This window comes from Methylobacterium sp. AC315 (genome assembly GCF_979253755.1).
The window spans coordinates 246,122-302,826 of record NZ_CEEDEA010000002.1 but is presented as its reverse complement, the minus strand read 5'-3'; the positions used below and the strand labels follow the sequence as shown (position 1 = coordinate 302,826).

At 68.4% G+C, this 56,705-nt stretch carries 49 protein-coding genes (1 of these 49 cut by a window edge); 20 read left to right on the top strand and 29 right to left on the bottom strand.

The window, feature by feature from the left end:
• The 3 genes in view from AC0IY0_RS04180 to AC0IY0_RS04170 are tightly spaced (at most 18 nt apart) and all read right to left on the bottom strand, a layout consistent with a single transcriptional unit that may run on beyond the window.
• Positions 1–526, bottom strand: partial view of a Smr/MutS family protein gene (locus AC0IY0_RS04180; RefSeq protein WP_471763143.1) — the 5' portion only. Its footprint begins 122 nt before the window's first position; the window shows 526 of its 648 coding nt (coding positions 1–526); its start codon is at positions 524–526; its stop codon lies off the left edge, out of view.
• Positions 523–1,716, bottom strand: coding sequence for a murein transglycosylase A (mltA, locus tag AC0IY0_RS04175; RefSeq protein ID WP_471763142.1), 1,194 nt, complete (start codon positions 1,714–1,716; stop codon positions 523–525). Before mltA ends, AC0IY0_RS04180 begins: the two co-directional genes overlap by 4 nt.
• 18 nt (positions 1,717–1,734) lie before the next feature.
• Positions 1,735–2,451 carry a Tim44/TimA family putative adaptor protein gene (locus AC0IY0_RS04170; protein WP_147906308.1) on the bottom strand — a complete coding sequence of 239 codons (717 nt, stop codon included), beginning with the start codon at positions 2,449–2,451 and terminating at the stop codon, positions 1,735–1,737.
• A gap of 339 nt (positions 2,452–2,790) precedes the next feature.
• Between AC0IY0_RS04170 and secB the strand changes: the two genes are divergently transcribed.
• Positions 2,791–3,291, top strand: coding sequence for a protein-export chaperone SecB (secB, locus tag AC0IY0_RS04165; RefSeq protein WP_147857047.1), 501 nt, complete (start codon positions 2,791–2,793; stop codon positions 3,289–3,291).
• Between the two features lie 568 nt (positions 3,292–3,859).
• A complete protein-coding gene (locus tag AC0IY0_RS04160) occupies positions 3,860–5,092 on the top strand; it encodes an MFS transporter (protein WP_461230650.1) in 1,233 nt (410 codons plus the stop codon).
• A gap of 101 nt (positions 5,093–5,193) precedes the next feature.
• Here the strand turns inward: AC0IY0_RS04160 and AC0IY0_RS04155 are convergent, their stop codons facing one another.
• The 5 genes from AC0IY0_RS04155 to AC0IY0_RS04135 form a co-directional block, all read right to left on the bottom strand.
• Positions 5,194–6,069 carry an RNA polymerase factor sigma-32 gene (locus tag AC0IY0_RS04155; RefSeq protein ID WP_007559662.1) on the bottom strand — a complete coding sequence of 292 codons (876 nt, stop codon included), beginning with the start codon at positions 6,067–6,069 and terminating at the stop codon, positions 5,194–5,196.
• Positions 6,070–6,392: 323 nt separating this feature from the next.
• On the bottom strand, positions 6,393–6,992 hold the full coding sequence (locus tag AC0IY0_RS04150) for a CarD family transcriptional regulator (RefSeq protein ID WP_147906310.1): 600 nt from the start codon (positions 6,990–6,992) through the stop codon (positions 6,393–6,395).
• Between the two features lie 557 nt (positions 6,993–7,549).
• Positions 7,550–7,888, bottom strand: a complete 339-nt coding sequence (gene fdxA / locus AC0IY0_RS04145) for a ferredoxin FdxA (protein ID WP_461230651.1) — start codon at positions 7,886–7,888, stop codon at positions 7,550–7,552.
• Between the two features lie 216 nt (positions 7,889–8,104).
• Positions 8,105–8,398, bottom strand: a complete 294-nt coding sequence (locus AC0IY0_RS04140) for an RNA-binding S4 domain-containing protein (RefSeq protein WP_471763141.1) — start codon at positions 8,396–8,398, stop codon at positions 8,105–8,107.
• A 9-nt stretch (positions 8,399–8,407) separates the two neighbouring features.
• Positions 8,408–11,743, bottom strand: coding sequence for a helicase-related protein (locus AC0IY0_RS04135; protein ID WP_471763140.1), 3,336 nt, complete (start codon positions 11,741–11,743; stop codon positions 8,408–8,410).
• Positions 11,744–13,058: 1,315 nt separating this feature from the next.
• On the opposite strand from AC0IY0_RS04135, the gene AC0IY0_RS04130 reads away from it, so the two are divergent.
• The gene (locus AC0IY0_RS04130; protein WP_471763139.1) at positions 13,059–14,072 is read left to right on the top strand and encodes a glycosyltransferase; all 1,014 of its coding nucleotides are present in this window, start codon (positions 13,059–13,061) and stop codon (positions 14,070–14,072) included.
• A gap of 22 nt (positions 14,073–14,094) precedes the next feature.
• Here the strand turns inward: AC0IY0_RS04130 and AC0IY0_RS04125 are convergent, their stop codons facing one another.
• The gene (locus AC0IY0_RS04125) at positions 14,095–14,721 is read right to left on the bottom strand and encodes a TetR/AcrR family transcriptional regulator (protein WP_471763138.1); all 627 of its coding nucleotides are present in this window, start codon (positions 14,719–14,721) and stop codon (positions 14,095–14,097) included.
• 75 nt (positions 14,722–14,796) lie between these two features.
• Between AC0IY0_RS04125 and AC0IY0_RS04120 the strand changes: the two genes are divergently transcribed.
• Positions 14,797–15,153, top strand: a complete 357-nt coding sequence (locus AC0IY0_RS04120; protein WP_471763137.1) for a darcynin family protein — start codon at positions 14,797–14,799, stop codon at positions 15,151–15,153.
• A gap of 10 nt (positions 15,154–15,163) precedes the next feature.
• Here AC0IY0_RS04120 and AC0IY0_RS04115 read toward each other — a convergent pair whose 3' ends face one another.
• A complete protein-coding gene (locus tag AC0IY0_RS04115; RefSeq protein WP_147939049.1) occupies positions 15,164–15,454 on the bottom strand; it encodes a DUF1330 domain-containing protein in 291 nt (96 codons plus the stop codon).
• A gap of 81 nt (positions 15,455–15,535) precedes the next feature.
• Positions 15,536–16,399, bottom strand: a complete 864-nt coding sequence (locus AC0IY0_RS04110) for a DUF3108 domain-containing protein (RefSeq protein WP_471763224.1) — start codon at positions 16,397–16,399, stop codon at positions 15,536–15,538.
• A 383-nt stretch (positions 16,400–16,782) separates the two neighbouring features.
• On the opposite strand from AC0IY0_RS04110, the gene rpmB reads away from it, so the two are divergent.
• Positions 16,783–17,085, top strand: a complete 303-nt coding sequence (rpmB, locus tag AC0IY0_RS04105; RefSeq protein ID WP_147853769.1) for a 50S ribosomal protein L28 — start codon at positions 16,783–16,785, stop codon at positions 17,083–17,085.
• 99 nt (positions 17,086–17,184) lie between these two features.
• Here the strand turns inward: rpmB and AC0IY0_RS04100 are convergent, their stop codons facing one another.
• Positions 17,185–17,637: a MarR family winged helix-turn-helix transcriptional regulator gene (locus tag AC0IY0_RS04100; RefSeq protein WP_471763136.1), complete on the bottom strand. Its 453-nt coding sequence runs from the start codon at positions 17,635–17,637 to the stop codon at positions 17,185–17,187.
• Positions 17,638–17,718: 81 nt separating this feature from the next.
• Here AC0IY0_RS04100 and AC0IY0_RS04095 point away from each other — a divergent pair, with 81 nt between their 5' ends.
• Positions 17,719–18,192, top strand: coding sequence for a carboxymuconolactone decarboxylase family protein (locus AC0IY0_RS04095; protein WP_419829094.1), 474 nt, complete (start codon positions 17,719–17,721; stop codon positions 18,190–18,192).
• Between the two features lie 283 nt (positions 18,193–18,475).
• On the opposite strand, the gene cobT is transcribed toward AC0IY0_RS04095, so the two are convergent.
• The 4 genes from cobT to AC0IY0_RS04075 all read right to left on the bottom strand — a co-directional run bounded on the left by cobT (position 18,476) and on the right by AC0IY0_RS04075 (position 22,760).
• Entirely contained in the window at positions 18,476–20,383 is a 1,908-nt protein-coding gene (cobT, locus tag AC0IY0_RS04090; RefSeq protein WP_147906320.1) for a cobaltochelatase subunit CobT, read from the bottom strand.
• Positions 20,384–20,389: 6 nt separating this feature from the next.
• Positions 20,390–20,896, bottom strand: a complete 507-nt coding sequence (locus AC0IY0_RS04085) for a DUF29 domain-containing protein (RefSeq protein WP_471763135.1) — start codon at positions 20,894–20,896, stop codon at positions 20,390–20,392.
• Between the two features lie 5 nt (positions 20,897–20,901).
• Positions 20,902–21,885, bottom strand: a complete 984-nt coding sequence (cobS, locus tag AC0IY0_RS04080; protein ID WP_147853764.1) for a cobaltochelatase subunit CobS — start codon at positions 21,883–21,885, stop codon at positions 20,902–20,904.
• A 248-nt stretch (positions 21,886–22,133) separates the two neighbouring features.
• Positions 22,134–22,760 (bottom strand): J domain-containing protein, encoded by a 627-nt coding sequence (locus tag AC0IY0_RS04075; RefSeq protein ID WP_471763134.1) that lies wholly within the window; start codon positions 22,758–22,760, stop codon positions 22,134–22,136.
• 108 nt (positions 22,761–22,868) lie between these two features.
• Here AC0IY0_RS04075 and AC0IY0_RS04070 point away from each other — a divergent pair, with 108 nt between their 5' ends.
• Together AC0IY0_RS04070 and arfB are read left to right on the top strand one after the other, a co-directional pair.
• Positions 22,869–23,165, top strand: a complete 297-nt coding sequence (locus AC0IY0_RS04070; protein WP_419829095.1) for a BolA family protein — start codon at positions 22,869–22,871, stop codon at positions 23,163–23,165.
• Positions 23,166–23,323: 158 nt separating this feature from the next.
• Positions 23,324–23,755, top strand: coding sequence for an alternative ribosome rescue aminoacyl-tRNA hydrolase ArfB (arfB, locus tag AC0IY0_RS04065; RefSeq protein ID WP_419829096.1), 432 nt, complete (start codon positions 23,324–23,326; stop codon positions 23,753–23,755).
• A 103-nt stretch (positions 23,756–23,858) separates the two neighbouring features.
• Here the strand turns inward: arfB and AC0IY0_RS04060 are convergent, their stop codons facing one another.
• Positions 23,859–24,653 carry a YoaK family protein gene (locus tag AC0IY0_RS04060; RefSeq protein ID WP_147906324.1) on the bottom strand — a complete coding sequence of 265 codons (795 nt, stop codon included), beginning with the start codon at positions 24,651–24,653 and terminating at the stop codon, positions 23,859–23,861.
• A gap of 81 nt (positions 24,654–24,734) precedes the next feature.
• Entirely contained in the window at positions 24,735–25,682 is a 948-nt protein-coding gene (locus AC0IY0_RS04055) for a class I SAM-dependent DNA methyltransferase (protein WP_471763133.1), read from the bottom strand.
• Positions 25,683–25,751: 69 nt separating this feature from the next.
• On the opposite strand from AC0IY0_RS04055, the gene AC0IY0_RS04050 reads away from it, so the two are divergent.
• The 4 genes from AC0IY0_RS04050 to AC0IY0_RS04035 all read left to right on the top strand — a co-directional run bounded on the left by AC0IY0_RS04050 (position 25,752) and on the right by AC0IY0_RS04035 (position 29,895).
• Positions 25,752–26,807 (top strand): ligase-associated DNA damage response exonuclease, encoded by a 1,056-nt coding sequence (locus AC0IY0_RS04050; RefSeq protein WP_461230658.1) that lies wholly within the window; start codon positions 25,752–25,754, stop codon positions 26,805–26,807.
• Entirely contained in the window at positions 26,804–28,519 is a 1,716-nt protein-coding gene (locus AC0IY0_RS04045) for a cisplatin damage response ATP-dependent DNA ligase (RefSeq protein ID WP_471763132.1), read from the top strand. The genes AC0IY0_RS04050 and AC0IY0_RS04045 overlap by 4 nt, the downstream gene beginning before the upstream one ends.
• Positions 28,516–28,983: a secondary thiamine-phosphate synthase enzyme YjbQ gene (locus AC0IY0_RS04040; RefSeq protein WP_471763131.1), complete on the top strand. Its 468-nt coding sequence runs from the start codon at positions 28,516–28,518 to the stop codon at positions 28,981–28,983. Before AC0IY0_RS04045 ends, AC0IY0_RS04040 begins: the two co-directional genes overlap by 4 nt.
• A gap of 120 nt (positions 28,984–29,103) precedes the next feature.
• The gene (locus AC0IY0_RS04035; protein ID WP_147939039.1) at positions 29,104–29,895 is read left to right on the top strand and encodes a flagellar hook basal-body protein; all 792 of its coding nucleotides are present in this window, start codon (positions 29,104–29,106) and stop codon (positions 29,893–29,895) included.
• Positions 29,896–29,911: 16 nt separating this feature from the next.
• On the opposite strand, the gene AC0IY0_RS04030 is transcribed toward AC0IY0_RS04035, so the two are convergent.
• The 3 genes from AC0IY0_RS04030 to AC0IY0_RS04020 form a co-directional block, all read right to left on the bottom strand.
• Complete coding sequence (locus AC0IY0_RS04030) at positions 29,912–31,420, bottom strand: efflux transporter outer membrane subunit (RefSeq protein ID WP_471763130.1); 1,509 nt, start codon at positions 31,418–31,420, stop codon at positions 29,912–29,914.
• Between the two features lie 185 nt (positions 31,421–31,605).
• The gene (locus AC0IY0_RS04025; protein WP_471763129.1) at positions 31,606–34,755 is read right to left on the bottom strand and encodes an efflux RND transporter permease subunit; all 3,150 of its coding nucleotides are present in this window, start codon (positions 34,753–34,755) and stop codon (positions 31,606–31,608) included.
• A 15-nt stretch (positions 34,756–34,770) separates the two neighbouring features.
• A complete protein-coding gene (locus AC0IY0_RS04020) occupies positions 34,771–36,084 on the bottom strand; it encodes an efflux RND transporter periplasmic adaptor subunit (protein WP_147906331.1) in 1,314 nt (437 codons plus the stop codon).
• A 296-nt stretch (positions 36,085–36,380) separates the two neighbouring features.
• Between AC0IY0_RS04020 and AC0IY0_RS04015 the strand changes: the two genes are divergently transcribed.
• The 4 genes from AC0IY0_RS04015 (at position 36,381) to AC0IY0_RS04000 (ending at position 42,871) form a co-directional block, all read left to right on the top strand.
• Positions 36,381–37,382, top strand: coding sequence for a CobW family GTP-binding protein (locus AC0IY0_RS04015; RefSeq protein WP_147906332.1), 1,002 nt, complete (start codon positions 36,381–36,383; stop codon positions 37,380–37,382).
• A gap of 181 nt (positions 37,383–37,563) precedes the next feature.
• The gene (locus tag AC0IY0_RS04010; protein WP_419829105.1) at positions 37,564–38,043 is read left to right on the top strand and encodes a hypothetical protein; all 480 of its coding nucleotides are present in this window, start codon (positions 37,564–37,566) and stop codon (positions 38,041–38,043) included.
• A gap of 116 nt (positions 38,044–38,159) precedes the next feature.
• Entirely contained in the window at positions 38,160–39,422 is a 1,263-nt protein-coding gene (locus AC0IY0_RS04005) for an O-antigen ligase family protein (RefSeq protein ID WP_147939036.1), read from the top strand.
• Between the two features lie 125 nt (positions 39,423–39,547).
• Positions 39,548–42,871 carry a GAF domain-containing hybrid sensor histidine kinase/response regulator gene (locus AC0IY0_RS04000; protein WP_147906335.1) on the top strand — a complete coding sequence of 1,108 codons (3,324 nt, stop codon included), beginning with the start codon at positions 39,548–39,550 and terminating at the stop codon, positions 42,869–42,871.
• 7 nt (positions 42,872–42,878) lie between these two features.
• Here AC0IY0_RS04000 and AC0IY0_RS03995 read toward each other — a convergent pair whose 3' ends face one another.
• The 5 genes from AC0IY0_RS03995 to AC0IY0_RS03975 form a co-directional block, all read right to left on the bottom strand.
• Positions 42,879–43,184, bottom strand: coding sequence for a hypothetical protein (locus AC0IY0_RS03995; protein ID WP_471763128.1), 306 nt, complete (start codon positions 43,182–43,184; stop codon positions 42,879–42,881).
• A complete protein-coding gene (locus AC0IY0_RS03990) occupies positions 43,181–43,492 on the bottom strand; it encodes an EthD family reductase (protein WP_471763127.1) in 312 nt (103 codons plus the stop codon). Before AC0IY0_RS03990 ends, AC0IY0_RS03995 begins: the two co-directional genes overlap by 4 nt.
• A gap of 51 nt (positions 43,493–43,543) precedes the next feature.
• Positions 43,544–44,875 (bottom strand): NAD(P)/FAD-dependent oxidoreductase, encoded by a 1,332-nt coding sequence (locus tag AC0IY0_RS03985; RefSeq protein ID WP_147939062.1) that lies wholly within the window; start codon positions 44,873–44,875, stop codon positions 43,544–43,546.
• Positions 44,876–44,998: 123 nt separating this feature from the next.
• The gene (maiA, locus tag AC0IY0_RS03980; RefSeq protein ID WP_471763126.1) at positions 44,999–45,646 is read right to left on the bottom strand and encodes a maleylacetoacetate isomerase; all 648 of its coding nucleotides are present in this window, start codon (positions 45,644–45,646) and stop codon (positions 44,999–45,001) included.
• Between the two features lie 158 nt (positions 45,647–45,804).
• Entirely contained in the window at positions 45,805–46,743 is a 939-nt protein-coding gene (locus AC0IY0_RS03975; protein ID WP_471763125.1) for an aspartate/glutamate racemase family protein, read from the bottom strand.
• An 843-nt stretch (positions 46,744–47,586) separates the two neighbouring features.
• Here AC0IY0_RS03975 and moaB point away from each other — a divergent pair.
• On the top strand, positions 47,587–48,144 hold the full coding sequence (moaB, locus tag AC0IY0_RS03970) for a molybdenum cofactor biosynthesis protein B (protein ID WP_147939031.1): 558 nt from the start codon (positions 47,587–47,589) through the stop codon (positions 48,142–48,144).
• Here moaB and AC0IY0_RS03965 read toward each other — a convergent pair.
• Together AC0IY0_RS03965 and AC0IY0_RS03960 are read right to left on the bottom strand one after the other, a co-directional pair.
• On the bottom strand, positions 48,134–49,588 hold the full coding sequence (locus AC0IY0_RS03965) for an amino acid permease (RefSeq protein WP_471763124.1): 1,455 nt from the start codon (positions 49,586–49,588) through the stop codon (positions 48,134–48,136). The genes moaB and AC0IY0_RS03965 overlap by 11 nt on opposite strands.
• Before the next feature lie 139 nt (positions 49,589–49,727).
• Complete coding sequence (locus tag AC0IY0_RS03960) at positions 49,728–50,258, bottom strand: hypothetical protein (RefSeq protein WP_147906344.1); 531 nt, start codon at positions 50,256–50,258, stop codon at positions 49,728–49,730.
• Positions 50,259–50,386: 128 nt separating this feature from the next.
• Here AC0IY0_RS03960 and AC0IY0_RS03955 point away from each other — a divergent pair, with 128 nt between their 5' ends.
• Positions 50,387–51,502 (top strand): PA0069 family radical SAM protein, encoded by a 1,116-nt coding sequence (locus AC0IY0_RS03955; protein WP_471763123.1) that lies wholly within the window; start codon positions 50,387–50,389, stop codon positions 51,500–51,502.
• A 204-nt stretch (positions 51,503–51,706) separates the two neighbouring features.
• On the opposite strand, the gene AC0IY0_RS03950 is transcribed toward AC0IY0_RS03955, so the two are convergent.
• Positions 51,707–51,961 carry a hypothetical protein gene (locus tag AC0IY0_RS03950; RefSeq protein WP_471763230.1) on the bottom strand — a complete coding sequence of 85 codons (255 nt, stop codon included), beginning with the start codon at positions 51,959–51,961 and terminating at the stop codon, positions 51,707–51,709.
• Between AC0IY0_RS03950 and AC0IY0_RS03945 the strand changes: the two genes are divergently transcribed.
• Both AC0IY0_RS03945 and AC0IY0_RS03940 read left to right on the top strand, forming a co-directional pair.
• Positions 51,936–53,972, top strand: a complete 2,037-nt coding sequence (locus tag AC0IY0_RS03945) for a methyl-accepting chemotaxis protein (RefSeq protein WP_471763122.1) — start codon at positions 51,936–51,938, stop codon at positions 53,970–53,972. The two genes, AC0IY0_RS03950 and AC0IY0_RS03945, sit on opposite strands and share 26 nt — an antisense overlap.
• A 277-nt stretch (positions 53,973–54,249) precedes the next feature.
• The gene (locus AC0IY0_RS03940) at positions 54,250–56,607 is read left to right on the top strand and encodes a membrane-bound PQQ-dependent dehydrogenase, glucose/quinate/shikimate family (protein WP_471763121.1); all 2,358 of its coding nucleotides are present in this window, start codon (positions 54,250–54,252) and stop codon (positions 56,605–56,607) included.
• Positions 56,608–56,705: the final 98 nt, after the last annotated feature.

The following is a 56,705-nucleotide window of genomic DNA, read 5'->3' as shown; positions in this document are numbered from 1 at the left end:
GGAGCACCCCCCGCTCCGCGAAGGCATCGGGATAGGACGAGCCCCCTCTCTCCTGGCCCCCCTTGCCGGTCACCACCAGTACGTAGGCATGCCCGGCGGCCCGGCACCGCAGAAGGAATCCTGTCAGCGCAGCATGGGCTTGCGCCTGCACCATCCCGTGCAGGTCGATCCGCGCCTCCACGGCCAGACGCCCCCGGCGCAGCCCGACCTTGGCCTGCCGCTCCAGCCCCGACGGGGCAGCGTGGCTCTGGAGCGGCGCCTGATAGGGCGCAGCGGTGACCTTCTGGGGCAGGGCGACGGCCGGCTTGGGCGGCGGTTTCAGGCGCGCTTTCTTGGCCACCGGAGGCACGGTTGGCTTCAGGATCGGCGCCGTCAGCGGCGGCATGGTGGCGGTCGGCGGCGCCGGCGCGACCTCGGGCTGCGGCAGCGTCGCCCGGCCGGTCAGCGGTGTCACGAGCTTGGCGATCTCACCCCAGAGCCGGGCCTCCCCGGCGCTCAGCCGGCGCGTGCGGCGCGGCGGCCTCACGGCGTGACCCCGCGGGCGGGCTTGGGCAGCAGCACGACGAAGCCTATGGAATCGCGTAGGTTTCCGGCCGCGACCCCGGCCTGCACCCCGGTCCCGACGAACAAATCGCCCCGGGCCGGGCCGACGATCGCCGACCCCGTGTCGGCGGCGATGACCAGGCGTCCGGTGTCGCCCGGCACACCGCCCGGCAACGGCCCGTCCAGCCAGAACGGCAGGCCGTAACGCCACAGTCCGCCATCCACCGCGAGGCTACGCCCCGGCGTCAGCGGCGCATTGGCGGCACCCGGCGGACCGAGCGCCGGATCCTCCACCGGGGCCAAGCGGAAGAAGATGTAGGAGGCATTGGTGCGGATCAGCCGTCGCGCACTCTCGGGATGGGCGCGCAGCCAGGTCGTCCAACGGGCCAGCGTGAGGCCTTCCAAAGGCAGGTGGCCCTCCTGCACGATCAGCTTGGCCACGGCCGTGTAGGGCCGGCCGTTGCGGCCGTCATACAACACTCGGACGGCCCGGCCGTCGGGCAGGCGGACGCGTCCGGAGCCCTGGACTTGCAGGACCAGGAGATCGACCCCGTCGCGCAGCCATAGGATCGGCCGCGCCTGGGCGCCCAGCGCCCCGTCCTCGATCGCCGCTCGGTCCGGATAGGGTCCGAACCCATCCGCGGTGGCGCGGGCGGCGCGCAGGACCGGGTCGAGACCGGGGCGGGTCTCGCCAGGGGCCAGCGAGACGAGGTCGTCAGGTCGGGCGAGAACCGGCGTCAGGAAGTCCGGACCCTGCGTGAGGGAGCCGTCCAGCTCCGGCTCGAAGTAGCCCGTCAGGAAGCCCGGGCGCTCTGCCCCTGGCCGCACCACCCGGTAGGCCTCGAACCGATCCTGAAAGAACGTGGCCGCCGCCTCGCGCGTCACCCCCACCGCAGCCGCGCAAGCCGCCGACAGGTCCGCCGGATCGCCAGCGACCCCCGCCGGCTGTGGCGTCGCGGGCTGGGGCGCGGCACAGACCCTCCGGAACGCGTCGAGTGAAGCGGCCGGATCGGGGCCGGGAAAGCCCGGCAGTGCTGCGAACGCCACGGGTGTCAGGACCGCCCCGCCGACCTCGGCGAAGGCGGCCATGGACGAGCCGGCTAGGAACGTCGCGAAGAGGGCGGGGATGAGGGCGGTCGGGATACCTCCGGACCAGGCACGCAAGTTTGGCACGGCAACGGGGTCACGAAATCAGGCGCCGGCCTCGGTGGCCACGAGCTGCCAGTTCGGGTCCCGCGAGCCGAGGGTGCGCGCGAAAGTCCAGACGTCCGGCACCTCGACAACCGTCTCGGCGCTGCCGTCGACGACCTTGCCCTCGGCGTTGCGGGTGGCGGTGATCAGGTTCGACAGGAACCGCACGGTGATCTGCGCGACACGGTTACGCACCTCGATGGCGACGATCTCCGCCTTGTCGATCGACACGAAGGTGGTTTCCAAGGTCTGTCGGTTGCGCTCACGCTCGACGATGGCCCGCTCGAAAGCTTCGCCGACCTCTTTCGACAGGAGCCCCCGCAGGGTTTTCCGGTCGCCCTTCGCGAAGGCGATCATGATCGTCTCGTAGGCCGACTTGGCCCCCTCGATGAACGCGCGAGGGTCGAAACTCGGCTCCGCCTGAACGGCCGCTTCGAGCCCGCGGGCGATCTCGGAGCCGGGCTCCGCGATGCCGCGCCAGTCACGTACCGCCGCAGACGCTGTGGCCGACGCGGGCTGAACCCGGTCGGCACCGGGCAACCGAACGACGTTGTCGCCCTCAGATCGGGCCTGCGGCTCGGTACGGCTTCGATCCACCGGCTTGAACGGCGAGCGCTCGGCACCGGTCTTCTGGCCGAGCACCGAGCGCAGGCGCCAGATCACGAAGACTGCGAGTGCGAGGAAGATGATCGTCGTAATGTCGAAACTGTCCTGCATCACCGATCCGATGGTGGCCGCGGCGGGACCTCGTGCCCCGTGCCGAGGTCGTGCGCGGTGCGGCGCCGGCAAAGCGCTCGCGGGTCTAGGCGACTCATAACTGACCAACGCGCAAGGAGCGAGCCGGTTATACCGATGCGGAACGCCGCGATCCCCATGCGTCAACCGATATGGGTCTCGAACACCGCTGCCGCCAGCGCCACGCCAGCCCGCTGCTTGTCCGTCTCCGACGCGCGTGTTAGCGGCGCTGCCTTCCGGGCCGCATCGCGGTGCCGTTCCGCGGCTCGCGCCGCGACAACCCGGGCCGGCCCTGCCGGCCGATCGAGAAGGATGATCCGCATGGCCGACTCTCCGGCAGCCAACGGCAACGGCGGCGGCATGCCGCAGGGCGACGCGCCGACCATCAATGCGCTGGCTCAGTACACGAAGGACCTCTCATTCGAGAACCCGAACGCGCCACGCTCTCTCCAGCCCAAGGAAGGTCAGGGTCCGCAGATCAACATTCAGGTGAATGTCAGCGCGCAGCAGCTCTCCGACACCGATTTCGAGGTCGAGCTGACCCTGGAGGGCGACGCCAAGATCCAGGCCGAAGTGCTGTTCGCCTTCGACGTGAAGTACGCGGGCGTCTTCCGCATGGTCAACATCCCGGCCGACCAGCTTCATCCCGCGGTGATGATCGAGTGCCCGCGCCTGCTGTTCCCGTTCGCTCGGCAGATCGTGGCCGAGGCGGTGCGCAACGGCGGCTTCCCGCCCCTGTACATCGATCCGATCGATTTCGTTGCGCTCTACCGCCAGAAGGCGATGGAGGCCCAGGGCGCCAGCGGTCCGCTCGCTTCCTGAGGCGCTGAACCGTCCCGGCGGTCAGTGGCCGCCGGGACCGCGATAGGCCGCAGCCAGCGTTCGCAGCGCTTCTACAGGGCGCCCGCTCAGTCGCCGCCAGGACGTTGCAGGGCCCCGATTAGCTGGACAGACGGAACGGCTCGCCCGCTGGTGGGATCGGGAAGTCCGGGGCTAGGAACCAGCGCAGGCTCTCCTCTACCAGCACGATCTCGTCCCGCCCATGCATCTTCGAAATCCGTAGCTCGGCGAACTCCCACTTCGGGGCTGACCATCTCGACAGCCATCGCGGTGGTGGGCTGGTCATCATCCAGATCACCTGCAACGCCACACGGACCACGGCACAAAAGCAGTCGCCGACACAGCCCTCGGGCGCGAGCCGGGGGTGACGCCAGCCGACGTGTTCGTGAACTCGGTCGAGGTCGCGCCAGAGAACGGGTCGTTCGGCGACGGGCTCACGCCGTACGGCCCGCCCGGCCGGCGCGGCCGCAGGGGGCGGACGCTCGCTGCCGGGCTTGACCGTACGAGGGACGGCGTTCAGGTCCGGGGCCCATTGCCAGACCTGGATCGCATGAGCCCCACCGCACACCTTGCCCTGATCAACCTGTTCACCGGGGACATCCAGGGTGGCCTCGGCCCCTTCCTGGGGACGTGGCTGGCGCAGGCTGCGTCCTGGAGTCCGGCGCGGGTGGGCTTTGTCATCACCCTAGTGGGCATCGCGACGCTATTCTTGAGCGGCCCGTTCGGGGCCATGGTCGACCGCTTTACACGTCCGCGTCTCCTGGTGGCGCTCGCCTGCGCGGCGATCCTGGCGGGCACGCTCCTGCTTCTCCCGGCGCGCAGCTTCCCGGCGGTCCTGGTGGCGCAGCTGCTCGCCGCGGCGGGAGGTACCCTGTTGCTGCCGGCGGTCGCCGCGCTGACCCTCGGGATCGTCGGGAAGGACGGGTTCCCTAAACAACAGGGCCGCAACCAGGCGTTCAACCATGTTGGCATCCTGATCGCCGCCGGCGGCATCAGCCTCGGCACTGGAACATTCGGTCCGGCGATCGCCTTCTGGGTGCTGGGCGGTATGGCGGTCGCCGCGATCGTCGCGACGCTGACGACCCCGGCCGGCGCCTGGAGTCGACGTCGCGCGGTCGGTTGGGAGGAGGACGCGGACGACGAGCCGCAGCGCAGCGGCATTCGTCAGGTCCTCGGCAACCGGCGTCTGCTGGTGCTCACCGTGGCGCTGACGCTGTTCAACCTTGGCAATGGCGGCATGCTGTCCCTGCTCGGACAGAAACTGGTGGCCACCGCCGCCGACGCGACGACATGGACGGCCCGCTACGTGATGGTGGCACAGCTCGTGATGGTGCCAGTGGCCCTGTTCGCCGGCTCCCTGGCGGATCGGCGCGGACGACGCCAGCTCCTGATGGTGGCGTTCGCGGTACTGCCGGTGCGGGCCGTCCTGTCGGGTCTGATTGACGATCCGGTCTGGCTCATCACGGCGGAAGTCCTGGACGGTGTCGCCTCCGGCATCGTCGGCGTGGCCGTGCCGGTGATCGTGGCGGACCTGACCTGGGGGTCCGGGCGTACCCAGACAGCGCTCGGCAGCGTCAACGCCGTGCAGGGCGTCGGCGGCGCCCTGTCGGGCTGGTATGGTGGCTTGTCCTACGGATTGTTCGGCTGGACCGGCGCGTTCCTCGCCCTCGGCGTACCGGCCCTTATCGCCCTGGTGCTGGTGATATGGCTCGACGCGACGCCGGAGCCCGGTCGGCGCAGGCGTGGGAGGGAGCGGCGACGCACGGCGGGCCAGGGAGCGTAAAAACTCTTGCCTATCAGGTTCGGGACCCCCTGCGGGAAACGCAAAAAGCCCGGCCGAGAGGCCGGGCTTGTTCAAAAGATCGGTTGCTCCTGTCGGAAGGATCAGCCGATATGCGGGCTCCCGGTCGCGGCCGGGAACCTGTCAGCCAGGGCGCGACGGAGTTTTTCCAGGGCGCGGTTCTCGATCTGGCGGACCCGCTCCTTCGAGATGCCCAGGCGCTGACCCAGGGCTTCGAGGGTCGCCTGATCCTCAGCGAGGCGCCGCTCACGCAGGATGCGCAGCTCGCGCTCGGACAGGACCGTCAGGGCCTGTTGCAGCCAGCTGAGGCGCCGTTCGCCGTCGACCGTCGCGCTCACGGTCTCGTCCGGAAGCGCCGCACCGTCGACCAAAAAGTCCATGCGCTCGGAGGAGGCGTCGTTGTCCTCGCCGACGGGGGCGTTCAGCGACATGTCGGGACCTGAAAGGCGGGCGTCCATCAGAGCCACGTCGTCGCGCGAGACGCCGATGGCGGTTGCGATGCGGCGATGGATCTCGTCGCCGACATGCTCCTCAGTGGATTGCATCAACCGGGCACGCAGCCGGCGCAGGTTGAAGAACAGGGCTTTCTGAGCCGAGGACGTTCCCCCGCGCACAATCGACCAGTTGCGCAGGATATAGTCCTGGATCGATGCGCGAATCCACCACGTCGCGTAGGTCGAGAACCGGACATCCCTCTCGGGCTCGAACCGCGCTGCGGCCTCCATGAGACCGACGTGACCCTCCTGCACCAGGTCTGCCATCGGCAGCCCGTAGTGACGAAAACGCCCCGCCAGGGCGATGACGAGGCGCATATGGGCTGAAATCAGACGGTGCAGCGCCCGCTCGTCGCGGTTGTCCTTCCAGCGTACGGCGAGGCCGCGCTCTTCCTCCCGGGCCAGGAAGGGCGCCTCCATGGCAGTCCGAATGAACTGCCGTCGAATTCCAGCGATATCAGCCATCCCGCCTGCCTCTTGTTGCCGAGTGCTGTCGCGGCGCCGAACGGAGCGTCCAACCCGCAGGGCGTCACCGAACGGCGGCGCCAGGCAACCGACAACGGAAGGCCAATCACGAAAGTTCCGCCACGTGCCTTCGCAGTGCGACAGGCCGATGGCCACGATTTCGTGTTTCACCAAGAAATATGGGTTCTAACGTCGCGCCGTCCAGTCCCCTGTGCGTCGAACTGACGTGGAAAAGCGGGAGACGCGACCGATCCAGCATGCCGGTACGAAAAAGCCCGACCCCAAGGGGCCGGGCTTTTTCTCATCGAAGAAACAGAGGCGCTTCAGGCAGCGACTTCCTGGATGTCATCGCCCTCACCTTCGGCTTCCGCCTCCGGCTCGGCCTCGCTCTTGGCGCGGCGTGGGGACTTGGCCAGGCTCTGTTCGATCAGCTTCAGCGCCTCGGTCTCGGTGATGCGGTTGACCGAGGAAATCTCACGCACGATCCGGTCCAGGGCAGCCTCGTAGAGCTGGCGCTCCGAGTAGGACTGCTCGGGCTGCGCCTCGGAGCGGAACAGGTCGCGCACCACCTCGGTGACGGCCAACAGGTCGCCAGAGTTGATCTTGGCCTCGTATTCCTGAGCCCGACGCGACCACATGGTGCGCTTGATCCGAGCGCGGCCGGTCAGCACGTCCAGCGCCTTCTTTACCAGGTCCGGCTCGGCGAGCTTGCGCATGCCGACGGAGTTGGCCTTGGCGGTCGGGACGCGCAGAACCATCTTGTCCTTCTCGAACGAGACGACGAACAGCTCAAGTTTGTAGCCCGCGATCTCTTGCTCTTCGATCGCGGTGATGCGACCGACGCCGTGGGCCGGATATACGACGGCCTCACCGGTCTTGAAGCCTTGCCGGCCAACGGTCGTCGTCTTCTTGGCTGTGGTCATGCGAGAAGGGCCTCCACTGGCGCGCGATGCTCCGCACCGCGCAAAACCGTGTTCTTCCGGGCGGGATACCCGGTTTGCCTCGCCGTTCCCGGGATCCGTGCCCACCAGGCACAGATCCGGGCGTTCCCCGGCGCGGCCGTGCAAACACCGGAACACCCGCCGAAGTCACCCTCGGCGGTCGTTCGCGTGCCACTCCTCTAATTCACGAAAGCGAAAGGCAATTCGGCCTGAGGGAGCACGTCTGGCGCAAGCGACGGCAGGCGGATTGTGTATCACAATCCGGCGCACAGATCAAAGCATCCCTGAAGAAGCGCGCGCCATCCGGGCGCAGCCTCGAAAGAGTTCTACACCGGCCAAGCCGGAGAGGAATGACCTGATCGCGGCTCAGGGCTTCGCTTGACGCAGGTCAAAGACGGTTTCGGCCATGATCCACAAGCGCCGAACGGGCCAAGGCTGGATCGCAACATCGTGAGGCGATCCGTGATCCTAGTTCTGCCCGCCCGTGTCCGCGTTTCGATCCGCCCTGGTCCTGGGCGACCTCCGCAGGGCATCAGGCTCTAGTCGCCCGAGCCAGGGTTGTTGGAGAAATGCGCCTCGAGCTTACCCGAGACGCCATCCCACTCCTTGGCGTCCGACGGCGCGTCCTTCTTCTGGGTGATGTTCGGCCAGCTCTTGGCGTAGTCGGCGTTCAGCTTCAACCACGTCTCGAGGTTCGACTCGGTATCAGGCTTGATCGCTTCAGCCGGGCACTCGGGCTCGCAGACGCCGCAATCGATGCACTCGTCCGGATGGATGACGAGCATGTTCTCGCCCTCGTAGAAGCAGTCCACCGGACACACCTCGACGCAGTCCATGTACTTGCACTTGATGCAGTTGTCAGTGACGACGTAGGTCATCGGCTGTCTTCGTCCTAAAAATTCTGTTCAGCCCGGGCGGAGCCTGGAAGGCCCGCACGCCCAGGCGGCGCTTCGATGGTGCGCCGCAAAACCTCGCGTCGAACCAAGTCTTTCGGAAGCCAAGGGCTCTAGACCCTGCCTTCCAGGCTGACAAGCGCACGGGTGTCCCAGGGGCCTGCGACCCGATCCGCGACGCATGGCTGTGGCGCCAGCTCATCACTCGGGTGGCTCGATCGACGTCTGTACGCCAGCCAAGTCCTCGTAAAGAGCCCGCGCCTCCGGGGCAGGTCCCCGCCGCTCACCGAGGGCGAGTACGCGCACGGCCAGGGTCGCGTGGGGAGCGGCCACAGTCACCACGTCGCCGATCACGATGCCCTTGGCCGGGTTCTCGGCTCGGGTTCCGTTCACCCGCACGAAGCCGTCTTCGGACAGGCGCGCAGCCAGGGAGCGGGTCCGCGCGAACCGCGCGAACCACAGCCATTTGTCGAGCCGCTGCCGACCCTCCCGCATCCGCGGGCGTCAGCGCTTCCCGCCGTCGCCGGCTTCGAGTTGCGCCTTGAGCGCCGCCAGCTTGGCGAAGGGCGAATCCGGATCCGGAGCCCGTTCGCGCCGCGGCGGACGCTGGTCGGGCCGCGGCGCCGCGTGGCGTTGCTCGGCGCTGCGCTGGTCGTCCCGGCGCTCGGGCCGGCCGCCCTCGAAGCGATCACGGCGAGGGCCGCGGTCGCGTCCGGTGCGGGGACCGCCCTCGTTGCCAGGGCGCTCGCCGCCTTCGGCCCGCCGGTGTTCGGGACGCCCGCCCTCCGGGCGGCCCGGACCCTGATGCTGACCCGGCTGCCCCGGCTGAGCGCCATCGCGTCCACGCCCCGCGCCCCGTGGGCGGTTCTGCGGCCGAGGATTGGCCGGCCGCTGATGGCGTTGCAGGCGCCACACCTCGATCAGCACCGGCTCCGCCGGGGTCTCACCCTCCACAGCCGCGGATTCGTTCCCGGCGGTCTCGGATACGGTCTCGTTCGCTTCCACCACCTCGTGAGTCTCGGTGGTCGGACGGGTCTCGGATTCGGGTGCCTCGGCGGCCTGCGCGGCTTCGGCTGGGATCGCTTCCACCTCGGATTGCGGTGCGTCAACCGCTTCCGGCAAGGCGTCGGCAGCAGCCTCGACGGGCTCAGCCTCCGCCATGGCTTCGGGAGCGGCTTCGGCTTCCGTTCCGGTCTCTGGAGCGGCGTCAGACTCAGCGTTTTCGGAGAGCGAAGTCTCCGCGACGGAGGCCTCCGCGGTCGCAGCCTGCGCGGAGGCGTCGGCCTCGTCTCCGGTCGACTCGCCGAGGGAGCCGGGATCGGTTTCGCCGGTCTCGCTTGCCGGTGCAGTTTCAGATGGTGGGGTCACAACGACCGGCGCAGTCGCGGCCGCTGGTACCAGCGGTACCGTGATCGCGGGTCCGGGGCGGGCCTCCAGCGAGTAACCCAGAGACTTCAGGATCGAGGCGAAATCCTCGCCCGAACAGCCGACCAGCGAGGTCATTCCGACCGTGGCCACGAAGGCATCACCGTCGGCCGTACCCTCCGGCGCCGCGCCCGGTGTGGTACCGGGGCGATAGGCGATCGCCGGCCGAATCAGGTCGGCCAGACGCTCGAGGATGTCGACCCGCACCGCCCGCTCACCGCTGACACGGAAGCCGGCCGCCCGGTAGAGGCCCTTGGCGATCTCGCGATCAACCTTGATCGAGGTCCGGCCCGAGCCCGCGAGATGCGCGATCTCGTCCAGGCCGCGCTGGTCGAGGCCACCGTTGCGGAGGGCCCACAGCTGTGCCGCAAGGGTCCGCGGCGCCGGCTTCAGCAGGGCCGGCAGGAAGATGTGGTAGGCGCCGAATCGCACGCCGTGCCGGCGGAGCGCCCCGCGCCCCTCCTGGTCCAGGCTGCGCATCTCCTGGGCGACCTTGGAGCGTTCCAACACGCCCAGAGCCTCGACCACCTGATAGCCGATACCCTTGGCGAGGCCGGTGAGGTCGCCGGCGGTCTCGAGTTCCATCAGCGGGCCGAGCAGGCGCACGATCATGGCCTTGAGCCAGGCATCGAGGCGCGCCTCGACCTTCTCGCGATGCGCGCCGGTCAGGCTGTCGTCGGCCAGCAGCCGAATCTGCGGCGCGAACAGCTTCTCGCCGGGGGTCAGCTTCGCCACCGGGGCACCGGTCCAGCGAATCATCCCGTCATGCGCGAGCACGAGGGTGGAATCGGCTGTCGCCGCGAAGCGGTCGGCCCGGGCCTCGATCTCCCCGGAGAGCGCCTTCTCGGCGGCACTCCTCAGAGTTTTGGCCTCGTGCCCCTCTGCGCTGGCATCCGGAACGAATAAAAATCCATGCAGGTGACCGACATGCTGACCCTCGACGGTGACGTCACCGTCGGCGGAAATTTGGGCTTCGAGCATCGTGTTCTCTCTCAGGCGCCGCATCAGGACGCTTGTGCGCCGGTCGACGAAGCGGCTCGCGAGGCGTTCGTGCAGGGCGTCTGACAGCCTGTCCTCTACCCGACGTGTCTCGCCCTGCCAATGTTCAGGGTCGCGCAGCCAATCGGGGCGGTTGGCCACGAACGTCCAGGTGCGTCCCTGGGCGATCCGCCGGGACAGCGTATCGATGTCGCCGTCGGTGCGATCGATCATCGCCATCTGCTCGGCGAACCACGTGTCGGGGATGCGTCCGGCCATGCCCTTCATGAGAAAACGGTAGAGCTGGGCCACGAGGTCGGCATGCACCTGCGGGTGGACCTTGCGGTAATCCGGAACGCCGCAGACGTCCCAGAGCCGCCGCACGGTGGAAGCGCTCCGCGCCATTTCGTGGATATCGTCCTCGCGCATCAGGATCTCGAGGGCCTGCTGGTCCTGGCCCATCGGCGCCCGGGTCAGACCTGACTCGCGCGGATGCTCGTCGAGGCTCGCCTGGAGCGCCTCCAGGGTGCCGAAGCTGAGGTCAGGGTTGCGCCATTGCAGGATGCGCAGCGGGTCGAAATCGTGATTCTCCAACCGCTCGACCATCTCGGGCTCAAAGGGCGGGCAGCGCCCCGTGGAGCCGAAGGTCCCGTCCGAGAGATGGCGTCCTGCGCGGCCGGCGATCTGGCCCATCTCGGCGGGCGTCAGCTTGCGAAACCGGGTGCCGTCGTATTTCCAGTTCGCCGCGAAGGCGACGTGGTCGACATCGAGGTTGAGCCCCATCCCGACCGCGTCGGTGGCCACGAGGTAGTCGACGTCCCCGGCCTGGTACATCTCGACCTGGGCATTGCGGGTCCTGGGCGACAACGCCCCAAGCACCACCGCGGCACCCCCGCGCTGGCGTCGGATCAGCTCTGCGATGGCGTAGACCTCCTCGGCCGAGAAGGCGACGATCGCGGTGCGCCGGGGCAGGCGCGACAGCCGCTTCTCCCCCGCGAAGGTGAGCTTCGATAGCCGCGGCCGAGTCGTGGTGTGGACGTTCGGAATCAGTGCCTGGACCAGCGGCAGCATGGTCGAGGAGCCGATCAGCAGCGTCTCCTCACGGCCGCGCACGTAGAGCAGGCGGTCGGTGAAGACGTGGCCGCGATCCATGTCGGCTGCGAGCTGGATCTCGTCGATGGCGACGTAGGCCACGTCGAGGTCGCGCGGCATCGCCTCGATCGTGCAGATCCAGTAGCGCGGCCGGTCTGGCTTGATCTTCTCTTCTCCGGTCACGAGGGCGACCTTCTCGGGGCCGACCTTGGCGACCACGCGCAGGTACACCTCCCGGGCGAGCAGCCGCAGGGGCAACCCGATCATGCCGGTCGGGTGCGCAAGCATCCGCTCGATCGCGAGATGCGTCTTGCCGGTGTTGGTCGGTCCGAGGACCGCCGTCACGCCGCGGGCACGGGCGTCGCGCGGCAGGGACCGGCGGGGGAGGGGGCGGAGCGGCGCGTCGATGGTCGGCGGTTCCTTCGGACGGGAAGGCCGGCGCGGCGCCGTCATGGCGCGGGCTGGAGGTCTCGTACGGCCGGTCGCGTCAGGGACGATAGGGCCGCCTCGGTCCTCCCCCATATGGGATATCACCTGGGTCGCTGCCAACCTGCGGCATAATCAGCGGATCGACCACGATCTGCATGGCCGGCGATCCAGGCTGGGGCGCGACGTCCGCGCAGAGGGTGTCGGGAACGGAGACCAATGGGCCATGCCGCGGCGGCCGGTGCTCGATCACCTGCGCCGACGAGAAGGCATCGCCGCCGCAGCCAGGATTGCCTGATCCTGCGGTCAGCGGCTGGGCCGCTGACGGCGCGGCGAAGGCGAGGGCCGCGACGGTCAGGGTGACTTGAAAGCGGTGTAGGGCCATGGGCCGATCATCGCGGGAACATCAAAACAATTCGTGTGCGGCGGCCAGCCGGTTAGCAGGCCGCACAATCCCACCCATCCTGGAACGCCCTAGAAACGCCAGACCACAATCCTCAGCCGCGTTTCGAAGGCTGCAACTGATTCAATCGGGGACGGGAACTCACGGATTGCAGGCCGGACACGCCAGGTCGCCCAGCCGAAGCGCGGGCAGGTTCGAGACGCCCGGCAAGGAACAGCCAAGCCGTCAAAGCCAAAGGGGCTAACCGGCAATGCACCAGCCACTACGATCAAATGATCAGGTCCGAGCAGGCTGATTTTATCGATAAAGATTTTCACATTTATAATTATAGTCCCGAGATATGCAGGTATTAAGTGTGATATGAGTTCTAAATAGCGCCATCTGAGCTGTGACTTTACGATGAAAGTTCATCCTATTCGGCTTCGCGCGCCGATGTCGATAAACAGGGCGCTATTCGAAATGGGAACGATCCGTGCGCAAATCGTGAATGCCGCGGCTGACATTTCCGCGCCTTGATCGAACCGCGGAAAAGAATGGCACACCCTTCCGACATGCATAGATTATCGATCGAATAGATGCCGCCGAGCGGCCAATGGTGAGCATAGGGCTCATTATACAAATACGACAGGATTTTATCCACCATTTGTTCGAATGAAGGCCTGCCAGAGCCACCGGAGCGCGGAAGCGCTGCCGGAATTATACGCGCTTCCGCTTTCGACGGGCGTGCTCTATTAATGAAACGCTATATTTCTCGCTCTGTGGCGAGTGTGCTGGGTTCATAGGTGGATCGAGCTTTGAATTCTAAGATCTAAGATGTCGAGGCCGGCGGGAATGGGTACTGCAGGAAAAACTGTTTCGGTCGTTATAGCCACCTATAACGGCTCGGCGTTTATCCGCGAGCAGCTTGAAAGCGTCATCAATCAAACCATCAAGCCGATTGAGATTATCGTCGCCGATGACGGGTCGAGCGACGAAACGCTAGACATCGTCAGGTCGATTGCGGCTCGTTCGGCGGTGGCCATCAAAATCAAGGTCAACGACATCAATCTCGGATTTCGCGACAATTTTCTGATGGCGGCGTTGTCGGCCAAAGGGGACTTCGTAGCCTTCTGTGACCAGGATGATATTTGGGATCTGGAGAAACTTGCTTGCGCAGCGCACCATTTTGACAACAAGAATATTTCGTTGATCGTTCACGCCGCTTCAAGTCTCGATCAAGCAACTGGTAAGCTGGTAAAATTTACTCAGGGCATCGAGCGCACGGGAGTGAAGCCGCCGCTGAGCTACGATCCCTGGCTGACATTCTTCGGCTTCTCCATCGTGTTTCGTCGGGAATTGTTGAGCCTAGCCAATATCGAAGGCCGATTCCGCGACTTCATAGTCCCCAAAGAAAAGATTGCACACGACAGATGGATCGTTTTTCTCGGCCAAGTCGTGGGCGAGACTGCCGAGTTCGATAAGCCGCTCGTGACGTACCGCCAACATTCGACAAATCTATTTGGCGATGGCCGACGCAGTCAAAAAACGAGAGGCTACGACCCAATCAAAGAATTCGACGATTATATCTCTGCGACCGCCGATATGGTCGAAGTGATCCGCAATCTCCCAACTGAGACCGAGGTCACCTTTCCGCTTTTCGACCGCGGGAAAGCGATCGATTTTTTCCAACGGGCACTTCATCAGCTCGAGCAGCGCAAGCGGGTTTACATCTCGCGCAACAGGCGCCGGGGTTTGTTGGCCGTGGTCGGTAACATCCGATCGGGGGTTTACCGGTCCGTCCACCGCGATGACATTCGATGGCGCTCGATCGCACGCGATCTCAAGTACTGCGCGATACGGTCGTAGGCGGCGCTGCCGGACCCGCGGGTTACGGCAGCACCGCGGGCAATCCTAAATAGCCGAACACCGCGCGCAGGACCCGATGTTCGAGCGCATCGCCGGCCTGCTCGCCCCGCTCCCCGGCGGCATCCACCATGCCCCGCACAAGCGCGAACAGGTCGCCCGCGGCAATCTCGGCGGCGACAGGCGGTCCGGGTTCGAGGCGTGCCAGCAGGGTCAGGAACGCGTCCGAGATCGCCCGGTGGACCGCGTCAAGGCTGTCGGCCGGCTGGAGCCGGTTCTCTTCGCGGTCGAGCAGCAACGCGAGACGTGGCCGGGACATCTGATGGGCGATGGCCGCCTGCACAATGCGTTGCAGTCCGAGTTCCGGCGTCGCCGCCTCGGCCGCGGCGTGCACCGCGGCGATCAGCAGGCCGGTCTCCCGCGCGACCAGGGCCGCAGTCAGCGCATCCTTGCCGGGGAAGTACTGGTAGACCGACCCGACCGAGACGCCGGCCCGCTCGGCCACGGCATTGGTCGTGTAGCCGGCCAGCCCGCGCTCCTCCAGAACGCGAGCCGCGCCTTCGAGGATCGTCCGCACCGTCTCGGCCGACCGCGATTGTTCCGGGTTTTTCCGGGGCTTAAGCGCCGGCCCGCGCGCCGTCCGGGCGGTCATGAACGCGAGTTCGCCGCTGAGCCGCCCGGGGGCATCATCGCCGCGTCCCAACCGACCCGCGGAATGAAAGAACGCATGTCCCACCAGACCTTCAACCCCAAACTCACCGTCTTCATGCTGGTGAAGACCTCGCCCGAATGGCTCGCGATGTCGATCGACGATCGCTTCGCCCGGTTGCGCGAGGTGTTCGAGCCGATCCTGCGCCGCCACGCGGATTCCGTGACGATGCGCTTCTACGACGCCGAATTCTACACGGCTCGCGTCACCGACCTCTGGGTCTGGGAGGCCAGCGACCACCACGCCTACGAATGCGTGGTCGAAGACCTGCGCGAGACGGCATTCTGGGACCGGTGGTTCACGATCGTCGAGATCATCCCGGCGGTGGAGAACGCCTATGCGACCCATTACGACCGGGCGCCCCTGGCCGCGTGAGCGGGCAGCTTCAGTCGGCACCTTCGACAAGCACGACCTCGCCGATACCGGCGGGCAGGCGTTTCGCCTTGGCCGCCTGGTATTCCGGCGAGAAATAATAGGCCCGCGCGGCGTCGTAGGAATCGAATTCCAGCACGACGTTGCGCGGCCGGGCCTCGCCCTCCAGCGCCTCGCTACGTCCGCCCCGCACCAGGGGCCTGGCGCCGTGAAGCCGCATCGCCGCGGAGGCCATCTCGGCATACGCCGCGTAGGTCTCCGGATCGGTGACCGTCATCCGGACGATGATGTAGCCCTTCGCCATGGTTCTGCATCCTCTCTGCCGCGGGCGCACGGGGTGCCCGGAAAGAGGCCGCCGGTCAAAGGTGGATCGCGGTGTTTGGCGCTATTGCCCGGGCAAACTCGCCTGCGCGACGCTCGCCCCGGCCGTCCCGGCGGCAGCGCCCTGGGTCCAGCGCGTCGCCTCGATGATGTTGGTACCGATGGTGGTGAGCACCGAGATGCGCAGCGGGACGAGCGCCCGCGTGCCTTCGACCGGGGCGAGCCAGACCGACATCTCGCGGTTGTCCTCCATGAACTTCACCCCGGGTCGATCCGGCCTGTGGCCGGCCACCGCCTGGTAGCGGGCCGTGCAAACCAGAACCGGGCCGGCATAACCGGGTTTCTGCACCGCGCGGGTCTCGGCGTAGCTCAGCACCACGTTGAATCGTGTCGCACCGTCGAACACCGGCAGGCTACGGTTGCAATTGGCTGGATCGAGCAACTCGCCCCGGCCCTGTGCTGGCATCAGCAGAGCGCTCACCGGATCCATGATGCCGCGCTTGTGGTCGGCCGTGATCGGCACCCGGTCCTGCATGTCGACGAGGGGGGGCGTGATCTCGGCCTGCACGACGTTGCCGTGCGCCAGCGCCATGCGCACCGCGATCCCGGAACTCGCCGTGTGCGTGGCGATCGAGAACGCGCCGGGCTGCGGCGCCACCGAGAAGGTGCCTGACGCCCGGGCCGAGCCCCTGCCGCCGGTGATCGCCCCGACCAGCCCGGTCAGCGTCGCGGAGACGTCCATCAGGTAATGGTCGCGCTCGAAGCTGCCGGCGAGCCGGGCGGTGCCGATCGGCAGGCCCGCGAGGTTGATGCTGTAATCGACCGTCACCGTGGCGGGGGCGGCTGCGGCGTTCCGCTTCGCGCGCCGGGCGGCTTCGGCCGGGGCACCGAGCGTCGCGACGGCGAGCACGGTCCCGAGAAGGCGCATCGTCAGCGGCTTGATCGTCCGACGGACAGGCGTGGCGCTCATGATCCGGATCGCATCCCAGGGGAACTTGGGCCAAGGGTGCCGCGCGGGACGATCCCGTACGACAGGCTCTCGACGCTCGGTGCAGGCGAGGCGCTGGCCTTCTTCGAGCAGATGCCTGTTATATCCCGGCCTCGTGGTTAACAGACCGTTGGGCGGCCGCCCCGGACATGTCCAGGCGGTACGGAGCTTGACGCAACGGGTGCAGGTCGCCTATAGGCTCGCGCCTTCAACGGGACTCCGCTGGACCTGGAATACGTATCGGGCGCCGCCCGCTGCGACGATGATCGCGCCGCTTGCGATCGGGTCTTCTCAGGCGGAACGAGACGGGAATTTTAGTCATCATGGCGCGCCGCTGCGAACTCACCGGCAAGGCCGTTCAGGTCGGCCACCTCGTGAGCCACTCGAACCACAAGACCAAGTGCCGGTTCCTGCCGAACCTGTGCAATGTCACGCTCCAGTCGGACGCGCTCGGCAAGCGGGTGCGCCTGCGCATCACCGCGCACGCTCTGCGCTCGGTGGAGCACCGCGGAGGCCTCGACGCCTTCCTGGTTAAGGCCGGCGAGGGCGACCTGTCGCAGACCGCCCGCCTGCTGAAGCGCGAGATCCACAAGAAGCTCGCCGAGACCACGGCCGTCGCGGCCTGATTTCGGGCGCGCTGCGCCTTTCACCGATCGGACGACATAAACCGCCGCGGCAGGCCATGCCGCGGCGGTTTATGCTTGCCTGCGCGGGGGCGTCATCGCCTATCCGGGTGCACGCGCAATTCGTGTCAGCCATTGGCGGATCTCCGTCTGCTGCGTGGGCGTAAGGTCGTTCAGCATCTCGGCCTCCAGCGCGTAGACGTGCCGCTTGGCGGCTTCGAGCATCGCCTCACCGGCCGCGGTCAGCGTCAGGGTCTGGATGCGGCCGTGGACCCGGTGCCGCTCCCGTACGACGAGGCCGGCCTTCAGCAGATTCGCAACGATGACGCTCATGGTCTGCGGCGTCACGAGTGCGAGGCGGGCGAGATCCGCGCTGCTATGGCTTGGATAAGCAGCCAAGATCGTCAGGACTGAAAACTGCGGCAGCGTCAGGCAGATGCCGCTCAACCGCTGCTCGACACGCTGCCTGTGTGCGTGGGCCGCCTGCCGCAAGAGGTAGCCGAGATGCCCATCAAGGCCGCGCTTGCCTTCGCCTGCCCGCGGCAGCTCACCCATGACCCAGCCTCTTGGCGCTTATCAGAGTTCTGATATGTTGTTCGTGCTCTGATTTTAGCGCGAATGGTGGGAGGGCGCACGATGTCCGATGTCGAACCGTCTGACGACGCGGGCTTTTCGTACGACCTGTTCAGGACCGGGTTACCGGCGGCTCACGCCGCGCTTCTCGCCCTCGGCAAGGCCGTCGATGAGGCGGGTCTCGACAAGCGCCTCAGCGAGATCGTGAAGATCCGCGTCTCGCAGATTAATGGATGCGCGTTCTGCGTCGGCTTCCATCTCGACACGGCCCGCCGGCTCGGCCTTGCCGAGCACACCCTCGATCTGGTTGCGGTCTGGCGCGACAGTCCGGTCTTCTCTCCGCGTGAGCGCGCCGCCCTGGCCTGGGCCGAGCATCTCACACGCATGGCCGATGGGGCGGCACCCATGGCCGAACAATCGCCGTTGTTCAGCCGGGACGAGATGCTGCTCCTGACCGTCGCGATCGCCAACATCAACGCCTGGAACCGCATCGCGGGGGGCCTGCATTTTGCGCCGCTCGCCCGTTCGATGAGCTGAGGGCCATGCCGATTCGCCTCGCTCCCGAACAGCTGACGCATTTTGCGGCCACACCTCTGTCCGGACCCGACGACCTCGTCGCGCGCTGACGACGCCAGACCCAAGACTCTATCGCCACGGCCTCGTCGCCGGCGCGCTCCGCGCCAACATCGCTGTTACCGATCGAACCTACCGGACCCCGTGGCGCCGGTCGGAAGCCGAAAGTCCGTTACCCCGTCCCGGAATCCAAACACGGCCAGACGAGATGGCTGTGGAGTCGGGGCCTTACCCCGACGCCCTCCCGTCAGCGCCGTCCGCCGGCCGCACGCAGGGCGCGGCCTACCGGGGCCGGCGATCCGTTCTCCTCGAACAGCTCGGCGAGCTTCTCGGTCATGGCGCCGCCCAGCTCCTCGGCGTCGATGATCGTCACGGCCCGACGATAGTAGCGGGTCACGTCGTGGCCGATACCGATGGCCAGAAGCTCCACCGGCGAACGGGTCTCGATCTCCTCGATCATCCAGCGCAGGTGCCGCTCCAGGTAGTTGCCGGCATTGACCGACAGGGTCGAGTCGTCGACCGGCGCGCCGTCCGAAATCACCATCAGGATCTTGCGCTGCTCGGGGCGGCCGAGCAGGCGCTTATGCGCCCAGTCCAGGGCCTCGCCGTCGATGTTCTCCTTCAGGAGACCCTCGCGCATCATCAGCCCGAGATTCTTGCGGGCCCGACGCCACGGCGCGTCCGCGGACTTGTAGACGATGTGGCGCAGGTCGTTCAGGCGGCCGGCGTTCGGCGGCTTGCCGGCGGCGAGCCAGGCCTCGCGGCTTTGGCCACCCTTCCAGGCCCGGGTCGTGAAGCCCAGGATCTCGACCTTGACGCCGCAGCGCTCCAGCGTCCGCGCCAGGATGTCGGCGCAGGTTGCAGCCACGGTGATCGGACGCCCGCGCATCGACCCCGAATTGTCGAGGAGGAGCGTGACCACGGTGTCGCGGAAGTTGGTGTCCTTCTCCTGCTTGAAGGAGAGCGGCTGGTAGGGATCGATGACGACGCGGACGAGCCGCGCCGGATCCAGCTGGCCCTCCTCGAGGTCGAAGTCCCAGGCCCGGTTCTGCTGCGCCAGGAGGCGGCGTTGCAGCCGGTTGGCGAGGCGGCCGACGACGCCCTGCAGGTGCGAGAGCTGCTTGTCGAGGTAGCTGCGCAGACGCGACAGCTCCTCGGCGTCGCACAGCTCCTCGGCGTGAATGATCTCGTCGAAGCGGGGGTTGAACACGCGGTATTCCGGCCCGCGGGCCTCGTTACCCTGGCGCTGGGGCGGCTTCGATGCCTCCGAGGCTTCCTCGGATTCCGCATCCTCGGCCTCGTCGGGTAATTCGCCGGACGGCGCGTCGGCGGATTCCTGAGCGCCCTCCTCGATCTCGTCGGAGGCTTCCTCCGAGGTCTCGATCTCGGCACGCTCGCCCTGGCTCTTCTCCTCGGAATCGCCCTCGCTCGGGTTCTGCTCGTCGTCCTGGGCGTCGTTCTCGTCGTCGTTCTCGTCATCCTCGGAGTCGAACGGCGTCTCGTCCGACATGTCGAGGGAGGTCAGCAGGTCACGCACCGAACGGGCGAACTTGCGCTGGTCCTCGATCGACCCGATCAGGCCATCGAGGTTGGGGCCGGCCTTGGCCTCGATATGCGAACGCCACAGCTCGACGATCTTGGCGGCCGCCTCGGGGGGCTGCTGCCCGGTGAGGCGCTCGCGCACCATCAGGGCGACGGCGTCCTCCATCGGCGCGTCGGCCCTGTCCGTGATGGTCTCGTACTTGCCGCCGCGATGGTAGCGGTCCTCCAGCATCGCGGTGAGGTTGCTGGCGACACCGGTCATCCGCCGTGACCCGATCGCCTCGACGCGGGCCTGCTCGACCGCGTCGTAGACCGCGCGGGCGGCGGCGTTCTCGGGAGCGAGCCTGCGGTGCACGGCGATGTCGTGGCAGCCGAGCCGCAGCGCCATGGCGTCGGCATTGCCGCGTAGCACCGCCACGTCCTGCGCCGAGAGCTTGCGGGGTGGCTCTGGCAGGCGGGCCTTGTCACCGGTGAGCGCCGGCCGGTCGGTGGCGTAGGTGACCTCGACTTCCGACCGGCGGGCGATGGCGCGCAGGCACCCGGCCACCGAGCGCTTCAGGGGCTCGGCCACGGATTCGCGGCGCTCGCCGGGCTTGCGGTTGGAGATGGACATGCGGGGCTACCGGTCGGCCTCGAATTCGAAGGGGCGATTCACGATGGCGTCCCCGTTGTAGGGACACTCCGCGGGCAGTGTTTCGAGCGAGCGCTTCATCGTGCGCGCGGCCCGGAGCTGACCAAGCCGATAGCGATCAGCGACAGCCTCGACGATGCGCGACTCAAGGCCCGAGTTCCTGTGCAACTGCGTGTTGATCCGCATCCGCTGCTCGGCGATCGTGCGCGACCAACTCAAGCTGCGCTTTTCGGGTCCATGGCCCCATCTGGGCACGTGGGCCAACGATACCTCGATCGCGCTCTCGAGCTTATCGGATTGTCCCAAGCCAACCTCACGCAACGCCTCGGCGACGTCGTCGAGGTCGAGTGCGTCCACTTGGCCGGAACGGAGCAGTGCGACCCGCCCCTCAAACCAGATGAAGACATCGTCCGCATGGCACGCCCGACCCTTGGCATGCGAAGCCGCCGAAGCGTCTTCGCCTGTCCATGCCGGATGCGCCATCGTGTCCCCCATGCGGTTCAGCTCAAGGCGACGTTCAACGCGCTCTCGGGCAGCTCCTTGCCGAAGGCCCGCTGGTAGAACTCGGCCACGAGGGTCCGCTCCAGCTCGTCGCACTTGTTCAGGAAGGTCACCCGGAACGCGAAGCCCACATCCTTGAAGATGTCGGCGTTCTCGGCCCAGGTGATCACCGTGCGCGGGCTCATGACGGTCGAGAGGTCGCCGTTCATGAAGGCGTTGCGGGTCAGGTCCGCCACGCGCACCATCCGGTTAACGATGTCCCGGCCCTGGTCGCTGCGGTAGTGCAGCGCCTTCGAGAGCACGATGTCGACCTCGCGGTCGTGCGGCAGGTAGTTCAGCGTGGTCACGATGGACCAGCGATCCATTTGGCCCTGATTGATCTGCTGGGTGCCGTGATAGAGGCCCGAGGTGTCGCCGAGCCCGACCGTGTTGGCCGTGGCGAACAGCCGGAAGGCCGGGTGCGGGCGGATCACGCGCTTCTGGTCCAGCAGCGTCAGCCGGCCCGACAACTCCAGCACGCGCTGGATCACGAACATCACGTCCGGGCGGCCGGCATCGTACTCGTCGAACACCAGGGCGACGTTGTTCTGGAGCGCCCAGGGCAGGATGCCATCCTGGAAGGCGGTGACCTGCTTGCCGTCCTTGAGCACGATCGCGTCCTTGCCGACGAGGTCGATGCGCGAGACGTGGCTGTCGAGGTTGATCCGGATGCAGGGCCAGTTCAGCCGGGCCGCGACCTGCTCGATATGGGTCGACTTGCCGGTGCCGTGGTAGCCCGTGACCATCACGCGGCGGTTGCGCGCGAAGCCGGCCAGGATAGCCAGCGTCGTCTCCCGGTCGAAGATGTAGTCCGGATCGAGATCGGGGACATGCTCCTCGGGCTCGGCATAGGCCGGGACCTTGAGGTCGAGGTCGATGCCGAAAACCTCGCGGACGGAGACGGTGCGATCGGGCAGCGCGGCGGGCGTGTCGTCAGAGAGCATTCGGAACCTCGTGAGGCGCGGCGGCTCCGGCCCGAAGGAAGGGAGCATCCGCGCGGAAGAACGTCGAGCCGGGCATCCGCCGCGGGGCGGACTCAATCCTTAAACGGCGGCGCGGTGCGGCGCCACCAACCGGCATGAGCCCCATATAGGGTCCCGCCCGGCAATTTGCCTTATCCTAGAGCGATCACCGTCGAAGGGGATGCCTGTGCGGCCTCACGGCGCTCAGGATTGCATCGTTCGTGCCGCTGTCAGCAGAGTCCGGCGGCGCGCAAGACGTCATGGGCGCGGATGATGTCGCGCAGACGCTCCTCGAACGAGCGGTCGCCGCCATTGGCGTCAGGGTGGAAGCGCTTCACTAGCGCCTTGTACTGCGCCTTGATGGCCGGCCCGTCCGCCCCCTCCTCGAGGCCCATGACGTCGAGGGCGCGGCGTACCGTGGCGGTGCGGCGGGGTTTCTCCGGCTCCGGCTGGCTGTTGCGCCGACGTCCGTCGCCGACGCCCGCGCCGCGCAGGATGCCGAGCGGATCGACGTAGGCCCAGTCCCGGGTCGGCTCCTCGGCCGGCTTGCCCTGACCCGCGGGGTTCACGCCCATCGCCCAGGTCGGGCGGTGCCCGATGATCGCGTCCTTCTGGTAGGCTTGGACGGCGGCATCGTTCATGCCGTCGAAGTAGTTATAGCTCGCGTTGTAGGCGCGGACGTGATCGATGCAGAACCGCCAGTACTGGCCTTCCGCCTTCCGGCCCTTCGGGGCGCGGTGCGGGCCCGGCCGGGTGCAGCCCGGGCTCTCGCACAGGGCATCGGCCGCGGGCTTCGGCTCGTCGCAAGACGGTTTCCTGATCCGGATGCTGTCGAACAGGCGCGAGTTGAGATCCATGACGGGCCGATTATGAGGGGGCAAACCGGAGACACAAGGGCACCGGGCCTGATGACGCATGCGCGGGATCGGGCTTGACGGATGCCGGCGACGTGAGGTGAGGGCAGGATGACTGACGGGACTGGTGAGGACGGCACCCTTCGGGGCTGGATGGAGGCGAAGCTGCGCGCGGAACTCGCGCCGGCGCACCTCGATGTAATCGACGAATCGCACCTGCATGCGGGCCATTCCGGCGCGCGGCCCGGGGGCGAGACCCATTACCGGCTCGACATCGTCGCATCGGCGTTCGAGGGCAAGAGCCGTGTGGAGCGGCACCGCTTGGTCAACGCGCTCATGGACGACGCCTTTAAGCGTGGGCTGCACGCCTTGGCCTTGCGCGTCCGGACCCCGGCCGAGGCCGGCTGAAGCCCGGTGTCGCCGGCCCGGCGCGGTCGATAAGGCGGTACGAGGGATATGGCGACCTTGGTTCCGGTGCGCATCCGAGAGATCACCGGTTTCCCACGTGCGCGGGTGCGCTGGCACACAGGCCGCTGCCATATGCCAGCCTCGTACCGGAGTTCATCATGTCCCTGCGGGTGAACGCACGGATCGCCATCGCGGACGACGAGATCGAGCTGTCCTTCATGCGTGCCTCCGGGGCGGGCGGACAGAACGTCAACAAGGTCGAGACCGCGGTCCAGTTGCGCTGGTCGGTCCTGGCCTCCCCCTCGGTCGACGAGCGGGTCAAGGCGAACCTGTACAAGCTCGCCGGCCGGCGCCTGACCAAGGATGGCGTTTTGATCCTGTCCGGGCAGCGGCACAGGACCCAGGAGCGCAATCGGGCCGACGTGCTGCAACGGCTGGTCGATCTCGTGACCGAGGCGGCTAAGCCGCCGCCGCCCATCCGTCGCGCAACGAAGCCAACCAAGGGCTCGAAGGAGCGGCGCATCGGCGCCAAGAAGAGCCGTGCCGTGGTCAAGCAGGGGCGCGGCAGCTATCGGGATTCCGACGGCTGAGCCGGCCCGCTGCCGGTCAGGCTGAGCGGCTGGGGCGGCTTCACGTCCTTGACGTGCCGCGCTCGCTCACGCCGAGCGAGCCGCGACCTCCGCGGCGAGCGATCTAGTGGATCGCGTCGATCACCTCCGCCTTCGGGCTCGCGTCGGGGGCGGGCGACGAGCCGGCGACCAGGGTGCTTCCCGGCTTGGCGATGGTGAGCGCGATCGCGATCAGCGCCAGGATGGCCGCGAGGCCGGCGGGGAACAGGAAGGCGGATTCGCCGTAGCGGAGATCGAGCAGGCCGCCCAGCACGGCGCCGGTGCTGAGACCGGCCCAGAGCGGCGCTTGGATCCAGAACGACGGGGCCACCGTGCCGAGGAGCAGGTTGGCGCAGCCCGTCCCGAACCGCACCACCGCGCCGGTCACGTAGGTCAGTGCCAGCGAGCGGCCGCCTTCATCCTGAAGCGTCGCGTTCTGCAGGCCCAGAGCCAGCACGATCGGGTAGGCGTGCAGCGGATAAGCGAAGGTGCCCCAGGGCATCAGCAGTCCGCCCGCGAGCAGCAAAGCCTGGAGCGTCAGCAGGACGGCCAGCCGCCAGCGCCCGACCCAGGCGGCGATCAGCGTGCCCAGGAAGGCGCCGAAGCAGAACAGGCTGATCGTGCTGGCGACGCGGGTGACGTTCTCCCAGTCGCCGTTGGAAACCGCCACGCCGAATCGGGTCGTGTTGCCCGACATGAACGACATGAACAGCTGCGAGAATTCCAGGAAGCCGATGGAATCGGCGCAACCCGCCAGCAACGCCAGCGCGATGGCGAAGGAGATGCGCGTCCGGGGATCCGCTGGGAAGGACCGGTCCGCTGGCAGGTCGGGCTTGCGCTCCGGTGCGCGCCCATCGTCCCTGCCGCCGAAATCCGCCATGCCAATCCCCGATCCCATCGCCGCAGGTCATGCGGCCGACAGACAATGGACGAACAGCCAAGCAGTTTCATGCCGGGGGAATCATCGGCGTGTGCGGTGCAGCACGACGACTCGGCCCTGAACCGGCCGGCCGCCTTCGCGCCGCACATCGGCTTCGTGCAGCCGTAAGACCTCCAGGCCCGCACCGGAGGCCGCCGCGGCGACGTGGGCGTCGGCGTGTGCGTAGCGCCCGTCCGCGCCCAGGACGCCGCCGTCGCCGTCATGAGACTGCACCGTGAAGGCGGCCAGGCCCCCGGGCCGAAGGACGCGGGCGACCTGCTTCAACACAGGCGCGAGATCCGCCACGTAGATCAGCACGTCCGCCGCCAGGCAGAGGTCGGCGGATTCCGACGGCTCGGCCCCCAGGAAGGCGGCCAGGTCGCCCTCGGCCACGCGGTCGTAGAGCGGCTGGCCGTTCTGCATCTTGGTCCGCGCCAGCGCCAGCATACCGGGCGAGAGATCGACTCCGGTGAGGTGCCCGACCCGGTCGCGGATCGCCGCGCCCATCAGGCCTGTGCCGCAGCCGAGGTCGAGCGCAACATCGAACCGCTCCGGCTCCGGCGGCAGGGCGTCGTGGACCAGTTGGGGGCCGATATAGCCCAGCCCGCCCACCAGGTGGCGCTCGAAACGCGGGGCGTAGCCGTCGAACAGGGCCCGGACATAGGCCGGCGACAGGGCCGGCAGGCCGCCGCCTTCCCCCAGGCGGACGAGGTGCGCCCGCACGCCGAGGGTATCGTCGGGGTCGATGTCGAGGGCACAGGCATAGGCCCGGGTCGCGGCCGCCCGCAGGGCCGGGTCGTCGCCCCGGACGGCCAGCCCCTCCCGGGCGCGGCCCAGCACCAGCCAGGCCGGCGCGTAGCGGGGTGCGATCTCCAGCGCCTGCTCGGCGAGGTCGGCCGCCCCGGCATGGTCGCCATCCGCCAGGCAGGCCTCGGCGTAGCGATAGCGGCGGTCGGCGAGGAGGTCACCGGAACTGTGTTGCGTGGCCATGCGTCTGCCGGGTCGGAGGCGCCTATATACCGGGGCCACCGGCGGACTCCACCGGCAGCAGCGGGCCCGATGCCGACACGCGCGAGCGATCTCCTCACCCTGACCCGCGAGGGCCTCTACTGTCCGCTCGGCGGCTTCCACGTCGATCCGACCTGGCCGGTCGAGCGCGCGCTGATCACCCACGGCCATGCCGACCATGCCCGGGCCGGCCACGGACACGTGCTGGCGACGCCCGAGACCTTGCGGATCATGGCGGTGCGCTACGGCGAGGATTTCTGCCGCCAGCGCCAGGAGGCCCGGCTCGGCGAGGCCCTGCGCGTCGGCGACGTCACGGTGCGCTACGCCCCCGCCGGCCACGTGCTCGGCTCGGCGCAGATCGCCATCGAACGGGACGGCGTCCGCGTCGTGGTTTCGGGCGACTACAAGCGGGCGCCGGACCCGACCTGCCTGCCGTTCGAGGTGGTGCCCTGCGACGTGTTCATCACCGAGGCGACCTTCGGCCTGCCGGTCTTCACGCATCCCGATACGCGGGACGAGGTCCGCAAGCTGATGGCTTCCGTGGCCCTATTCCCGGAGCGCGCCCACATCGTCGGCGCCTACGCGCTCGGCAAGGCGCAGCGGGTGATGGCACTGCTGCGCGAGGAGGGCTGGGACCGGCCGATCCACCTGCATGGCGCGATGGAGAAGCTGACCGAGCTGTACAAGCGCGAGGGCATCCCCCTGGGCGAGACCCCGAAGGTCGTGGCCGCCGACCGCAAGGATCTGCACGGGGCCATCGTGATCTGTCCGCCCAGCGCGATGCAGGACCTGTGGTCGCGCAAGTTTCCCGACCCGGTGACCTGCTTCGCGTCCGGCTGGATGCGGGTTCGCGCCCGCGCGCGCCAGAAGGGCGTCGAGCTGCCGCTGGTCATCTCCGACCATTCCGACTGGCCGGACCTGTGCCGCACGATCCGGGACACCGGCGCCGGGGAGGTCTGGGTCACTCACGGGCAGGAGGATGCGCTGGTCCATTGGTGCGGGACGCAAGGGATCAAGGCCAAGCCGCTGCACATGCTGGGCTACGGGGACGACGGTGAGGCGGAGCCGGTCCCCGCAGGCGTCGCCGAGCCGGAGGTGGCCGCGTGAACGACTTCGCCCACCTCCTCGACCGCCTCGCCTACGAGCCGCGCCGCAACGCCAAGCTGCGCCTGCTCCAGGACTTCTTCGCCCGCACGCCCGACCCCGAGCGCGGCTACGCGCTCGGGGCCATGACCGGCACGCTGAATTTCCGCGAGGCCAAGCCGGCGCTGATCCGCGGCCTGGTGGAGGCGCGCATCGACCCGGTCCTGTTCCGGCTGTCGCACAACTACGTCGGCGATCTGGCCGAGACTACGGCGCTGATCTGGCCGGGGCCGGTGGCGCCGCATGAGCCCGGACTCGGACACAACAACCCACCGCCCCACGTTCCGACCCTCGCCGAGGTGGTTGAGACCCTGGCGACCATCCCGAAGAAAGACCTGCCCCGCCACCTCGCCGAGTGGCTCGACGCCCTCGACGAGACCGGGCGCTGGGCTCTCCTGAAGCTCGTCACCGGAAATCTGCGGGTCGGCGTCTCGGCCCGGCTCGCCAAGACCGCGGTGGGCGCATTGGGTGGCCATGAGGCGGATGCGGTTGAGGAGGTCTGGCATGGCCTCACGCCGCCGTTCGAGAGCCTGTTCGCCTGGGTCGAGGGCCGGGCCGAGCGCCCCGAGACCTTGAACCCGGCCCCGTTCCGGCCGCCGATGCTGTCGCATCCGATCGAGGAGGAGAGCGATTTCGAGAAGCTCGAGCCGGAAGCGTTCTCGGCCGAGTGGAAGTGGGACGGCATCCGCGTCCAACTCGTTGGCGGGCGCGACCAGGCGGGCGTGCAGGTCGCGAAGGTCTATTCCCGCACCGGCGAGGACATCACCGGTGCGTTCCCCGACCTCGCCGAGGCGATCGGCTTCACGGGGACGGTCGACGGCGAGCTGCTGATCCTGCGCGAGCGCCGGGTCCAGAGCTTCAACGTCCTGCAGCAGCGCCTGAACCGCAAGGCCGTCACGGCCAAGCTCCTGGAGGAGTTCCCCGCCCATGTCCGGGCCTACGACCTCCTGACGCTGGACGGCGAGGATCTGCGGGCCGAGCCGTTCGCGACCCGGCGGGAGAAGCTGGAGGCCCTGGTCACACGCCTCGACCACGCGCGGATCGACATCTCGCCCCTGGTGCCGTTCGCGGATTGGGAGGCCCTCGCCGCCGCCCGGGCCGATCCGGCCTCGGTGGGGGCCGGCGAGGACGCGGACGCGATCGAGGGCGTGATGCTCAAGCGCCTCAACAGCCCCTACCTGCCGGGCCGTCCCAAGGGCCCTTGGTGGAAGTGGAAGCGGGAGCCCCATGTCGTCGATGCCGTGATGATGTACGCGCAGCGCGGCCACGGGAAGCGCTCGTCGTTCTACTCGGACTACACGTTCGGGGTCTGGCGGGAGGCCCCCGAGGGGGGGGACGAGCTGGTGCCGGTGGGCAAGGCCTATCACGGCTTCACCGACGCGGAGCTCGCCAAGCTCGACCGCTACGTCCGCAACAACACCACCAAGCGGTTCGGTCCGGTCCGCGAGGTCACCCATGGGCCTGAGGCCGGGCTCGTTTTGGAAATCGCCTTCGAGGGCGTCCAGCGCTCGACCCGGCACAAGTCCGGCGTGGCGATGCGCTTCCCCCGGGTCAGCCGGATCCGTTGGGACAAGCCCGCCGCCGAGGCCGACCGGATCGACGTGCTGGAGCGGATCCTGGCCCGCGGCGAGCGCGAGATCGCGCCCGGGGCAGCGTTGATGGAGTCGGGGACATGAAGCAGGGGACAATCGGTCCGGTCGAGCCGCTGGCCTCCGGCGCGGTGGAGCGCCATGCGAGCGGCCGCCTGACCATCGCGACCCCGGGGCAGGGGTTCACGGATTTTACCGGCGCGGTCGCGGAGTTCGTGCGCGGCAGCGGGATCCGGGACGGGCTCGTCACGGTCTTCTGCCGGCACACCTCCGCTTCTCTCACCATTCAGGAGAATGCCGACCCGGACGTGCAGACCGACCTGATGACGGCCCTCGACGGCTTCGCGCCGCGCGGCGTCCCCTACGTCCACGGTTCCGAGGGACCGGACGACATGCCGGCCCATATCCGCACGCTGGTCACCGATTCGGCCTTGAGCATCCCGCTGGTCGAGGGCCGTCTGGCCCTGGGCACCTGGCAGGGGATCTACCTGATCGAGCACCGTGACCGGCCGCATCGGCGGGAGATCGTCGTGAGCGTGATCGGCGCGTGAATCGGGGCGCTTGGCCCGGTGCAGGCAGCAACATTCGCTGACACACGGCGGCTTAACCATGCCGCGGGCAAGAACGCCCTGGGATCCGCTTCCGCGCCGGTCTCGCGAAGGGGGACCCCGATGGGCTTGTTCGACGCGCTCTCGAATTCGGTGTCCGGCGCCTCGGCGCAGTCCCTGGCGCTCAACAACATCTCCGGGAACATCGCCAACACCCAGACTGCGGGATACAAGACCACTGAGACGAGTTTCGCCGACATGCTGGCCCAGACCACCGCCAAGGCGCAGTCGAGCGGCGGCGTCGCGACCAGTACGCGCGACACCCTGGGGCTCCAGGGCACGATCCAGTCCACCGGGGTCACGACCAACCTCGCCATCTCGGGCAACGGCTATTTCGTGGTCCGGTCGAACACCGGCACGCCGCAGAGTCCGAGCTTCACCGGCGAGACCGGCTATACCCGCCGCGGCGATTTCGACCCGGATGCGAACGGCTATCTCGTCAACGGCGCGGGCTATTACCTGTTCGCCGGCCCGGCGGCGACCGCGCCCGTGCAGGTTCCAACCGGGACCGACACCCTGGCGAGCCTCACGGTCTCGCCCGCGGGCACCCTCACCGGTACGGGCGCGGACGGCGGCACGGTGCCGCTCGGGTCGCTGACGCTGGCGCAGTTCGGGGGCCAGGACACTCTGACCTCGCTCGACGGCGGCACCTACGTGGCCAACGGCCAGTCCGGCGCGCCAAGCTTCGGGTTCGCGGGCGCGACCATCGCGGCCGGGTCGGTGGAGCAGTCGAATGCCGGCATCTCGGACCAGTTCTCCAAGATGATCGAGACCCAGCAGGCCTACACGGCCAACACGAAGGTCATGAGCGCCGCCGACCAGATGCTGCAGGACGCCATCGCGATGGATGTGTGAGGCCCGAGGGCGCGCCTTACAGGAACTTCAGCGGGTCGGTCTCGGGCGGGGGCGGGGCCACGTCGTTGCGGTTCCACCAGCCGCCGCCGAGCGCCACGAACAACGCCGCGCTGTCGCCGTACTGGGTGGCGCGGGCGGCCGCCGAGGTGACCAGCGCCGAGAGGTAGCCCTGCTGGGCGATCAGCACCTGGGTCGAGGTGACGGCGCCGGCCGTGTATTGCTTGCGGATCAGCCCGAGGCTCTGGTTGGTCGCGCTCACCGCGGCATCGGCGGCGGCCACCGCCTTGGCGTCGGCCTGGAGCGCCCGCAGGGCGTCGGCGACGTTCTGGAACGCGGTGATCACCGTCGCCTTGTACTGCGCCTGTGCCTGGGTCAGCGTCTCCTCGGCTGCCCGCTGGCGCCGGAACAGGGTGCCGGCGTCGAAGATCGGCGCCGTCGCCTGGCCGATGATCGTGAAGAACGCCGCCCCGGGATTGGCGACCTGGGCGAGCCGCACGGCGCTGGAACCGCCCGTGGCGGTCAGGCTGAATTGCGGCAGGCGGTTGGCCACGGCGACGCCGACGCTGGCACTCGCCTGCTGCACCAGGGCCTCGGCCGCCTTCACGTCGGGGCGCTGCTGCACGAGGCGTGAGGGCAGGCTGACCGGGAGCCTTGTCGGGAGCCGCAGGGCCGAGAGCTGGAAGGTCTCCGCGATCTCGTTGGAGGGCAGGCGCCCGGCCAGCGCCGTGAGGAGGTTGCGCTGCTGCGCCAGCTGCTTCTCCAGCGGCGGCAGCAATTGCTGCGACAGGGCCAGGGCGGCCTGCTGCTGGACCACGTCGGCTCCGGCGATCTGGCCCAGCGAGAGCTGCTTGTTGAACAGCTGCAGCACCTCGGTCTGTGCCTGGATAACCTTGCGGGTGGCGTCGATCTGCGCCCGCAGCGCCGCCTCCTGGATGGCGGCGGCGACGACGTTGCCGGTGAGGCTGAGATAGGCCGCCTCCAGCTGGAAGCGCTGGTTCTCGGTGGTCGCCTCAAGCGATTCGATCTGCCGGCGGTTCCCGCCGAACACGTCGGGATTGTACGAGACCACGGCCTGCGGCGTGTACAGGTTGTAGAGGTACCGAGACTCGTTGTTGAGCGGCGATTGCAGGTCGAGGCCCGGTGCCAGGACGCCTTGGGCCTGCGGGGTCGCGGACAGGCTTGGATAGAGCGTGCCCTTCTGGGCCAGCACGTTCTGCTGCGCGATCCGCAGCGACGCCTGCGCGGCCTCTAGATTCGGGTTGTTCGCCAACGCCTGCTCGACCAGCTGGTTCAGCGCCTTGGAGTGGAACAGCGTCCACCACTGCCCGGGGATGTCGGCGCCGGAGACGAAGCTCTGGTCCGCCGATCCGCCCTGCCGGGTGCGGATGTTGTCGGCAGCCGAGGGATTCTGGAGCGGCTCCTTGGTGTAGCGGCCCACCGGGGGCGCCTCGGGCGGCACGAAGTTCGGGCCGACCGCACAAGCCGACAGGGACAAAGCCGATAGGGACACGGCCGCCGCCAGCATGATGGCCGCACGACCGCACCGATTCGGCGCCAACGCCACCATCATGCCCCCGAAACCCCTCCCTCGGTAGAGCGTCCCGGCGGACGACCAAGTCAATCCGACGGTGCCGCGATCCTGTGCGCCGGAGCCGCGCTGTGGCGCCCGGGCCACGTGACGATGCCCGGCACGCGTCGCTCTCGCCCGGCTCATGCCGCCACCCGGTGCCCGGTCACGGCCCGCCCGTTCGGATTCGGGTGCCGCCGCGAGAACAGCGAGATCAGCACCGGCACCACCACCAGGATCAGGTTGGGCGCCAGGATGATGCCGCCGACCACCACCAGGGCCAGGGGCTTCTGCACCTGCGAGCCGATACCCGTGGAGATCGCCGCCGGCAGCAGGCCGACGCAGGCGGCCACGCAGGTCATCATCACCGGGCGCATCCGCACGATCGCAGCGTTCCACACCGCGTCCTTGCGCTGCCAGCCCTCGTCGAGCAGCTGGTTGTAGTAGGCCAGGAGGATCACGCCCTCCATGGTCGAGATGCCGAACAGCGCGATGAAGCCGATCGCCGCCGAGATCGAGAACGGCGTGCCGGTCAGTGCCAGCGCAAAGATGCCGCCGATCATCGCCATCGGGATCACCGACAGGGTCAGCAGCATGTCCGCCACGGACGAGAAGTTGATGAACAATAGCAGCGCGATCAGCACCAGGGTGACCGGCACGACCAGGCTGAGGCGGGTCGCGGCGTCCTTCAGGTTGGTGAACTGCCCGACCCACTCCATCCGGTAGCCCGGCGGCAGGTCCACCGCCTCGGCGACCTTGCGCTGCGCCTCGATCACCGCGCTGCCGAGGTCGCGCCCGCGCACCGAGAACTTCACCGGGATGTAGCGCTCCTGGTCCTCGCGGTAGATGAACGAGGCGCCCGAGACGAGGTCGACATCGGCGATCTCGGAGAGCGGCACCTGGATCACGCCGCCGTTGGGATTCTGGGCGCCCACCGCGATGTTGCGGATCCCGGCCAGCGACGAGCGGTATTCCTTGGCCAGCCGCACCCGCATGGAGAAGTGCCGGTCGGAGCCGTACTCGTAGAGGTCGCCCGCGGTCTGGCCGCCGATCGCCGCCTGGATCGTGGTGTTCACGTCGCCGATCGACAGGCCGTAGCGGGCGGCCTTGTGGCGGTCGACGTCGATCCGCACGGTCGGCTGGCCGAGCGATTCGAACACCGCCAGGTCGGTGATGCCGGGCACGCTGGCCAGTGCCGCCTTGACCGCGTTGGCGGTCTTGGTGAGCTGGGCGAGGTCGCTGCCGTAGATCTTGACCGAGTTCTCGCCCTTCACACCCGAGGCCGCCTCTTGGACGTTGTCCTCGATATACTGCGAGAAGTTGAACTCGATACCCGGAAACTCAGCTTCGAGCTTTTTGCTCAGGTCGTGGATCAAGGCGTCCTTGTCGAGGCCCTTGCGCCACTGTTCGATCGGCTTGAGCGGCGCCAGGATCTCGACGTTGAAGAACCCGGTTGCGTCGGTGCCGTCGTTGGGCCGGCCCTGGTGCGAGATCACCGTGACGACCTCCGGGACGTCCTGGAAGATCTTGCGCAGGCGCTGGACGTAGTCGTTGCCGGCCTCCAGCGAGATCGAGGACGGCATGGTGCCCCGCACGTAGAGGTTGCCCTCTTCGAGGCGGGGCAGGAATTCCAGGCCGAGGTTCCGGGCCGCCAGCCCCGAGGCCAGCAGCACCACCAGCATCACCGAGAGCGCCAGCACCCGGTTCTTGAGGCCGAAGGCCAGGATGCGCTCGTGCCCGGCGCGCAGGACCCGCACGATCAGGGTGTCGCGCTCCTCAAGCTTCTTCGGCAGGATCAGCGCCGAGAGCGCCGGCGAGACCGTGAACGTCGCCAGCAGGCCGCCGACCAGGGCGTAGGCGTAGGTCTTGGCCATCGGCCCGAAGATGTGGCCCTCGACCCCGCTCATCGTGAACAGCGGCAGGAAGCCGACGATGATGATGATCGCCGAGAAGAAGATCGCCCGGTTCACCTCGACGCCAGCGATCGCGATGATGCCGAGCCGGCCTTCGAGCCCCCCTGGCGCCTTCTGACCCTCGGAATGCTCGGGCTCGGCGAGGTGCCGGAACACGTTCTCGACCATGATCACCGTCGCGTCGACGATCAGGCCGAAATCGATCGCGCCGAGCGACAGGAGGTTGGCCGAATCGCCCCGCACCACCAGGATCAGGATCGCGAAGCCCAGGGCGAACGGGATCGTGGCCGCCACGATGATCGCGCTGGTCAGCGACCCGAGGAACAACCACTGCACGATGAACACCAGCACCACCCCGAAGACGAGGTTGTGCATCACCGTATGGGTCGTGGTGTGGATCAGCCCCGACCGGTCGTAGATCCGCTCGATCTTCACGTCGGGCGGCAGGATCGTCGAGGAGTTGATCTTGTCGATCTCCGCCTCGACCCGCTGCAGCGTCGGCAGGCTCTGGCCGCCGCGGCTCATCAGCACGATGCCCTCGACCACGTCGGACTGGTCGTCGTGGCCGACGATGCCGAGCCGCGGCGCGTTCGACACGCGCACCTCCGCCACGTCCCGCACCAGCACCGGCGTGCCGTTGACGAGGCTGATCATCGTGTCCCGGATGTCGTCCATGTCGCGGATCAGGCCGATGCCGCGCACCACCGCGGATTGCTGGCCGACATTCAGCGTCTGGCCGCCGACGTTGATCGAGGCGTTGTTCAGCGCCGTGGTCAGCTGGACCAGGGTCAGGCCCTGGGCCTGGAGGCGGTTCAGGTCGACCGCGACCTCGTATTCCTTGGCCTTGCCGCCGAACGCGGTCACGTCGGTGACGCCCGGGATCGCCTTGAACCGCCGCTGCAGCACCCAGTCCTGCAGGGTCTTCATGTCCATGGGCGAGTAGCCCGCCGGGCCGACCAGCTTGTAGCGCATGATCTCGCCCACCGGGCTCGTCGGCGAGATCTGCGGCGTGGCGCCGTTGGGCAGGGGCGGGGCCTGCGACAGGCGATTGAGCACCCGCTGCAGCGCCTGTTCGTACGTGTACTCGTAGTTGAACTGGACCTTCACGTCGGACAGGCCGAACAGCGAGATCGTCCGCACCACCTGGGCGTTGGGGATGCCGGCGAGCGCCACCTCCAGGGGAATGGTGATGTAGCGCTCGATCTCGTCGGCGGATTGGCCCGGGTTCTGGGTGATCACGTCGACCAGCGGCGGCACCGGGTCGGGATAGGCCTCGATGTTGAGCTGCGTATAGGCGCCGTAGCCGATGCCGAGCATCACCACGAACAGCAGCACGACCAGCACGCGCTGGCGCAGCGAGAAGACGATCAGGCTGTTCATCGCCCGGGTTCCCGCTCAGGACGCCTTGTCGCCAGAGGCCGCCCGGTCGATGAACAGGGCCCCCCGGGTCACGATCTGATCGCCCGCATGCAGGCCGTCGACGACCTGCGCGTTGTCGCCGTTGATCACGCCGAGCTTGATGTCGCGCGCCTCCACGGCGCCGTCCTGGCGGGCCACCCACACATGGGTACGGTCGCCCTCGTACACGATCGCGGCGACCGGCACGCTCGGGCTCGGCTCACCCTTGCCGGTGATGATCGTGTAGGTGGCGAACATCTCCGGGCGCAGCACCCGGTCGGGATTGTCGACCTCGCTGCGGACCGCGAGCCGCCGCGTGGCCGGGTCCAGGCTCGCGGCCATGTAGTTGACCCGCGCCTTGAACACCCGCGCCCCGAAGCCCGCCACCTTCGCCTCGACCTCCTGGCCGATGCGGATCTTCGGGATCTCGCTCTCGCGCACGTTGGCGACGAGCCACACCGTGGACAGGTCGCCGATCACGAAGACCGGGTCGCTGGAGGCGGAGAGGAACTGCCCGGTGCCGACCTTGCGCTGGACGATCGTGCCGGCGATCGGCGCCCGGATCTGGGTCTCGGGGCTGAGCCGGCCGTTCTTCTCGTAGGCGACGATCTCGGCGTCGGACTTGCCCAAAAGCCGCAGCCGGTTCCGCACGGCGTCGAGGGACGCCTCCGCGGTCTTCAGGTCGCTCTGCGCGGCGATGACGTCGTTCTGCGCCGACTGGTAGTCCTTCAGCGCCACCGCGTGGGCCTGGAACAGTTCCTGCTGGCGGGCCGCGATGGTCTGGTCGAGCTTCAGCAGGGCCTGCTGCTTCTGGAGATTGTTCAGGGCGGCCTGATAGTCGTTCTGCGCTTGGACCATGTCGGTGGCCTCCAGCGTCAGCAGCACGTCGCCGGCCTTCACGTCGTCGCCCGCCCGGGCCAGCACCTTGGTCACCCGACCCGCGTAGGGCGAGACCACCGGCACGTTGTCATCGTCGTTGAGCGCGATGCGCCCCTCCGCGGAGCCCTCCGGGCGGAACATCTGAGTCGCCACAGGCAGGATCTCGAACGCGGCGCGCTGTTCCTTGCTCGGCCGGAACACCCGCTCCACCGTCCCGGCCTTCTCGGCCTCGATCCCCGCATCCGGGTTGCCCGATCCGAACAGCCCGGCGACGACGCCCGAGACGGCCTCGCGGGCGCGGTCCGAGACGGCCAGCGCCAGGCCGCCCGCGACCGCGATCAGCACGAGGACGATCAGGGGCCAGGGCGTGCGGCGCCGGCGCGCGGATGCGGCGCGGGCCTCATCCTGGTCCAGAGGATTGCGGGCGTCCATAAGGTTGGTCTTCTGGGTCCGGGCGAGGGACCGGGATGGCAGATGAGGACAGGCTTCAGCCCAGACCCCGGCCGTTTCATGGTGATCGGAGTCGCTTGTCGAGGCGTGCCATCCGGGCTGAGGTCCCGGACGGCACCACGTGCCTAGAGCAAAGCTTGGCTGATCCGCAATCGATCGGGGGGCCAGGTCGCGAAACCGTGTGGCTCCGTCTTCCTTCGCCGGGATTTGTTACAATATGACAACGCTCCCGGGCCAGAAGCCCGATCCGTCCCGCAGATCCGATCGAAGAATCCGCCATGACCGACATGAGTTCTGCTTCCGCCCCATCCGGTTCGACCGCCGGCAAGATCCCGGTCACCGTGCTCACCGGCTATCTCGGCGCTGGCAAGACCACGCTGCTCAACCGGATCCTTACGGAAAACCATGGCAAGCGTTACGCCGTGATCGTCAATGAGTTCGGCGAGATCGGTATCGACAACGACCTCGTCGTCGGCGCGGACGAGGAAGTGTTCGAGATGAACAACGGATGCGTCTGCTGCACCGTGCGCGGCGACCTGATCCGGATCATGGACGGCCTGGTCAAGCGGCGGGGCAAGTTCGACGCAATCATCGTCGAGACCACCGGGCTGGCCGACCCGGCCCCGGTCGCCCAGACCTTCTTCGTCGACCAGGATGTCGGCGACGCCGCCCGCCTCGACGCCGTGGTGACGGTGGCGGACGCCAAGTGGCTGTCCGACCGCCTCAAGGACGCCCCGGAGGCGAAGAACCAGATCGCTTTCGCGGACGTGATCCTGCTCAACAAGAGCGACCTCGTCTCGCCGGAAGATCTGGACCGGGTCGAAGCCGAGATCCGCGGCATCAACCCGCTGGCCAAGCTCCACCGCACGCAGAACTGCGCCGTGCCCCTGGAGGCCGTGCTGGAGCGCAACGCGTTCGACCTCGACCGAATCCTCGAGGTGGAGCCGGATTTCCTTGAGTCGGGCCACCATCACCATCACGATTCCGAGATCCAGTCGGTCTCGGCCAAGATCGACGGCGAGGTCGATCCGGAGAAGTTCATGCCCTGGATCTCGAACCTGACCCAGGTTCAGGGACCGGACATCCTGCGCTGCAAGGGCATCGTGGCCTTCCCCAACGAGCCGAAGCGCTTCGTCTTCCAGGGCGTGCACATGATCCTCGACGGCGACGTCCAGGGGGATTGGCGCCCGGACGAGAAGCGGGTCTCCCGGGTGGTGTTCATCGGCCGCAACCTCGATCCGGTGGCGATCCGCCAGGAATTCGAAGCCTGCCGGGCCTGATCGAATGCCGCCCGGCTGGACCCGGGCGGCATTCGCCGGCGTGTCGCGGTTCCGCGCCGTCGGCGGCCGCGGGGTGACGGCGCAGCCCTCACAAGCACTTGTATAGCGAAAGATTGTCGGAGCGAATGTCCTCGATATAGCGTATCGATACGGATCGATATCGACGCGGGGGGATTTCGCCATGGTACGTCTACTTCTGACCGCCGCCATACTTGCTGGCAGCACCGGATTGCTCGTCACGCCGGCGGCGGCCCTGTCCGCCAAGGATTGCTCGACCAAGTATCAGGCCGCCAAGCAGGCCGGGACGCTCAACGGCCAGAAGTGGAACGACTTCCGCAAGGCGGAATGCGGGGCCGAGGCGTCGAACACGACGGCCAACACGGTGCCGAATCCCGTGGCACCCGGTGCGACGAAGTCCGCGGCCCCGGCTCCCGCGCCGCAAGCCCCGGCCGCGAGATCGACGGCGGCCCCGGCCGGGACGGCCGCCTATCCGTCCGCCGTCGATCCGAAATATGCGAGCGAATCCGCCGGGAAGGCGCGGATGCATACCTGCCTCGACAGCTACAACGCGGCCAAGGCCGCCGGGACGCTGGGCGACGCGAAATGGATCCAGAAGGGCGGCGGCTTCTACTCGGTCTGCAACAAGCGGCTGAAGGGCTGACGCCACCCGCCGAGAGGAACGGGTCCGCTCGGAGGCGCAGCCGATTCTCAACCATTGGATGTCATGGCTACCGGATGTGCGGGCCCGCGTAACCGGCCCGCGGAGTCCGCGTATCCATGGCTCAGACCGCAGCGCCCGCAATCCCGGTCCCGTCGGGATTGCCCGCCGGGATCCCGCTCCTCGGGGTCATCCGGGGGCTGGCCATGGCGCTGTTTGCCGCCTTCATCTTCTTCGCCTGCTTCGCGTTCTCGGAAACCTCGCCCTACGACGCGGTGGCGATCCCCACGATCCTGCTGTGGCTCTGCCTCGGCGTGCGCCTGCACCGTGGGGCGGTGCCGCTGCTCGCGCTGCTGCTGCTCTACCTGGTGGCGATCGTCACGGCGCTGTTCCCGTACCTGAACGAGGAGTTCCCGGTCACCTGGACGATCCAGCTGATCTACCTCGTGATCACCTGCGTGTTCTTCGCGATGTTCTTCTCGGAGGACACGCACGCCCGCATGGAGCTGGCGCTGAAGGCCTACACGGTGAGCTGCGTGTTCTCCGCGGCGCTCGGCATCGTCGGCTACCTGCAATGGCTCGGCATCGAGGACCTGTTCTACAAGTACGACCGGGCCTCCGGCACCTTCCAGGACCCGAACGTGTTCGGCTCGTTCCTGACGCTTGGTGCCCTGTACCTGATGCACGGCCTGCTCACCGGCAGCGCCCGGCGCCCGCTGGTAGCGCTGGCCGGGCTGCTGATCATTTTGGCCGGCATCTTCCTGTCGTTCTCGCGCGGCTCCTGGGGCGGCAGCGTCGTCGCCGTGCTGCTGATGGTCGGCTCGGTCTACGCCGGCAGCGGCTCCGTCCGGCTGCGCCGCCGCATCGTGCTCCTGACGCTCGCCACATTGGTGCTCGCCACGATCGCCGTGATCGGCCTCCTGTCGGTCGAGCACGTGCACAAGATGTTCGAGACCCGGGCGGCCCTGACCCAGGATTACGACCAGGGCGAGACCGGCCGTTTCGGCAACCAGGTCCGTGGGTTGGCGATGCTGCTGGAGCGCCCGTTCGGGATGGGGCCGATGCACTGGCGGTTGGTCTTCGGTCTCGAGCCCCACAACTCCTATATCGGCTCGTTCGCCAACGGCGGCTGGCTCGGCGGGGTGGTGTTCATCGGCCTAGTCCTGGCAACCAGCTTCGTGGGCTTCCGCCTGCTGGTGCGGCCATCGCCCGTCCGGGCGCATGCCCAGATCGTCTGGCCGGCCCTGCTGATGTTCTTCCTCCAGGCGTTCCAGATCGACATCGAGAAGTGGCGCCACGTCTACATGATGCTCGGGATGGTCTGGGCGCTGGAGGCGGCCCGGCTGCGCGCGCCCTGGATCGGCGGATCCGGCCGCCCGTGAGGGCGACGTGATCGTGCGCGACCCCAGACCAGCTTGAAACGCGTCCGCAGTCGCGGCAACGCTCCCGCTCGGCCCGAACAGGCGCTGAGGAATGCCCGACGGCGATTTGGCCCCGGAGACGGTCGGTGAGAGTACATCCGGATGATGAGGCGGCGCGGCTCGCGGCCCTGGACGCCCTCGGCATCGTCGGCACCCCGCCCGAGCCGCATTTCGACGCCGTCTGCCGGATCGCCTGCCGCCTGTTCGGCGTGCGCAGCGCGTTCGTGGGATTCATCGATGACACGCAGCTCTGGCTGAAGACCCCCTGCATCGACGTGCCGGGATCGATGCCGCGGGAGCTGGGCCTGTGCGAGCACACGATTCGCAGCGACGCCATGCTGGTCGTGCCCGACACGCGGGCCGATCCCCGGTTTCGCGATCTGCCCGGGGTCGCCGCCCCGGGCGGCTTCCGGTTCTACGCGGGCATCCCCCTGAGCCTGTCGCCGGGCGTCAGGATCGGCACCTTCTGCCTGATCGACCCGGCGCCTCGGGACCGGCTCTCCGAGGCCGACGCAGAGGCGTTCCGCGACCTCGCCGAGATCGTGATCGCCCATCTGCGGCTCTCGGAGGCCGATGGCCGGCGCAGACAGGAGATGGCGCAGGCGGTGATCCGCGAGGCCCTGATCCGGGAGCAGCATCGCGAGATCAACGCCCGCTCCGAGGCGCAGGCGGCGGCGAACCACCAGCTGACCATGGCCGAGCAACTCGCCAGCGTGGGCAACTGGCGGGTGGACCTCGCCGACGGGCAGCCGGTCTGGTCGGAGAGCCTGTACGCCATCGCCGGCCGCGATCCGCGGAAGCCGGCGCCGCCGCTCTCCGCCTTCTCACAGATCTACCACCCCGACGACCGCGAGCGGCTGGAGGGCATCGTCGCGGATGCCATCGCCCGGGGCGCGAGCTTCGACTTCGAGGCGCGGCTGCTTCGGCCCAACGGCGATGTCCGCGACGTGGTCGTGCGCGGCGTCTGCCGGGGCGATCGGCCGGTGACCGGCCTGATCGGCGTGCTCATCGACGTGACCGAGCGGCGCCGCGCCGAGGACGATGTCCGCCGCAGCGAGCTGCGCTACCGCGGTCTCGCCGAGACCCTGCCGCTGCTGATCTGGACCATGCGGGTCGGCGACGGGCAGGCGACCTACGCCAACGCACAGTTCCACGCCTATTACGGGCCGATCGGGCTGGAGCGCGTGGATCGCCTCGCCCGCAACCACCCGGAGGACGCCGCCGGCATGGAGGCGGCCTGGCAGCAGGCGATCGAGACCGGGATCGGCTACGGCGGCCAATGGCGGATCCGGCGGCACGACGGCGCCTACCGGTGGCACAAGATCTCTCTGATCCCGATCTACCTCGATCCCGACGACGGCAAGGTCGTGGAGTGGCTCGGCACCGCGCTCGACGTCGACGACATCGTCACGGCGCGGCTTGCCGTCGAGGAGGCGCGCGGGCTCCTGGGGATCGCCCTCGACGCGGCCGATGCCGGTACCTGGGACTGGGACATGCGCACGGGGTTCGCCACCCTGAGCCCCGAGAGCGCGCGCATGCACGGCCTGCCCGATACCGGCCGGGCGCACACGATGGCCGCGGCCGACTGGACCGCCCTGGTCCACGCCGAGGACGTCGGCGACGTCTGGAACGAGATTCGCCGCGCCGTGGAATCGTCCTCCGCCTACGTCGCCGAGTTCCGGGCGGGCGAGCGCTGGATCTACGCGCGCGGGCGCACGCTCTTCGGTCCCGAGGGCCAGCCGCAGCGCATGGTCGGGCTCCACCTCGACATCTCCGAGCGCAAGGCCGCCGAGGCCGCCCTGCGGGAAGCCACGCGGGACGCGGAGGCCGCGCGGGCCGATGCCGAGCGGGCGAGCGCGGCCAAGAGTGAGTTTTTGGCCGCGATGAGCCACGAGATCCGCACGCCGCTCAACGGCATCCTGGGCTACGCCGACCTGCTCCTCGACGAGAGCGCGATCCGGGACGAGGACCGGCGGCGGCTGGAGCTGATCCACAGCTCCGGGGCGGCCCTCCTCACCGTGGTCAACGACATCCTCGACTTCTCGAAGATCGAGGCCGGCGAACTGACCCTCGACCCGGTCGGCTTCCCGCTGGCCGCGCTCGTGGACAGCACGGTCTCGATCGTGCGCGGCAGCGCGCTCCGGAGCGGGTTGCGGATCGAGGCCGAGATCGACCCGGCGCTTCCGAGCGTCGTGGTCGGCGATCCCGGCCGCCTGCGGCAGGTGCTGCTCAACCTGCTCAACAACGCCGTGAAATTCACCCCCGAGGGCTCGGTGATCGTGACCGTGCGCCGGGAGGGCGAGGGCATCGCGCCCGAGGGCGGCCCCGGCGACGTGGTCCGGTTCGCCGTCACCGATACCGGCATCGGCATCGCGCCATCGCAGCAGGAGCGCTTGTTCAAGCGGTTCAGCCAGGTCGACGGCTCGATCAGCCGCCGCTTCGGCGGCACCGGACTCGGTCTGGCGATCTCCCGGCATCTCGTCACCCTGATGGGCGGCGAGATCGGCATGGACAGCCGGGAGGGGGTGGGTTCGACCTTCTGGTTCCGCCTGGTCCTGCCGCGCAGCAGCGAGGCCGTGGACGCGCTTCGCCTTGGGACGGCGCCGTCGCCGCCGCGTCCGGCCGGCGGATCCCGGCCGCCGCCGGATGGGCCGTCGCTGCGCCTGCTCCTAGTCGAGGATGTACCGCTTAACCAGGAGCTCGCCTGCGCCGTCCTCGAATCGCAAGGCTATACCGTCGAGGTCGCCGGGGATGGCGGCGAGGCGATCACGGCCGTCGGCCTGTCGGTGGCCGAGGGGCGCCCGTACGACCTCGTCCTGATGGACGTGCAGATGCCTGGCGTCGACGGACTCACCGCCACGCGGCGGATCCGTGCCCTGGCGCCGCCGGCCTGCGACGTCCCGATCGTGGCGATGACAGCCAACGTCCTGCCGGAGCAGGTCGCGGAGCTGCGCGAGGCCGGGATGGACGACCATGTCGGCAAGCCGTTCCGCCGGGCGGACCTGTTCGCCACGATCAGCCGCTGGACCGCCCCCGGAGCCCGCCGCCGGGCCCGCCAGGAGACGCCGCGGCGCAAAGTTGCGGTCGATCCCGCGGTGCTCGACGCCGCGGTGCTCGCCGACATGGAGACGAGTTTCGGTACGGATCAGGTGGGCGGGCTGCTGGATCTGCTCTCCAACGAGCTGTCCGAGCGCTTCCGCCCGAGCGAGACCGACCGCCTGCAGATCGCCCACGACGCCCACGCCATGGTGGCGGCGGCCGGGCTCCTCGGCTTCGTCGGGCTGTCGAGCCTGTGCCGGGAGGTCGAGGCCGCCGCCCATGCGGGCGCCGACCTCGTGCCGCTGATCCGGCGCCTGGAGGTGCAACGGGCCACGACCCTCCGGGCGATCCGCCAGCTGCGGGCGGCGTGAACCGGTTCTAGGGCTCCTCAGCCTCCGAAAGCGGATCGCCGGTCCAGGTGGTCGCGAAGGCGGCGAGCTGCCGGGCATCCGCGAAGGTGGCCACGCTCACGTCGCGCTCGGCCGGCACCGCCCCCGGATAGGGGGCGAGCAGGACCCGCACCCGGGCGAGGCGACCGCCCGGGGCGTTCGCGTCGATCCAGGCCTGCGCCTCGGGGGTGAGGCGATCCGGGCCATCGAGGGCGCGGGCGTCGGCGCGCAGCACGACCACGTAGGTGCCGAGGCTCGGATCGGCCTGCTGCACCGCCTTGACGATATCGATCACGGGCTCTCCGCAAAGTCGTTGATCTGCACCTGGGCCTGCGCCGCGGTGAAGTTCGGGATGTCGGCGAAGATCTCCTCGCCGTGGGCCGCTACGGCCTTCTTGAACGCGTCGGCCGATTCGAAGGTCAGCAGCGCCATCACCTGGAACGGGGCCGGGCCGCCGTCGGGGGTGCCGGCACCCCTGACCACCTTCGCTTCGTGGAGGCCCAGCGCCGACCAGCGCTCACGCACCAGCGGCATGTGGTGCCCGAGATAGTAGCCCATGTCGAAGTTCGGGCCGGTCGGATACATCACGCTCACGAGGATCATAGGGCGTCCTTCCTGTTGCGGCCCCCGTGTCGCCGGGGTGCCTGTGGGACTTCAATGCAGCTTTACCCGTGATTCGGTACGGCGGGTGAGCGCCCGGGCCAGGGCGTCGAGCGCCGTCTTGACGCTGCCGTGCAGGGCACGCTCGTGCATCTTGTAGAGCGAGCGGTACATCATCCGGGCGAACAGCCCGGCGATCAGCATGTTCTTGCCCCGGACGAAGCCCATCAGGCTGCCCACCGTCGAGTATTCCCCGAGCGAGACCAGCGAGCCGAAATCCTTGTACTTGAACGGCTTCAGGGGCTTGCCGTCGATCTTGGCCTGGATCTGGCCGATCAGGTGGCTGGCCTGCTGATGGGCCGCCTGCGCCCGGGGCGGCACCGGCGTGTCCGAACCGGCCTCGACCAGGTAGGCGCAGTCGCCCATCGCGAAGATGTCAGGGTCGCGGGTGGTCTGCAGGGTCGGGGCGACCACCAGCTGGTTGGTCCGGGTGGTCTCGAGCCCGCCGATGCCCTGCAGGAACGGCGGCGCCTTCACGCCGGCCGCCCAGACCACAAGCTCCGACGGGATGAAGGTGCCGTCGGCGAGCTGTACGCCGTCCGCGCGCACCTCGGTCACCCGCGCCTTCACGCGAACGTCCACCCCGATCTTGTGGAGGAGCTGCATCACCTCCACCGAAAGGCGCTGCGGCACCGCCGGCAGGATCCGTTCGGCCGCTTCGACCAGGGTGATCCGGATGTCCTTGCCTGGGTCGATCCGGTCGAGGCCGGTGGCGACCACGTGGCGGAAGGTCCGGTGCAACTCGGCGGCGAGTTCGGTGCCGGTGGCCCCGGCCCCGATCACCGTGACATGGAGCTGGCCGGGCCGGACGGGGCCGGCCTGGGTGTGGGCCCGCAGGGACGCGTTGACCAGGCGCTGGTGGAAGCGCACCGCCTGGTCCTGGGTGTCCAGCGCGATGGCGTGCTCGGCGACGCCCGGCGTCCCGAAATCGTTGGTGGTCGAGCCCACCGCCATCACCAGGGTGTCGTAGGGCACCGACCGCTCCGGCGTGACCTCGCGGCCCTCGGGATCGTGGCTCGCGGCGAGCCGGATCGTGCGCGCCTCCCGGTCGAGCCCGGTCATGCTGCCGATCCGGTATCGGAACCCGTGCTTGTGGGCGTGGTGCAGGTAATCGACCGCATGGTGGCCGATATCGAGGCTGCCGGCCGCGACCTCGTGGAGCAGTGGCTTCCAGATATGCGTGCGGGCGCGGTCGACCAGGGTGACGTGCGCACGCTTGCCGCGTCCCAGCTTGTCGCCGAGCTTCGTCACCAACTGGAGCCCGGCGGCCCCGCCGCCGACCACGACGACGCGATGCAGGCCGGACTCGTTCTCGTCGGGTACCATCGACACCCTTTCTCCCCACGGGTCGGGATTGACGCCCCGGCCGGATTAAACGCCTCGGAGGTCCGCTTGCCACATCTGCCGGCCGAGCGCACGCGTGACCAGAGCACGCGCGGGCGTCGCCGGTCAGGCGGCGGGGGCGCCGGGCTGGCGCAGGGGATGCGCCTCGACGACCGCCGGCAGGGCGAGGCAGGCCTCGGCGATCCGGGCGACCGTCGGGTAGGCGGCCGTGTCGATCCCGAAGATGCCGGTCCCGACCCAGAGGCTGACGAGGCACAGGTCGGCATGGCTCACCGCGTCGCCCTGGCAGAAGCGGCCGGTCCCGTCCTCGGTGGCGAGTCGGGTCTCGAGGGTCGTCAGGCCGGTCTCGAACGCGTTGCGCAGGAAGGCCAGCATCCGCTCCCGGGGCAGCCCGTACTCCTCCATCAGGAACGTGCGGACGCGGGGCACGTAAAGCGGGTGGGTGTCGCAGGCCACGACCTGGGCGAGGGAGCGTGCCCGGGCCCGCGCCCGCGGCTCGTCCGGCAGCAGGCGAACGCCGCCCCGCGTCTCCTCCAGGTAATCGAGGATCGCCAGGGACTGGGTCAGCGGCGGCCCGTCGCCGTCGAACAGGGCCGGCACCGCACCTTGCGGGTTGATCCTGCGGAACTCGGGCTTGTGCTGGTCGCCGGCATCGAGGTCGATGAAGGTCTCCTCGTAGGCGAGGCCCTTCAGCTTCAGGGCGATCCGGACCCGGAAGGCGGCGGCGGAGCGCCAGTTGCCGTACATGTGCATGGGATGGGTTCCGGAGCGCGGTGTCCTCGCCGCGCAAGACACGCGAAGACACCGCGATTCGTTGCCAACGGCAAGTCGCGACGACCGGGACGGCTCGACGCCGCGTCGCTACAGCACCGATCGCACGGCGCTAGACCCCCTCGGCGGCAGGGCTTCCGCTACGTACGCGGATCCTGCTGTCCGCCGACCGATGCGAGCAGCGAGGCGGCAGCCTTTCGCTTGCCTTTGCCTTTGCCCTTGACCTTGTGCGGATAAGGCATGCTGTCGCGATAGGGCAGCGTGACGGGAATTTTTGACGTGTCGTCGGCGGCCACGTCGCGCGATCCCACCGGAGCGGGCCGCATCTCGTCGTGCCGTGGCAGTGCCGGACGCACGATGTCATGTCCGGCGACACACCACCTAGCCGCCGCCGCGGCGTGGATCCGGGCGGTGTGCAGGACCGGCACCGCGTTCGGCTTGTTGAAGGCCAGGTCGATCTCCGGCGAGGCGACGACGATTCCATCGACGTTCTGCGCTTCGAAGTCAGCGATGATCTGGTTGTAGGTTTCGAGTTCGAGTGCGGTGCACTCGCCGTTGTAGATCCGATTGCAGACTGAATAGTCTATGTTGACCCACAGTTTTTGGCTGGGGAGCACCACATTCACGCCGTGCGATCCGTCGATCAGAGCCCCGTAGTAGGATTGGCTCATCGTCACCGAGGTCCCGATGAAGCCGACTTTCTTCAGGGACATGCGCCGGATCTCCTCGACCAAGGCGTCCCGCCTGTGCAGCACAGGAACGCCAAGATGAATCGCTTCCCGTTCGAGAACGCAGTGAAGGGTGTCGCTGGTGATCATCAACCCATCGACGCCCTCCAGAAGAAGATAGGTGACCGCCTCCTCGACCTGATGCGCGATTGCGGGCCAGCCGTCTTGTGAAAGGAGATGAACGATCGTATCCGGATCGAGACTCCACGTGGAAAGATTTGCGGCGGAGCGATTGCGAGTCAGATCCAGAACTTCACGATTGACGAGATTGTGATGTCTGAGCGTCGAATGGCGGCTCAATCCACCAAGGATACCCAACTTTCGAGAGACGGAAATCATCTTGCGCTCCACGATTCCGCGTCATGACGATGTGTCCGCCATCCAGGAAATCTTCTGCCTGGATGCGCTGGAACATGTGCGGAGCATCGCCTGTTCTATGCTGAGTTTCGGGCGATGCCAATGATTTGCGAAAGAGCGCCTGGACGCGAAGAGAATCGATGTCCGCACCTGGACGCTGTCCGTACAGGCTCGATGAATCGGATTGCGGAACGGAAGCCTCGATTAGATTCGCGCGCAAACTCCTTTTCGAAGTGTCGTTGCGAAGCCGGGATGGGATCTCGGCTCCTGTGTCGGCGCGCGAAAGACTGTCTATCGTGTCAGCCCGCAACAAGCCGTAACGAACTATAACGCTCCGGCTTGACCACAGTGGTCTTGATGGAAGAAAAGTCAAAGGCTTTGTGGCCCTTATTTCATTTATTTATAATGATACAAAGATAAGTTGCATCGAAGGTGGCATGTCGCTTGTATAGGTGGTGCGGTGGCGAGACAGTTTTGAGTCTATTCCAGCGCATCAGTCTAAGACGTTCGTCATCGAAATCTGCGATCCCGGTGCCTCTCAAGATTCTGTGATTGAAGCTGTGCCCCTCACTTGGCTAGAATAGTTTCGTTCTAATCAGATCATCCCGTGACCTGGCGATCCTTGGTTGAGGTGCTGGGGTGCGCGCGATCCGTTTGCCGCGGGGGCGCCTGTCGAGGCGCACGCGACGAAACAGCCGGGTCGAGCGGCGCGAGCGGGCCTGCCATGCCGGGCGTGGTTTCCGCTCCAGGCGGGCTCGGCTGGAGCGGCAGCCCGAGGGGGGCGACAATTCCGGGCCGGCAGCCCATATCGGATGCCCATCCCGGAGAGCCCTCACGATGGCCGATCAGTCCGACTCACGCCGCTTCATCCCGTTGGGGATCGCGGTGCTCACCGTCTCGGATACCCGCCGGATCGCCGACGATCGCTCGGGCGACACGCTGAGCCAGCGCCTCACGGAGGCCGGGCACCGGCTCGCCGCCCGGGCCATCGTACCGGACGAGATCCCGGCGATCCGCGCGCAGGTGGAGGCTTGGCTGCGCGAGCCGGCGGTCGACGTGGTGATCACCACCGGCGGCACCGGTTTCACCGGGCGCGACGTGACCCCGGAGGCCCTGGAGCCGCTGTTCGAGAAGCGGATGGACGGTTTTTCCGCGGTGTTCCACCGGATCTCGTACGACAAGATCGGCACCTCGACCCTGCAATCCCGGGCCACCGCCGGAGTCGCGCAGGCGACCTACCTGTTCGTGCTGCCGGGCTCGCCCGGGGCCTGCCGGGACGCCTGGGACGGCATCCTGGCGCAGCAGCTCGATTACCGGCACCGCCCCTGCAACTTCGTCGAGATCATGCCGCGGCTCGACGAGCACCTGCGGCGGGGCGCCAGCATCACGGCGTGACCGCGTTGCCTTCCTTGCGGCGCAGGACCGAGTGCCTGCGGCCGTAGAAGAAGTAGACCACGAGCCCGATCCCCATCCAGATCACCAGGCGCAGCCAGGTGTCCAGGGGCAGCCCGGCCATCAGCAGCAGACAGAACAGGATGCCGAGGATCGGCACCACCGGCACGGCGGGGGCCCGGAACGGCCGCTTCATGTGCCGGTCGGTCCGCCGCAGGTAGATCACCGATCCGCAGACCAGGATGAAGGCGGCCAGCGTCCCGATGCTGACCATCTCGCCGAGGATGTTGATCGGCACCAGCGCCGCCACGAGGGCGACCACGGCTCCGATCAACGCCTGGCTGCGATACGGGGTCTGGTAGGTCGGGTGGACGTGGGCGAACAGCTTCGGCAGCAGCCCGTCATTGGCCATGGTGAAGAAGATCCGGCTCTGACCGTAGAGCAGCACCAGGATCACCGTGGTCAGGCCGGTGAGCGCCCCGAGCTTGATCAGCAGGGCGAACCAGCCGATGCCGATCACGTCGACGCCCTTGGCGATCGGGTCGGGGACGTTCAGCTCCTTGTAGGGCACCAGCCCGGTGAGGACCGCGGCCACCAGCACGTACAGGATCGTGCAGACGATCAGCGAGCCGAGGATGCCGATCGGCATATCCTTCTGCGGCTTGCGCGCCTCCTGGGCGGCCGTGGACACCGCGTCGAAGCCGATGAAGGCGAAGAACACCACGCCCGCGCCGCGCAGGATGCCGCTGTAGCCGTACTCCCCGAAGGTACCCTCGTTGGGCGGGATCAGCGGGCTCCAGTGGGCGGTGTCGACATGGCCCCAGCCGAGCGCGATGAAGGCCACCACCACGGTGAGCTTCACGGCCACCATGATGTTGTTGAACCGCGCCGATTCCTTGGTGCCGCGCATCAGCAGGATCGTGATCAGCGCCACGATCACCACCGCCGGCAGGTTGAACAGGGCGGTGCCGCCGCCGTCGATCGCCGTGCCAGGCGCGTGCGCGAACCGGGCCGGGATCACGAGGCCGACGTCCTTCAGGAGGCTCGTGACGTAGCCCGACCAGCCCACCGCCACCGTGGCCGCGCCCATGGCGTATTCGAGGATCAGGTCCCAGCCGATCAGCCAGGCGAAGAACTCGCCGAGCGTGGCGTAGGTGTAGGTGTAGCTCGATCCCGCCACCGGGATCAGCGCGGCCATCTCGGAGTAGCACAGGCCGACGAACGCGCAGGCGATGCCGCCGAGCACGAAGGACAGCATGATGCCCGGCCCGGCATATTGGGCCGCCGCCGTGCCGGTGAGCACGAAGATGCCGGCGCCGATGATCGCGCCGATGCCCATCGCGGTGATCGACAGCGCCCCGAGCGATTTCGAGAGCTGCTGCTCGCCCTCGCCGCTCTCCAGGATGTCGTCGACGGACTTCCGCCCCATCAGGCCCGAGGAGTCCATCTTCGCATCCCTCCCGGCGGCGCGAAGTGGATCCGGATGCGCCGGCAAACACTTATTCAGCAAGTTTTCTGCTGTCGCGCCAGGAGTTTTCCAAAACTTTCCGCCAATAACGATAAGTCGAGCTGCGACATTCTGTCGATCAGGGCCTATCGATGCGGGCGATGAGCGGCCGGACCTTGAGGCGGGGTGCGAATGCCGCGCCGGCCCGCAGCGCCTCGCGCCGCACCACGTCGCCGGCCCGGGCCTGCCGGGCGCCCATGAGCGCGTCGAGCCGGCCGACGACCCGGCCCGTCCAACCCGAGGCGGGGCGGTGGAGGCGGCCGAGGCCGGTCTCCGGCCGAGCGGTGCCGATGAAGCGGTCGAGGGTGCGGATCCAGCCTTCGGCCGGAACGTCCCCGGCTTCCAGGCACAGCACCCAATCCCGTCGCGCCTGCGCGGCCCCGGCCCCATAGGGATCCCTGCCCCGGTGGAGCACCAGGGCTGCCCCGGTCGCGTCCGCGATGGCTTCCGCCGCGTCGCTCTCCCGGCCGGTCACGATCACGGCGTCGCCGACCAGACCGCCGGCCACGCCCGACACCAACACGCTGAGCGTGTCGGCGAGGCGATCGATCGCGTCCGGATCGGCCGGGTCGGCCAGGTAGGTCACCGCGGAGAGCATCTGCGCGCCCATAGACGATTCTGCGCGGCGGTAAACCGGGCGGCGGCGTCTCGCCCGGGCGCCGGGGCGTTTGCCTGAAATTAAGGCGTCGGCGTCGCGTTGTTCGCGCTATGTTCCACGTGAAACACGGGGCGGCACGCATGTCTAAGATTCCGAACGGCTCGACACCCGTCGCACCGGTGCGACTGGGATCGAGCACCCTGCCCCCGGAGGCCCGACGCGGCCGCGGTGCCACGGCGAACCCGACAGGCCGGTACGAGACGGCGATGCGCGAGGTCTTCCGGGACCCCGATTGGGAGCCTGGTGAACCCGCCACCCTGCGCACGCAGGTGACCCTGGAGCGGGCCACGCGGATCATCGCCCGCAATACCTCGCCGGACATCCCGTTCGATCGCTCGGTGAACCCGTATCGCGGCTGCGAGCACGGCTGCATCTACTGTTACGCGCGCCCGACCCATGCCTGGCTCGGCCTTTCGCCCGGCCTCGATTTCGAATCCCGGATCTTCGTCAAGCCCGATGCCGCCAAGCTGCTCGCGCGCGAGATCGCCGCGCCCGGCTATCAGCCGGAGACGATCGCGCTGGGGACCGCCACCGATCCCTACCAGCCGGTGGAGCGGGAGCACCGGATCACCCGGGCGGTGCTGGAGGTGCTGCAGGCCGCGCGCCACCCTGTCGGAATCACCACGAAGTCCGACCTCGTTCTGCGCGACCTCGATATCCTGGCCGAGATGGCGTCGGACAACCTCGTGCTCGTGGCGGTGTCGCTGCCGACGCTGGAGCCGCGCCTTGCCCGCCTGCTCGACCCCAGAGCGCCGCGGCCGGAGAAGCGGCTGGCCGCGATGCGGCGCCTGTCCGAGGCCGGCGTGCCCGTCATGGTCAACGTCTCGCCGATCATCCCGGGCCTGACCGACCACGAGATCGAGGCGATCCTCGCCAGAGCCCGCGATCATGGCGCCAGCCGCATCGGCCATGCCCTGCTGCGCCTGCCCGGTGAGGTCGCCGACCTCGTCTCCGACTGGTTCTCCGAGCATTACCCCGAGCGCCGGGCCCGGGCCTTCGCGCTGCTGGCGCAGGCCCGGGGGGGCCGCGAGAACGATCCCCGCTTCGGCCACAGATTCCGCGGGGAGGGGGCCTATGCCGAGATGATCGGCCGGCGGGTCCGTCTCGCGGGCGGGCGGCTCGGCTTCGCGTTCGGGCGCATGGCGCTGAACACGGCGGCGTTCCGCAAGCCCGGGGCGCAACTTGCCCTGTTCTGAAGCTCTCAGGCGCCGCGATCGCCGTACCGATGCGGGCGGCTCGAAACGGGGCCTTCGTTTATGACTTCGGCCTGCCGCTGGCTTCAAGCTTCGGAGAGCCGGATTCGGCCGACAGCCGCGTCATCGTCGGGCGTCGGTCGAGATGTATTTGAAAGTCGTGACGAACAATGATCCTGAACCAGGCACGCGGGCTGATGACGTGTGTCATGAAACCGAGATGAAAACGTCATGTTCTGGATCCAGAGAGGCTATTACGCCGTAAGATCTCTGGATTTGTTCCAGATCAAGATCGAAATTCGCCCGGCGCCGCATCAAAACCATGATGGAATCGACGCCGATGTCTCGTGGGCAACCCTTAACATTTGCCGGGTTCGAACTCACAACCCTCACGATCGGCAAGATCCTGTGCGCGACCTTGTTCTCATTGAGCGCCATGCTGATCGCCTCGGAGGTGTCCACCCTTTGTGAAGCCCAGGTGCAGGCGGATCGGAGCCACCGTGTGGTGGCTTTGACCGAGGCGAGCCGGACGCTTCTCAAGGATCTCCTGGCCATCCGCATGGAGCGGGGCCGCACGCTCCAGGCCCTGAAGGCCGCCGACCCCATTCCCGCGAAGGACGTGGCGCTGATCGCCGCACAGCGCACCACCATCGCGGGCGGTCTCGAGCGGCTCGCGACGCTCGCCCGGGCGGTGGATGCGCCCTCGCTGGTGACGAAGGTCGCGCCGCTGCAGCGAGCCTACGAGGCCACGCTCAAGCTGCGCCCGCAGGTCGATGCCGCCCTAGCGGTCCCGGCGGGGCAGCGATCCCCCGGCACGCTGCCCGCCATCGCGGAGGCCTCCCAGGCGCTGCTCGACGCGTTCCTGGCCACAAACGACGCGGTCGACGCTGCCATCCCCCGCGGCGACGCCACCCTCGCGCATTACCTCGACCTCAAACGCGCGGCCTGGGCCTCGCGGGCCATGATCGGCGGCGTGGTCGTCCGGATCGAAGCTGCCGTCGCCGCCGGAACCTCGTGGACTCAGGGTGACATCGTCGCCGCGGCCGAGGAGCGCGGGCGGCTGGCTGCCGCCTGGGCCGACGTCGTGGCGGCCGCCGCCGACGAGACCTCGGATGTGGTCCGGGCCGCCTTCCGCAAGGCCAAGGCCGACAACTTCGAGGGTGAGGCCGAGGCGCGCCGCAAGGCCGCCACGGAGGCCCTCACACAGGGGCGGCCGACCGGGCTCTCCATCGAAGCGCTGCGCATCCGCCACACCGCCGAGGTCAACACGATTTCCGACCTGGCGAGCGCGGCCCTCAACGCGCTGGTGGACCGAGCCCAGGCGCTGACCGACGAGGCGCGCGCCGCCCTGCTGCGGACCGCGCTGTTCCTGGTCGCCGCTCTCCTGCTGACCGGCGTCGGCACGCTGGTCGTGGTCCGACGCGTGCTGCTGCCGATCCGCTGGATGACCGATGCCATGCGGGCGCTGGCCGCGGGCGATGCATCCGTCATGGTCCCGGCTCGGAAGCACCAAGACGAGATCGGCGCCATGGCCACCGCCGTGCAGGTGTTCAAGGACAACCTCATCCGGACCCGCCAGCTCGAGGGCGAGGCGGACGAGGCTCGCCGCGCCGCCGAAGACCAGCGCCGCGCGGACATGTACCGCATGGCCGAGACCTTCGAGGCGGCTGTCTCCGGCATCGTCACCCAGGTCTCGTCCGCCGCGACCGAACTGCAAGCCACGGCCTCCCAGATGACTGCGAGCGCGCAGGAGACCGCGAGCCAGTCCGGCGCGGTGGCGGCGGCGGCGGAGCAATCGGCCTCCAACGTCAACACCGTGGCGAGTGCCGCCGAGCAACTCGGCAGCAGCGTCGCGGAGATCGGCCGCCATGTGCAGGGCTCGACCGTCCTGGCCCAGCGGGCGGTCGGCGAATCGGACCAGACCGCCACCCTCGTCGCCGAGCTGAGCGCCGCCGCCGCGCGGGTCGGCGACGTCGTGCAGCTGATCGCCTCGATTGCCGCGCAGACCAACCTGCTGGCGCTCAACGCCACGATCGAGGCGGCCCGTGCCGGTGCAACCGGACGCGGCTTCGCCGTCGTGGCGGCCGAGGTGAAGGAACTCGCCGGCCAGACCGCCAAGGCGACCGAGGAGATCGCCAGCCAGATCGGCCGGATCCAGGGCGTCACCGGCGAGGCGGTCAGGGCGATCGAGACGATCACCGGTCGGATCCGGGAGATCGACACGGTCGCGACGACGATCGCGGCGGCGGTGGAGCAGCAGGGCGCGGCGACCCGGGAGATCGTCCGCAACGTCACCCAGGCGACCGCGGGCACGCAGGAGGTCACCGGCAACATCGCCGGGGTGGCGCAAGCCGCCGAGCAGACCGGCGCCGCGGCCGAGCAGGTCCTGGCCTCCGCCACCGGGTTGTCGCGCCAGTCCGAGCAACTCGCGGCCGAGGTGGATCGCTTCCTGGCCAACGTCCGGGCCGCCTGAGCGCTGACGGGCCGCCGTCGCGACACGCCGAAGTCTTTGTCTCGGGCTTGGACACAGGTTGCGAGACCTGATCCGACCGGCGTGTTCAGCGCGGCGAAGTAAAGCGGACATTGATCCGCTGCGGTCGAGTCAAAGGTTCGTTTGTCGGTTCGCTGATTTACTTCGGCAGGAAGATAAATAGCCGCCGTCCTGCAGGATTTTTCATCATAAATTCATCGTTGACTGACGCAAGACTCAAGATAAATAAGCGAAAAGATTGCGAGATTGAGGATTTTAGATGCGTCTACCAAAAAACCTGTCCGATGGGGTGCTGGTCATGCTTGGACTGATCATAGTCTTGATCGGTCTGTCTTTGGCTGGCGGTGGTGCATACTTGGTATGGCTCGGCGGCAGCTGGTATTTCGCGGCCATGGGCGCCGCGATGCTCGTCTCCGGCGTTTTGGTTGCTCGACGTCGGCGTGCCGGGGCGCTGCTTTACGGCGGGGCGTTCATCCTGACCGGGATCTGGGCGGTCTGGGAGGTCGGGTTCGCGTTCTGGCCGCTGGTCTCGCGCCTGTTCGCCCTCGCCGTCCTCGCCTGCGTCGTCGCCCTGTTCGCACCGCTGCTCGATCGATCCGGCAGCGGCGTGTGGCGCCGGGCATCCCTGGGCCTCGCCACCGCGCTGGCGCTGGCCCTGGTGGCAGCCACGCTACGCGCCTTTCAGCCGGTGCCGATCATCACCGCGACCGAGATCCCGGACGTGCACCCGGCCACGCAGGCGGGGCCGCAGGTCGACTGGACGGCCTGGGGCAACACAAACGGCGGCACCCGCTTCGCCGGGCTGACGCAGATCGACGCCACCAACGTCGCCAAGCTGCGGCCGGCCTGGACCGTCCGCACCGGCGATATCGCCGTCAGCAACGGCTTCGGGGCGGAGGACCAGACCACGCCGCTCCAGATCGGCGACACCGTCTACGTCTGCACGCCGAACGACATCGTCGTCGCCCTCGACGCCGACACCGGCACGCAGCGCTGGCGCTACGACCCGAAGGCGAGTGCGCCGCAATGGCAGCGGTGCCGCGGGCTCGGCTATCACGACGCCGGCGCAGGCGAGGGTGGGAAGGTCTGCCCCCGCCGCCTGCTGCTCGCCACGATCGATGCGCGCCTGATCGCCCTCGACGCTGCCACCGGCCAGCCCTGCCCCGATTTCGGCGCGGACGGGACCGTCGACCTCAAGACCGACATGGGCGAGGTTAAATCCGGCTTCTACACGCAGACCGCGGCACCGCTGATCGCCGGCGACCTCGTGGTGGTCGGCGGCCGGGTCGCCGACAACATCGAGACCGGGGAGCCCGGCGGCGTGGTCCGCGCCTACGATGTCGGGAGCGGCGCGCTGCGCTGGGCCTGGGATCCGGGCAACCCGGCGACCACGCGCCTGCCACCCCCCGGTGAGACCTATACGCGGGGCACGCCGAACGTCTGGACCAGCATGGCCTACGATTCGGCCCTGGGCCTGATCTACGCGCCCACCGGCAACGCGACGCCCGACTTCTTCGGCGGCCACCGGACAGCCCAGGACGATGCCACCAACTCGTCGATCTTCGCCCTCGACGCGGCGACCGGGCGGCCGCGCTGGCACGTCCAGCTCGTGCACAAGGATCTGTGGGACTTCGACGTCCCTGCCCAGCCGGCCCTCTACGACCTGCCGGACGGGAAGGGTGGCACCGTGCCGGGGCTGATCGCGGCGACCAAGCACGGCCAGATCTTCCTGCTGAACCGCGAGACGGGCGCCCCGATCGCGCCGATCACCGAGCGGCCGGTGCCGCAGGGCAGCGTGCCCGGCGAGCGCTATGCGCCGACGCAGCCTCACTCGGACATGCCGTCGATCGGCGCCGAGACCCTGACGGAAGCCGACATGTGGGGGGCGACGCCCTTCGACCAGCTCCTGTGCCGGATCCAGTTCAAGGCCATGCGCCACGCGGGGACCTTCACCCCGCCGGGCTTCGACACCGCTCTGCAGATGCCGGGATCGCTCGGCGGCATGAACTGGGGCAGCACCGCCATCGACATGACGCGGGACTACCTGATCGTGAACGACATGCGGCTGGGCCTGTGGAACCGGCTGATCCCCAGGGAGCAGGTCGAGACCGGCAAGGCCGCCGGCACCGAGATGGGCCTGTCGTCCATGCGCGGCACGCCCTACGTCTCCCTCCGGAACCGCTTCGTGTCGGCGCTGAACATCCCGTGCCAGAAGCCGCCGTTCGGCACGCTGACGGCCATCGACCTGAAGGCCCGCCGCATCGCCTGGCAGGTCCCGCTCGGCACGGTGGAGGATACCGGGCCGCTGGGGATCAAGATGCACCTGCCGATCCCGATCGGCCTGCCCTCGCTCGGCGGTTCGCTGGTGACCGGCTCGGGCCTGATCTTCTTCGCCGGGACGCAGGATTATTACCTGCGGGCGTTCGAGGCCGCGACCGGCCGCGAGGTCTGGAAGGGCCGCCTGCCGGTGGGCAGCCAGGGCGCGCCGATGACCTACCGGTCCCCGAAGACGGGCCGCCAATACGTCGTGATCACGGCCGGCGGTGCCCGCCAATCGCCCGACCGCGGCGATTACGTGGTCGCCTACGCGCTGCCGGCCGAAGCCGGATCGAAGTGATCCGGTCCGCCCTGGGGCACGACGGGGTTTCCAAAGGGCTCAGTCCTTTGGCTGGGTTCGGGGGCGGAGCCCCCGAGGCCCGGGGGGGGGGGGGGGGG

Excerpts from the sequence above, each read along its gene's own strand:
- AC0IY0_RS04170 (WP_147906308.1), bottom strand. The coding sequence starts at position 2,451 with ATGCAGGACAGTTTCGACATTACGACGATCATCTTCCTCGCACTCGCA.
- secB (WP_147857047.1), top strand. The coding sequence starts at position 2,791 with ATGGCCGACTCTCCGGCAGCCAACGGCAACGGCGGCGGCATGCCGCAG.
- AC0IY0_RS04160 (WP_461230650.1), top strand. The coding sequence starts at position 3,860 with ATGAGCCCCACCGCACACCTTGCCCTGATCAACCTGTTCACCGGGGAC.
- AC0IY0_RS04155 (WP_007559662.1), bottom strand. The coding sequence starts at position 6,069 with ATGGCTGATATCGCTGGAATTCGACGGCAGTTCATTCGGACTGCCATG.
- AC0IY0_RS04150 (WP_147906310.1), bottom strand. The coding sequence starts at position 6,992 with ATGACCACAGCCAAGAAGACGACGACCGTTGGCCGGCAAGGCTTCAAG.
- fdxA (WP_461230651.1), bottom strand. The coding sequence starts at position 7,888 with ATGACCTACGTCGTCACTGACAACTGCATCAAGTGCAAGTACATGGAC.
- AC0IY0_RS04140 (WP_471763141.1), bottom strand. The coding sequence starts at position 8,398 with ATGCGGGAGGGTCGGCAGCGGCTCGACAAATGGCTGTGGTTCGCGCGG.
- AC0IY0_RS04130 (WP_471763139.1), top strand. The coding sequence starts at position 13,059 with ATGGGTACTGCAGGAAAAACTGTTTCGGTCGTTATAGCCACCTATAAC.
- AC0IY0_RS04125 (WP_471763138.1), bottom strand. The coding sequence starts at position 14,721 with ATGACCGCCCGGACGGCGCGCGGGCCGGCGCTTAAGCCCCGGAAAAAC.
- AC0IY0_RS04120 (WP_471763137.1), top strand. The coding sequence starts at position 14,797 with ATGTCCCACCAGACCTTCAACCCCAAACTCACCGTCTTCATGCTGGTG.
- AC0IY0_RS04115 (WP_147939049.1), bottom strand. The coding sequence starts at position 15,454 with ATGGCGAAGGGCTACATCATCGTCCGGATGACGGTCACCGATCCGGAG.
- AC0IY0_RS04110 (WP_471763224.1), bottom strand. The coding sequence starts at position 16,399 with ATGCGCCTTCTCGGGACCGTGCTCGCCGTCGCGACGCTCGGTGCCCCG.
- rpmB (WP_147853769.1), top strand. The coding sequence starts at position 16,783 with ATGGCGCGCCGCTGCGAACTCACCGGCAAGGCCGTTCAGGTCGGCCAC.
- AC0IY0_RS04100 (WP_471763136.1), bottom strand. The coding sequence starts at position 17,637 with ATGGGTGAGCTGCCGCGGGCAGGCGAAGGCAAGCGCGGCCTTGATGGG.
- AC0IY0_RS04095 (WP_419829094.1), top strand. The coding sequence starts at position 17,719 with ATGTCCGATGTCGAACCGTCTGACGACGCGGGCTTTTCGTACGACCTG.
- cobT (WP_147906320.1), bottom strand. The coding sequence starts at position 20,383 with ATGTCCATCTCCAACCGCAAGCCCGGCGAGCGCCGCGAATCCGTGGCC.
- AC0IY0_RS04085 (WP_471763135.1), bottom strand. The coding sequence starts at position 20,896 with ATGGGGGACACGATGGCGCATCCGGCATGGACAGGCGAAGACGCTTCG.
- cobS (WP_147853764.1), bottom strand. The coding sequence starts at position 21,885 with ATGCTCTCTGACGACACGCCCGCCGCGCTGCCCGATCGCACCGTCTCC.
- AC0IY0_RS04075 (WP_471763134.1), bottom strand. The coding sequence starts at position 22,760 with ATGGATCTCAACTCGCGCCTGTTCGACAGCATCCGGATCAGGAAACCG.
- AC0IY0_RS04070 (WP_419829095.1), top strand. The coding sequence starts at position 22,869 with ATGACTGACGGGACTGGTGAGGACGGCACCCTTCGGGGCTGGATGGAG.
- arfB (WP_419829096.1), top strand. The coding sequence starts at position 23,324 with ATGTCCCTGCGGGTGAACGCACGGATCGCCATCGCGGACGACGAGATC.
- AC0IY0_RS04060 (WP_147906324.1), bottom strand. The coding sequence starts at position 24,653 with ATGGCGGATTTCGGCGGCAGGGACGATGGGCGCGCACCGGAGCGCAAG.
- AC0IY0_RS04055 (WP_471763133.1), bottom strand. The coding sequence starts at position 25,682 with ATGGCCACGCAACACAGTTCCGGTGACCTCCTCGCCGACCGCCGCTAT.
- AC0IY0_RS04050 (WP_461230658.1), top strand. The coding sequence starts at position 25,752 with ATGCCGACACGCGCGAGCGATCTCCTCACCCTGACCCGCGAGGGCCTC.
- AC0IY0_RS04040 (WP_471763131.1), top strand. The coding sequence starts at position 28,516 with ATGAAGCAGGGGACAATCGGTCCGGTCGAGCCGCTGGCCTCCGGCGCG.
- AC0IY0_RS04035 (WP_147939039.1), top strand. The coding sequence starts at position 29,104 with ATGGGCTTGTTCGACGCGCTCTCGAATTCGGTGTCCGGCGCCTCGGCG.
- AC0IY0_RS04030 (WP_471763130.1), bottom strand. The coding sequence starts at position 31,420 with ATGCTGGCGGCGGCCGTGTCCCTATCGGCTTTGTCCCTGTCGGCTTGT.
- AC0IY0_RS04025 (WP_471763129.1), bottom strand. The coding sequence starts at position 34,755 with ATGAACAGCCTGATCGTCTTCTCGCTGCGCCAGCGCGTGCTGGTCGTG.
- AC0IY0_RS04020 (WP_147906331.1), bottom strand. The coding sequence starts at position 36,084 with ATGGACGCCCGCAATCCTCTGGACCAGGATGAGGCCCGCGCCGCATCC.
- AC0IY0_RS04015 (WP_147906332.1), top strand. The coding sequence starts at position 36,381 with ATGACCGACATGAGTTCTGCTTCCGCCCCATCCGGTTCGACCGCCGGC.
- AC0IY0_RS04010 (WP_419829105.1), top strand. The coding sequence starts at position 37,564 with ATGGTACGTCTACTTCTGACCGCCGCCATACTTGCTGGCAGCACCGGA.
- AC0IY0_RS04005 (WP_147939036.1), top strand. The coding sequence starts at position 38,160 with ATGGCTCAGACCGCAGCGCCCGCAATCCCGGTCCCGTCGGGATTGCCC.
- AC0IY0_RS03990 (WP_471763127.1), bottom strand. The coding sequence starts at position 43,492 with ATGATCCTCGTGAGCGTGATGTATCCGACCGGCCCGAACTTCGACATG.
- AC0IY0_RS03985 (WP_147939062.1), bottom strand. The coding sequence starts at position 44,875 with ATGGTACCCGACGAGAACGAGTCCGGCCTGCATCGCGTCGTCGTGGTC.
- maiA (WP_471763126.1), bottom strand. The coding sequence starts at position 45,646 with ATGCACATGTACGGCAACTGGCGCTCCGCCGCCGCCTTCCGGGTCCGG.
- moaB (WP_147939031.1), top strand. The coding sequence starts at position 47,587 with ATGGCCGATCAGTCCGACTCACGCCGCTTCATCCCGTTGGGGATCGCG.
- AC0IY0_RS03965 (WP_471763124.1), bottom strand. The coding sequence starts at position 49,588 with ATGGACTCCTCGGGCCTGATGGGGCGGAAGTCCGTCGACGACATCCTG.
- AC0IY0_RS03960 (WP_147906344.1), bottom strand. The coding sequence starts at position 50,258 with ATGGGCGCGCAGATGCTCTCCGCGGTGACCTACCTGGCCGACCCGGCC.
- AC0IY0_RS03955 (WP_471763123.1), top strand. The coding sequence starts at position 50,387 with ATGTCTAAGATTCCGAACGGCTCGACACCCGTCGCACCGGTGCGACTG.
- AC0IY0_RS03945 (WP_471763122.1), top strand. The coding sequence starts at position 51,936 with ATGCTGATCGCCTCGGAGGTGTCCACCCTTTGTGAAGCCCAGGTGCAG.
- AC0IY0_RS03940 (WP_471763121.1), top strand. The coding sequence starts at position 54,250 with ATGCGTCTACCAAAAAACCTGTCCGATGGGGTGCTGGTCATGCTTGGA.